The organism is Wolbachia endosymbiont (group A) of Paraperithous gnathaulax, from assembly GCF_964028485.1.
Classification (GTDB): domain Bacteria; phylum Pseudomonadota; class Alphaproteobacteria; order Rickettsiales; family Anaplasmataceae; genus Wolbachia; species Wolbachia pipientis.
On record NZ_OZ034784.1, the window covers coordinates 57,672 to 113,953 of the forward strand.

Annotated in this window: 62 protein-coding genes, 5 tRNA genes and 4 pseudogenes (2 of these 71 cut by a window edge); 28 read left to right on the forward strand and 43 right to left on the reverse strand. The window is 35.6% G+C overall.

What is annotated here, in order from left to right; all coding sequences use genetic code 11:
* Positions 1 to 875 carry the 3' portion of a beta-ketoacyl-ACP synthase III gene (locus ABWU74_RS00310; RefSeq protein ID WP_209472442.1) on the forward strand. It extends 82 nt beyond the left edge of the window, so only the last 875 of its 957 coding nucleotides appear in the window; the start codon falls outside the window, past its left edge; the stop codon is at positions 873 to 875.
* A 20-nt stretch (positions 876 to 895) separates the two neighbouring features.
* Here ABWU74_RS00310 and ABWU74_RS00315 read toward each other — a convergent pair whose 3' ends face one another.
* The 4 genes from ABWU74_RS00315 to mnmE all read right to left on the reverse strand — a co-directional run bounded on the left by ABWU74_RS00315 (position 896) and on the right by mnmE (position 4,466).
* Positions 896 to 1,018: a hypothetical protein gene (locus ABWU74_RS00315; protein WP_255317430.1), complete on the reverse strand. Its 123-nt coding sequence runs from the start codon at positions 1,016 to 1,018 to the stop codon at positions 896 to 898.
* 601 nt (positions 1,019 to 1,619) lie between these two features.
* A complete protein-coding gene (locus ABWU74_RS00320; RefSeq protein WP_038199260.1) occupies positions 1,620 to 2,636 on the reverse strand; it encodes an NAD(P)/FAD-dependent oxidoreductase in 1,017 nt (338 codons plus the stop codon).
* 168 nt (positions 2,637 to 2,804) lie between these two features.
* Positions 2,805 to 2,892, reverse strand: a tRNA-Ser gene (locus tag ABWU74_RS00325).
* A 47-nt stretch (positions 2,893 to 2,939) separates the two neighbouring features.
* Positions 2,940 to 4,466, reverse strand: a complete 1,527-nt coding sequence (mnmE, locus tag ABWU74_RS00330; RefSeq protein WP_010082336.1) for a tRNA uridine-5-carboxymethylaminomethyl(34) synthesis GTPase MnmE — start codon at positions 4,464 to 4,466, stop codon at positions 2,940 to 2,942.
* 131 nt (positions 4,467 to 4,597) lie between these two features.
* Between mnmE and nuoI the strand changes: the two genes are divergently transcribed.
* From nuoI to infC, 4 genes are read left to right on the forward strand one after another with little or no spacing between them, the layout of a single operon-like run.
* A complete protein-coding gene (gene nuoI / locus ABWU74_RS00335) occupies positions 4,598 to 5,080 on the forward strand; it encodes an NADH-quinone oxidoreductase subunit NuoI (protein WP_353289316.1) in 483 nt (160 codons plus the stop codon).
* Positions 5,081 to 5,140: 60 nt separating this feature from the next.
* Positions 5,141 to 5,389, forward strand: coding sequence for a hypothetical protein (locus tag ABWU74_RS00340; protein WP_341821891.1), 249 nt, complete (start codon positions 5,141 to 5,143; stop codon positions 5,387 to 5,389).
* A complete protein-coding gene (gene thrS / locus ABWU74_RS00345) occupies positions 5,382 to 7,283 on the forward strand; it encodes a threonine--tRNA ligase (protein WP_010962960.1) in 1,902 nt (633 codons plus the stop codon). The genes ABWU74_RS00340 and thrS overlap by 8 nt, the downstream gene beginning before the upstream one ends.
* Before the next feature lie 12 nt (positions 7,284 to 7,295).
* Positions 7,296 to 7,814 (forward strand): translation initiation factor IF-3, encoded by a 519-nt coding sequence (gene infC / locus ABWU74_RS00350; RefSeq protein ID WP_006279610.1) that lies wholly within the window; start codon positions 7,296 to 7,298, stop codon positions 7,812 to 7,814.
* A gap of 28 nt (positions 7,815 to 7,842) precedes the next feature.
* Here infC and nuoF read toward each other — a convergent pair whose 3' ends face one another.
* Together nuoF and ABWU74_RS00360 are read right to left on the reverse strand one after the other, a co-directional pair.
* On the reverse strand, positions 7,843 to 9,096 hold the full coding sequence (gene nuoF / locus ABWU74_RS00355) for an NADH-quinone oxidoreductase subunit NuoF (RefSeq protein WP_010962959.1): 1,254 nt from the start codon (positions 9,094 to 9,096) through the stop codon (positions 7,843 to 7,845).
* A 19-nt stretch (positions 9,097 to 9,115) separates the two neighbouring features.
* Positions 9,116 to 9,188, reverse strand: a tRNA-Lys gene (locus ABWU74_RS00360).
* Between the two features lie 342 nt (positions 9,189 to 9,530).
* On the opposite strand from ABWU74_RS00360, the gene ABWU74_RS00365 reads away from it, so the two are divergent.
* From ABWU74_RS00365 to ABWU74_RS00380, 4 genes are all read left to right on the forward strand, one after another.
* Positions 9,531 to 9,606 (forward strand) — tRNA-Ala (locus tag ABWU74_RS00365).
* 212 nt (positions 9,607 to 9,818) lie between these two features.
* Positions 9,819 to 11,321, forward strand: a complete 1,503-nt coding sequence (locus ABWU74_RS00370; RefSeq protein ID WP_353289317.1) for a magnesium transporter MgtE N-terminal domain-containing protein — start codon at positions 9,819 to 9,821, stop codon at positions 11,319 to 11,321.
* Positions 11,322 to 11,403: 82 nt separating this feature from the next.
* A complete protein-coding gene (locus tag ABWU74_RS00375) occupies positions 11,404 to 11,709 on the forward strand; it encodes a hypothetical protein (RefSeq protein ID WP_264329450.1) in 306 nt (101 codons plus the stop codon).
* Positions 11,710 to 11,808: 99 nt separating this feature from the next.
* Complete coding sequence (locus tag ABWU74_RS00380; RefSeq protein WP_209472434.1) at positions 11,809 to 12,243, forward strand: hypothetical protein; 435 nt, start codon at positions 11,809 to 11,811, stop codon at positions 12,241 to 12,243.
* A 70-nt stretch (positions 12,244 to 12,313) separates the two neighbouring features.
* On the opposite strand, the gene ccmE is transcribed toward ABWU74_RS00380, so the two are convergent.
* From ccmE to ABWU74_RS00420, 8 genes are read right to left on the reverse strand one after another with little or no spacing between them, the layout of a single operon-like run.
* Positions 12,314 to 12,706, reverse strand: a complete 393-nt coding sequence (gene ccmE, locus ABWU74_RS00385) for a cytochrome c maturation protein CcmE (RefSeq protein WP_174515681.1) — start codon at positions 12,704 to 12,706, stop codon at positions 12,314 to 12,316.
* On the reverse strand, positions 12,690 to 12,827 hold the full coding sequence (locus ABWU74_RS00390; protein ID WP_209472432.1) for a hypothetical protein: 138 nt from the start codon (positions 12,825 to 12,827) through the stop codon (positions 12,690 to 12,692). Before ABWU74_RS00390 ends, ccmE begins: the two co-directional genes overlap by 17 nt.
* The gene (locus ABWU74_RS00395; protein WP_209472430.1) at positions 12,824 to 13,696 is read right to left on the reverse strand and encodes a biotin--[acetyl-CoA-carboxylase] ligase; all 873 of its coding nucleotides are present in this window, start codon (positions 13,694 to 13,696) and stop codon (positions 12,824 to 12,826) included. Before ABWU74_RS00395 ends, ABWU74_RS00390 begins: the two co-directional genes overlap by 4 nt.
* Positions 13,697 to 13,700: 4 nt before the next feature.
* Positions 13,701 to 15,086: an NADH-quinone oxidoreductase subunit N gene (locus ABWU74_RS00400; protein WP_209472428.1), complete on the reverse strand. Its 1,386-nt coding sequence runs from the start codon at positions 15,084 to 15,086 to the stop codon at positions 13,701 to 13,703.
* Positions 15,083 to 16,525, reverse strand: coding sequence for a NuoM family protein (locus tag ABWU74_RS00405; RefSeq protein ID WP_353289318.1), 1,443 nt, complete (start codon positions 16,523 to 16,525; stop codon positions 15,083 to 15,085). The genes ABWU74_RS00400 and ABWU74_RS00405 overlap by 4 nt, the downstream gene beginning before the upstream one ends.
* A 3-nt stretch (positions 16,526 to 16,528) precedes the next feature.
* Positions 16,529 to 18,376, reverse strand: coding sequence for an NADH-quinone oxidoreductase subunit L (gene nuoL / locus ABWU74_RS00410; RefSeq protein ID WP_353289319.1), 1,848 nt, complete (start codon positions 18,374 to 18,376; stop codon positions 16,529 to 16,531).
* A gap of 4 nt (positions 18,377 to 18,380) precedes the next feature.
* Positions 18,381 to 18,689, reverse strand: a complete 309-nt coding sequence (gene nuoK / locus ABWU74_RS00415) for an NADH-quinone oxidoreductase subunit NuoK (protein ID WP_010962953.1) — start codon at positions 18,687 to 18,689, stop codon at positions 18,381 to 18,383.
* Positions 18,680 to 19,267 (reverse strand): NADH-quinone oxidoreductase subunit J, encoded by a 588-nt coding sequence (locus ABWU74_RS00420; protein WP_010962952.1) that lies wholly within the window; start codon positions 19,265 to 19,267, stop codon positions 18,680 to 18,682. Before ABWU74_RS00420 ends, nuoK begins: the two co-directional genes overlap by 10 nt.
* Before the next feature lie 212 nt (positions 19,268 to 19,479).
* Between ABWU74_RS00420 and ABWU74_RS00425 the strand changes: the two genes are divergently transcribed.
* Together ABWU74_RS00425 and ABWU74_RS00430 are read left to right on the forward strand one after the other, a co-directional pair.
* The gene (locus tag ABWU74_RS00425; RefSeq protein WP_353289320.1) at positions 19,480 to 19,908 is read left to right on the forward strand and encodes a hypothetical protein; all 429 of its coding nucleotides are present in this window, start codon (positions 19,480 to 19,482) and stop codon (positions 19,906 to 19,908) included.
* Positions 19,909 to 20,035: 127 nt separating this feature from the next.
* Entirely contained in the window at positions 20,036 to 21,952 is a 1,917-nt protein-coding gene (locus ABWU74_RS00430; protein ID WP_264338041.1) for an ATP-dependent helicase, read from the forward strand.
* Positions 21,953 to 22,175: 223 nt separating this feature from the next.
* Here ABWU74_RS00430 and ABWU74_RS00435 read toward each other — a convergent pair whose 3' ends face one another.
* From ABWU74_RS00435 to ABWU74_RS00465, 7 genes are all read right to left on the reverse strand, one after another.
* Positions 22,176 to 22,319, reverse strand: a complete 144-nt coding sequence (locus tag ABWU74_RS00435; RefSeq protein ID WP_022626389.1) for a Putative reverse transcriptase — start codon at positions 22,317 to 22,319, stop codon at positions 22,176 to 22,178.
* Between the two features lie 162 nt (positions 22,320 to 22,481).
* Complete coding sequence (locus tag ABWU74_RS00440; RefSeq protein WP_022626388.1) at positions 22,482 to 22,703, reverse strand: hypothetical protein; 222 nt, start codon at positions 22,701 to 22,703, stop codon at positions 22,482 to 22,484.
* A gap of 25 nt (positions 22,704 to 22,728) precedes the next feature.
* Positions 22,729 to 22,863, reverse strand: coding sequence for a hypothetical protein (locus ABWU74_RS00445; protein WP_255324781.1), 135 nt, complete (start codon positions 22,861 to 22,863; stop codon positions 22,729 to 22,731).
* Between the two features lie 33 nt (positions 22,864 to 22,896).
* On the reverse strand, positions 22,897 to 23,100 hold the full coding sequence (locus tag ABWU74_RS00450; protein ID WP_007549940.1) for an IS5 family transposase: 204 nt from the start codon (positions 23,098 to 23,100) through the stop codon (positions 22,897 to 22,899).
* 91 nt (positions 23,101 to 23,191) lie between these two features.
* Positions 23,192 to 24,358, reverse strand: coding sequence for an aspartate kinase (locus ABWU74_RS00455; RefSeq protein WP_010962950.1), 1,167 nt, complete (start codon positions 24,356 to 24,358; stop codon positions 23,192 to 23,194).
* Positions 24,359 to 24,450: 92 nt separating this feature from the next.
* The gene (locus ABWU74_RS06665; RefSeq protein ID WP_010962949.1) at positions 24,451 to 24,651 is read right to left on the reverse strand and encodes a hypothetical protein; all 201 of its coding nucleotides are present in this window, start codon (positions 24,649 to 24,651) and stop codon (positions 24,451 to 24,453) included.
* 133 nt (positions 24,652 to 24,784) lie between these two features.
* A complete protein-coding gene (locus ABWU74_RS00465; protein WP_208571710.1) occupies positions 24,785 to 26,251 on the reverse strand; it encodes a hypothetical protein in 1,467 nt (488 codons plus the stop codon).
* Positions 26,252 to 26,386: 135 nt separating this feature from the next.
* Here ABWU74_RS00465 and ABWU74_RS00470 point away from each other — a divergent pair, with 135 nt between their 5' ends.
* The gene (locus ABWU74_RS00470) at positions 26,387 to 27,661 is read left to right on the forward strand and encodes an APC family permease (RefSeq protein WP_010082345.1); all 1,275 of its coding nucleotides are present in this window, start codon (positions 26,387 to 26,389) and stop codon (positions 27,659 to 27,661) included.
* 213 nt (positions 27,662 to 27,874) lie between these two features.
* Here the strand turns inward: ABWU74_RS00470 and ABWU74_RS00475 are convergent, their stop codons facing one another.
* The 3 genes and pseudogenes from ABWU74_RS00475 to ABWU74_RS00485 form a co-directional block, all read right to left on the reverse strand.
* Positions 27,875 to 28,468: a transposase gene (locus ABWU74_RS00475; RefSeq protein ID WP_341820549.1), complete on the reverse strand. Its 594-nt coding sequence runs from the start codon at positions 28,466 to 28,468 to the stop codon at positions 27,875 to 27,877.
* A pseudogene (locus ABWU74_RS00480) lies at positions 28,451 to 28,835 on the reverse strand (IS110 family transposase); the annotation flags it as partial. The gene ABWU74_RS00475 and the pseudogene ABWU74_RS00480, both read right to left, overlap by 18 nt.
* Before the next feature lie 320 nt (positions 28,836 to 29,155).
* Complete coding sequence (locus ABWU74_RS00485) at positions 29,156 to 29,608, reverse strand: hypothetical protein (RefSeq protein WP_015589289.1); 453 nt, start codon at positions 29,606 to 29,608, stop codon at positions 29,156 to 29,158.
* A 140-nt stretch (positions 29,609 to 29,748) separates the two neighbouring features.
* On the opposite strand from ABWU74_RS00485, the gene ABWU74_RS00490 reads away from it, so the two are divergent.
* On the forward strand, positions 29,749 to 30,783 hold the full coding sequence (locus ABWU74_RS00490; RefSeq protein WP_010962945.1) for an aspartate-semialdehyde dehydrogenase: 1,035 nt from the start codon (positions 29,749 to 29,751) through the stop codon (positions 30,781 to 30,783).
* Positions 30,784 to 31,185: 402 nt separating this feature from the next.
* Positions 31,186 to 31,317 carry a hypothetical protein gene (locus ABWU74_RS00495; RefSeq protein WP_255356250.1) on the forward strand — a complete coding sequence of 44 codons (132 nt, stop codon included), beginning with the start codon at positions 31,186 to 31,188 and terminating at the stop codon, positions 31,315 to 31,317.
* Between the two features lie 278 nt (positions 31,318 to 31,595).
* Here ABWU74_RS00495 and ABWU74_RS00500 read toward each other — a convergent pair whose 3' ends face one another.
* Complete coding sequence (locus ABWU74_RS00500) at positions 31,596 to 32,096, reverse strand: Smr/MutS family protein (RefSeq protein ID WP_010082340.1); 501 nt, start codon at positions 32,094 to 32,096, stop codon at positions 31,596 to 31,598.
* 92 nt (positions 32,097 to 32,188) lie between these two features.
* On the opposite strand from ABWU74_RS00500, the gene rlmB reads away from it, so the two are divergent.
* From rlmB to ABWU74_RS00520, 4 genes are all read left to right on the forward strand, one after another.
* Positions 32,189 to 32,953 carry a 23S rRNA (guanosine(2251)-2'-O)-methyltransferase RlmB gene (rlmB, locus tag ABWU74_RS00505; protein WP_038199241.1) on the forward strand — a complete coding sequence of 255 codons (765 nt, stop codon included), beginning with the start codon at positions 32,189 to 32,191 and terminating at the stop codon, positions 32,951 to 32,953.
* Between the two features lie 79 nt (positions 32,954 to 33,032).
* Positions 33,033 to 33,755, forward strand: a complete 723-nt coding sequence (locus tag ABWU74_RS00510; protein ID WP_010962942.1) for a Bax inhibitor-1/YccA family protein — start codon at positions 33,033 to 33,035, stop codon at positions 33,753 to 33,755.
* Positions 33,756 to 34,292 (forward strand): cytochrome c oxidase assembly protein, encoded by a 537-nt coding sequence (locus ABWU74_RS00515; RefSeq protein ID WP_010082343.1) that lies wholly within the window; start codon positions 33,756 to 33,758, stop codon positions 34,290 to 34,292. It begins immediately after the preceding gene.
* Between the two features lie 170 nt (positions 34,293 to 34,462).
* Complete coding sequence (locus tag ABWU74_RS00520; protein WP_353289321.1) at positions 34,463 to 35,440, forward strand: quinone oxidoreductase family protein; 978 nt, start codon at positions 34,463 to 34,465, stop codon at positions 35,438 to 35,440.
* A gap of 344 nt (positions 35,441 to 35,784) precedes the next feature.
* Here ABWU74_RS00520 and ABWU74_RS00525 read toward each other — a convergent pair whose 3' ends face one another.
* Positions 35,785 to 36,510: a transposase gene (locus ABWU74_RS00525; protein ID WP_353289322.1), complete on the reverse strand. Its 726-nt coding sequence runs from the start codon at positions 36,508 to 36,510 to the stop codon at positions 35,785 to 35,787.
* Positions 36,498 to 36,740, reverse strand: coding sequence for a transposase (locus tag ABWU74_RS00530; protein WP_353289183.1), 243 nt, complete (start codon positions 36,738 to 36,740; stop codon positions 36,498 to 36,500). The genes ABWU74_RS00525 and ABWU74_RS00530 overlap by 13 nt, the downstream gene beginning before the upstream one ends.
* 33 nt (positions 36,741 to 36,773) lie before the next feature.
* On the opposite strand from ABWU74_RS00530, the gene ABWU74_RS00535 reads away from it, so the two are divergent.
* Complete coding sequence (locus ABWU74_RS00535; RefSeq protein ID WP_147155110.1) at positions 36,774 to 36,959, forward strand: hypothetical protein; 186 nt, start codon at positions 36,774 to 36,776, stop codon at positions 36,957 to 36,959.
* A 25-nt stretch (positions 36,960 to 36,984) separates the two neighbouring features.
* Positions 36,985 to 37,969: pseudogene (locus ABWU74_RS00540) on the forward strand (IS4 family transposase); the annotation flags it as partial.
* Between the two features lie 193 nt (positions 37,970 to 38,162).
* Here the strand turns inward: ABWU74_RS00540 and ABWU74_RS00545 are convergent.
* Complete coding sequence (locus tag ABWU74_RS00545) at positions 38,163 to 39,110, reverse strand: IS110 family transposase (protein ID WP_209472550.1); 948 nt, start codon at positions 39,108 to 39,110, stop codon at positions 38,163 to 38,165.
* Positions 39,111 to 39,326: 216 nt separating this feature from the next.
* Here ABWU74_RS00545 and ABWU74_RS00550 point away from each other — a divergent pair.
* Positions 39,327 to 39,734, forward strand: a pseudogene (locus ABWU74_RS00550) (IS4 family transposase); the annotation flags it as partial.
* A gap of 7 nt (positions 39,735 to 39,741) precedes the next feature.
* Here ABWU74_RS00550 and ABWU74_RS00555 read toward each other — a convergent pair.
* Positions 39,742 to 40,285 (reverse strand): annotated as a pseudogene (locus ABWU74_RS00555) (DUF6444 domain-containing protein); the annotation flags it as partial.
* A gap of 498 nt (positions 40,286 to 40,783) precedes the next feature.
* Here ABWU74_RS00555 and ABWU74_RS00560 point away from each other — a divergent pair.
* The 4 genes from ABWU74_RS00560 (at position 40,784) to lepB (ending at position 44,596) form a co-directional block, all read left to right on the forward strand.
* Positions 40,784 to 41,809, forward strand: a complete 1,026-nt coding sequence (locus tag ABWU74_RS00560) for an extracellular solute-binding protein (protein ID WP_209472562.1) — start codon at positions 40,784 to 40,786, stop codon at positions 41,807 to 41,809.
* Between the two features lie 203 nt (positions 41,810 to 42,012).
* Positions 42,013 to 42,900, forward strand: coding sequence for an aspartate carbamoyltransferase catalytic subunit (locus ABWU74_RS00565; RefSeq protein ID WP_006280416.1), 888 nt, complete (start codon positions 42,013 to 42,015; stop codon positions 42,898 to 42,900).
* 45 nt (positions 42,901 to 42,945) lie between these two features.
* Positions 42,946 to 43,077 (forward strand): hypothetical protein, encoded by a 132-nt coding sequence (locus tag ABWU74_RS00570; protein WP_255317428.1) that lies wholly within the window; start codon positions 42,946 to 42,948, stop codon positions 43,075 to 43,077.
* Positions 43,078 to 43,849: 772 nt separating this feature from the next.
* On the forward strand, positions 43,850 to 44,596 hold the full coding sequence (gene lepB / locus ABWU74_RS00575; protein WP_010962911.1) for a signal peptidase I: 747 nt from the start codon (positions 43,850 to 43,852) through the stop codon (positions 44,594 to 44,596).
* A gap of 7 nt (positions 44,597 to 44,603) precedes the next feature.
* On the opposite strand, the gene hscA is transcribed toward lepB, so the two are convergent.
* From hscA to iscU, 4 genes are read right to left on the reverse strand one after another with little or no spacing between them, the layout of a single operon-like run.
* Entirely contained in the window at positions 44,604 to 46,352 is a 1,749-nt protein-coding gene (hscA, locus tag ABWU74_RS00580; protein ID WP_353288399.1) for a Fe-S protein assembly chaperone HscA, read from the reverse strand.
* Positions 46,330 to 46,788, reverse strand: a complete 459-nt coding sequence (locus ABWU74_RS00585) for an iron-sulfur cluster co-chaperone HscB C-terminal domain-containing protein (protein WP_209473383.1) — start codon at positions 46,786 to 46,788, stop codon at positions 46,330 to 46,332. Before ABWU74_RS00585 ends, hscA begins: the two co-directional genes overlap by 23 nt.
* The gene (locus ABWU74_RS00590) at positions 46,781 to 47,194 is read right to left on the reverse strand and encodes a HesB/IscA family protein (protein WP_209472564.1); all 414 of its coding nucleotides are present in this window, start codon (positions 47,192 to 47,194) and stop codon (positions 46,781 to 46,783) included. Before ABWU74_RS00590 ends, ABWU74_RS00585 begins: the two co-directional genes overlap by 8 nt.
* Before the next feature lie 12 nt (positions 47,195 to 47,206).
* Positions 47,207 to 47,590 carry a Fe-S cluster assembly scaffold IscU gene (gene iscU, locus ABWU74_RS00595; protein ID WP_007548853.1) on the reverse strand — a complete coding sequence of 128 codons (384 nt, stop codon included), beginning with the start codon at positions 47,588 to 47,590 and terminating at the stop codon, positions 47,207 to 47,209.
* Between the two features lie 191 nt (positions 47,591 to 47,781).
* Here iscU and ftsY point away from each other — a divergent pair, with 191 nt between their 5' ends.
* Positions 47,782 to 48,693: a signal recognition particle-docking protein FtsY gene (gene ftsY / locus ABWU74_RS00600; protein WP_010962907.1), complete on the forward strand. Its 912-nt coding sequence runs from the start codon at positions 47,782 to 47,784 to the stop codon at positions 48,691 to 48,693.
* Here ftsY and radA read toward each other — a convergent pair.
* The gene (gene radA, locus ABWU74_RS00605; protein WP_264374231.1) at positions 48,680 to 50,023 is read right to left on the reverse strand and encodes a DNA repair protein RadA; all 1,344 of its coding nucleotides are present in this window, start codon (positions 50,021 to 50,023) and stop codon (positions 48,680 to 48,682) included. The two genes, ftsY and radA, sit on opposite strands and share 14 nt — an antisense overlap.
* A 187-nt stretch (positions 50,024 to 50,210) precedes the next feature.
* On the opposite strand from radA, the gene ABWU74_RS00610 reads away from it, so the two are divergent.
* Positions 50,211 to 50,387 (forward strand): hypothetical protein, encoded by a 177-nt coding sequence (locus tag ABWU74_RS00610; RefSeq protein WP_353289251.1) that lies wholly within the window; start codon positions 50,211 to 50,213, stop codon positions 50,385 to 50,387.
* 329 nt (positions 50,388 to 50,716) lie between these two features.
* Here ABWU74_RS00610 and ABWU74_RS00615 read toward each other — a convergent pair whose 3' ends face one another.
* The 8 genes from ABWU74_RS00615 to ABWU74_RS00650 form a co-directional block, all read right to left on the reverse strand.
* On the reverse strand, positions 50,717 to 51,454 hold the full coding sequence (locus ABWU74_RS00615; RefSeq protein ID WP_264705944.1) for a putative folate metabolism gamma-glutamate ligase: 738 nt from the start codon (positions 51,452 to 51,454) through the stop codon (positions 50,717 to 50,719).
* A gap of 1 nt (position 51,455) precedes the next feature.
* Complete coding sequence (locus ABWU74_RS00620; RefSeq protein ID WP_209472572.1) at positions 51,456 to 51,935, reverse strand: dihydrofolate reductase; 480 nt, start codon at positions 51,933 to 51,935, stop codon at positions 51,456 to 51,458.
* Positions 51,932 to 53,212 (reverse strand): dihydropteroate synthase, encoded by a 1,281-nt coding sequence (gene folP / locus ABWU74_RS00625; RefSeq protein WP_209472574.1) that lies wholly within the window; start codon positions 53,210 to 53,212, stop codon positions 51,932 to 51,934. The genes ABWU74_RS00620 and folP overlap by 4 nt, the downstream gene beginning before the upstream one ends.
* Entirely contained in the window at positions 53,209 to 53,595 is a 387-nt protein-coding gene (locus ABWU74_RS00630) for a dihydroneopterin aldolase (RefSeq protein WP_007548841.1), read from the reverse strand. Before ABWU74_RS00630 ends, folP begins: the two co-directional genes overlap by 4 nt.
* 39 nt (positions 53,596 to 53,634) lie before the next feature.
* On the reverse strand, positions 53,635 to 54,291 hold the full coding sequence (locus ABWU74_RS00635; RefSeq protein ID WP_022626367.1) for a CADD family putative folate metabolism protein: 657 nt from the start codon (positions 54,289 to 54,291) through the stop codon (positions 53,635 to 53,637).
* 70 nt (positions 54,292 to 54,361) lie between these two features.
* Positions 54,362 to 54,438 (reverse strand) — tRNA-Ile (locus ABWU74_RS00640).
* A 42-nt stretch (positions 54,439 to 54,480) separates the two neighbouring features.
* On the reverse strand, positions 54,481 to 54,804 hold the full coding sequence (trxA, locus tag ABWU74_RS00645; RefSeq protein ID WP_209472576.1) for a thioredoxin: 324 nt from the start codon (positions 54,802 to 54,804) through the stop codon (positions 54,481 to 54,483).
* A gap of 116 nt (positions 54,805 to 54,920) precedes the next feature.
* A complete protein-coding gene (locus ABWU74_RS00650; RefSeq protein WP_010962900.1) occupies positions 54,921 to 55,541 on the reverse strand; it encodes a ribonuclease D in 621 nt (206 codons plus the stop codon).
* A gap of 180 nt (positions 55,542 to 55,721) precedes the next feature.
* Here ABWU74_RS00650 and ABWU74_RS00655 point away from each other — a divergent pair.
* Positions 55,722 to 55,794 (forward strand) — tRNA-Gly (locus ABWU74_RS00655).
* A gap of 486 nt (positions 55,795 to 56,280) precedes the next feature.
* Here the strand turns inward: ABWU74_RS00655 and ABWU74_RS00660 are convergent.
* Positions 56,281 to 56,282, reverse strand: a 2-nt sliver of a protein-coding gene (locus ABWU74_RS00660) for a hypothetical protein (protein ID WP_353285498.1). The gene runs 142 nt beyond the window's last position; only 2 of the gene's 144 nt are visible here; its start codon lies off the right edge, out of view; the stop codon is cut by the window's right edge — 2 of its three bases fall inside, at positions 56,281 to 56,282.

Genomic DNA, 56,282 nt, shown 5'->3' on the forward strand with positions numbered 1-56,282 from the left:
AGACGAGCGATGAATGGATAAGGCAGAGAACAGGAATAGTTCAAAGGCATATAGCAGATGAAGGAGAACTAACGTCAGATCTAGCTGTAAATGCAGCAAAAAGTGCTATAGAAAAAGCTAAAATTTCAGTAGATGAAATTGACTTGATTATAGTTGCTACAACAACTCCTGATAAAACTTTTCCTAGCTGTGCAACGATTGTACAAAGTAAGTTAAAATGTAAAAACGCATTTGCTTTTGATGTACAAGCAGCATGCTCTGGTTTTATATATGCAGTTACAGTTGCTGATTCGCTCATAAAATCTAACAATAGAATTAAATATGCATTGGTTATAGGTGCTGAAATAATGTCTAGGATTGTTGATTGGGAAGATAGGTCAACTTGTGTACTCTTTGGTGATGGTGCTGGTGCAGTGGTGATGAAATCAGAAATGGGTAGAAGCGGCATCATATCAACAAACTTATACTCTGACGGCAATGTGGACATACTATGTACGAACGGAGGGGTATCCTCTACTGGTGATTCTGGAAAAATATACATGAATGGAAGAGAAGTGTTTAAACATGCAGTGGATAAGTTAACAGCCTTAATAGAGGAAACTCTGAAATGCAATAATTTGAAAATTACTGATATTGACTGGCTAATTCCCCATCAAGCAAATATTCGTATTATTGAAGCAGTAGTAAAGAAGTTAGATTTCCCTATAGAGAAAGTGATTAATACTGTTGATAAGCATGCAAATACCTCAGCGGCATCAATTCCACTAGCACTTGATTATGCAATACAAAAATCAAAAATAAAATTAGGAAACCTGGCACTGCTGATTTCAATAGGTGCAGGCCTAACCTGGGGTTCTGTGTTGCTGCACTATTAGACTTCCTGCATTACCTCCTGTCATCCAAGTACCCTCTTTGTCATTCCAGTGCCTCTTTCTCCTGTCATCCCAGTGCCCCCTTTTGTCATCCCAGTAGCCCCTTCGGTGTCATTCCAGTCTGGAATCCAGTTCTTATTGTACATTCACCTGGTGTAAAGTTAAGTTTCCTGGATCCCAGTGTCAGCTACTCGGATGACAAAAAAAGGAGCACTGGAATGACAGCAGTCCTACGTCATACCGCGATTCATTCGCGGTATCTCTAGATCCCGCTAACAAGTAGCGGGATGACGGTTGTCGTTTAGCCATAAACATTAAGGAATTTACCAAATGAAAAAAAAGGCAAAAGAAACCCTAGTCATTGTCTATTTTCAGTATTGGCGTTTTTTAAGTCTTAAACACTGCAATTTAGCTGCTTTTAATTGCAACTAACTTACGCTGCAAACGTTTAAGAAATTTACTAAGCAGAAAAAAAGACAAAGAATCCCCGAGTTAGCTAGTCTTTTACTATCTCTGTCGAGTATTGGCATTTTTTGATGTCTTGTAACGCTTTATAAGCGCGTTCAGCTTATTTAGATAAAAATCTAGATGTAGATGAAGTTTTGTAAAGACATACAGTATCTATATACTGCAAAAAATTGAACATAAGACGCCGATACATTAAGTAATCCTTACCTTTTAATCTGCAGATTGGCGAAAGCAAATACAATAGCTTCAGTTTCATGATAAGGGGGCTGGCGAGGTTTGTCAAGGAAGTTTTTCTTTCCCGTGAATTCCCTTTGAGGTTGAATATTGAAAATTAACCGGAGAGTTGTGGATTACTTTGTATATGTCATAACAAGCCATGGCGCTCTCAGCAAAACCATTTAGTATTAATTTTAGTTTGCCTGAATAAATAGCTATATCTCCGATTGCATATATCCTATCTCTACTGGTTTTAAGTGTAGCTGGGTCGACAACTATGCGGCTATGTTCTAACTGTATACCCCAATTGTTTATTGGACCAAGATTCATTGACAGTCCAAAAAATGGCAGCAAAAAATCAGCGGATATTTCTTTTTCTTCCTTAGAGGCAATGTTTTTTACTATCACTGCGCTCAACTGCCCATTACCTCCTGCTAGTTCGTGTAATTGATATGGCACTACCAGTTCTATTTTTCCATCAATTTCAAGTGATTCTAATTTATTTCTAGTTTCAGGAGTGCAGCGAAATTCCTTTCTCCTATGTATCACATAAATTTTCTTCGCAACTTTAGAAAGTTCTACAGTCCAATCAGCCGCAGAATCACCCCCACCTGCAATGACTATAGTTTTGTCCTGAAAATCAGAAATTTTATTTACACTGTAAAATACAGATTTATTTTCATATTCTAATATACCACTTAAGGGTGGACGGTTAGGTTCAAACATTCCGTTACCTGCAGCAACAATAACGGCTTTGCATTTTACCTCTGTACCTATGTTCGTTATGACAGTAAAGCTTTCACCTTCGTTATTTGAAATCTTTTCCACTTTTTGACTTAAATGGTAAACAGGCTTAAATGGCGAAGATTGCTCCATTAGTTGCTCAATTAATTTTTGGGCAGTGATTACAGGATAACCAGGTATATCATATATTGGCTTTTCTGGGTAAAGAGCTGTGCATTGTCCTCCTGCTTGATCCAAAACATCTATTATATGACATCTCATATCAAGCATTCCCGCTTGAAAAGCAGTGAATATTCCAACAGGTCCTGCACCTATTATTACTATATCGGTTTTCATATTCAGATGGTGATCTATTTATAGATATTAGCTTTCTTTGCTAACAAGGTCAATTTACAAAGGGATGTATTTTTAAAAGATGTGGCTAGATTAGACAAGATTTCCAGCGTTATGAACCACATAGTCCAAATAAGCTCTAAAAATCAGCTAGCATAGCGAGATGCTGTGCGGACGGAATGGGATTCGAACCCATGGTACGCTCATCACGTACGTCAGTTTTCAAGACTGGTGCCTTAAACCGCTCGGCCATCCGTCCATTTCTTTTCTATCACAACATTTGATTTTAAGCAATCTATAAAAGCTTTACTTGCCCACGCAAAAGTTGCTAAACACACTACTCAATATTTCCTCAACATCAATAATTCCAATCACCGCACCAAGTTCAAATGCAGCAAGCCTCAAATCTTCAGATATCAACTCAATTGGATTATCGATATTAAAACGTTGTAAATGTTCCAGTGCTTTCTTCATGTGATTCCTATGTCTTTGCCGAGTGATTACAGGAGTGTCTCTATCATGCCCAAATTTTTCCTCTGCCTTCTCTTTTATGAGAGAGATCAATTTGTTTGTACCTATTTCCTTTAGAATAGAAATGGGTAAAAGATCTATGCCATTAATTTTTATATTGTGATTATTGATAACATCGTCAGCTTTGCTCAATACATAAATGGTGTCATTTTGGTCTGATGTCATGCAAGTAGCTGACACTGGAATCCAGCTATGAACATTGTTTTCAGCACATGTTTCTAGAATCCATTGTCTATTGCATAATTTGCAAGTATTTTTATATCTGGATCCCAGTGTCAAGCACTGGGATGACACCGTTTGTTGATTACAATATTTGCATAGTTGTGTGTCAACGACAGATGGTATATTGCCTGTGGCTTGATAATTGACATCGTGTCGTTGTTCAAAAGGAAATAGCTCTATTCTTAAATCAGCTTCAAAAGACCTCTTTTTCGCTCGACTTATACCTTCTAATTCTATTGGATCTGAACTTTCACGAATTCCAGCAGTATCAGAGAGAATGATTGGGTATCCGCCAATGTCAATATGAGCTTCAAGTATATCTCTTGTTGTGCCTGCATATTCAGAAACAATAGCAATATCACGCTTGGCTAAGAAATTAAACAGAGTTGATTTACCGACATTTGGTTCACCAGTTATTACAATATGTAAACCCTCACGCAACCTTTCGCCCCGTCTATTATCATTTAAATGCTCTTGTATCAACTGCACGAGAGATTGCACTTCATTATTAATTTTTTCCAATTCACTTTTTTCTGCCCAAATGTCCTCTGGAAAGTCTATATATGCTTCGATTTTGGATTGTATCGTTATTAATCTTTGCCTCCAATTGCTGTATAGTCTCTCCAATTCTCCTGATATCTGCTTAATCGCTTGTTTAGCTTGCATTTTCGTCTCAGCATCAATTAAGTCTGCAATCCCTTCTATTTGCGTTAAGTCAAATTTACCATTTAGAAAAGCCCTAAGTGAGAATTCTCCAGGCTTGGCCATAACGAAAACTTTTGATAATTCCTCCAAGATGATTTTTATAACTGCCTTGCTTCCATGCACTTGTAACTCTATAACGTCCTCGCCAGTGAAACTGTTTGGAGCAGGGAAATAGATGATTATTCCATTATCTATCAATTGACTGGAATCATCATATAGATCAACTAAAGTAGCAAATCTTGGTTTAATTTCTTTCTTAATATGAAAATGATTTAAAGCTTTAAGCGCGTAGTTGCCTGAAATTCTGATTACTGCAACTCCTGACTTACCAAATACGGTCGATAAAGCGAAAATAGTTTCATTTGTGTTTGTCATTATTTATATAAACTACTTAGCAATATTACACTTAAGAAACCAAAATACCTAAAAAGTCACCCAGGTGAAAATATTTATTTTGAAAACTGATAATATGATTTATAATGACTGACACAAGTTTTAAATATTTTATGCTCAAGAAATTAGCTTGGTACTGGTCTTTTGTAGAGTTAATTAAAGGGTTTGTTATTACATTAAAATATATGTTTAAGCCAAAGGTTACTTTGAGGTATTCTATGGAGAAGGGCCCTTTAAGTCCAAGGTTTCGTGGTGAGCATGCGTTGCGTAGGTATCCAAACGGTGAAGAACGATGCATAGCTTGTAAATTATGTGAAGTTATCTGCCCTGCTCAAGCAATAGTTATTGAAGCAGAGGAAAGAGAAGACGGTAGTCGCCGCACCACGCGCTATGATATTGATATGACAAAATGCATATACTGCGGACTTTGCCAAGAGGCATGTCCAGTTGATGCAATTGTTGAAGGTCCTAACTTTGAATTTGCTACTGAAACAAGAGAGGAGCTAATGTACAATAAAGAAAAGTTATTGCGTAATGGTGAAGTTTGGGAAGACGCAATTGCACTCAGGTTAAAAAAGAATAGGCCTTATTATTAATGTTCAGAGCTTATAACCCTGTTATCCATTATGATTTAGGGGCAGTGCCCACTAGGGGTGGTGTCATCCCAGTGCTTGACACTGGGATCCAGTAAAATTGATTGTGAACAAGCACACTATGCAACATTTTCAATGAAATTACAAAAAAGCTGGATTCCAGTGTCAAGCACTGGGATGACACCATTTGCTGTGCAATTTACCTTCGAAAATGAATGTTCGTATGGCTATGTGCGTGACACTGGGATGACACCGTTGGAAGAAGCAAACCGCCTTCAAGCTACATGTCCGTATAGGTTTATTTATGGTTAGGGTTACTTTTTCAACCGAACAAAAAGTAAAAGAATACAGTGGTAAAGTCACTGGCTTTGATATATTACAACCGGATGCTTTGAAAGAAGTAGTTGCATTGAAAGTAAATGGTGAGCTATATGACCTCTCACGTGAAATTGAAGCTGATGCAGAGATAGAGGTGATACAACTGAGTGACGAAGTGGGTTTAGATATAATAAGGCATGATGCTGCTCATATAATGGCGCAGGCAGTGAAAGAGCTATTTCCTAATACTCAGATTACTATCGGCCCAACAATTCAGGACGGTTTTTACTATGATTTTGCTACAGATCGTACCTTCACTACGGACGATCTTACCGCAATAGAAAAGAAAATGAAAGAGATTGTAAAAAGTAACCACAGATTTGTTCGAGAAGTTTGGACTCGCAAGCAGTCAGTTGATTTCTTTAGTGGTATAGGCGAAAAATATAAGGTTGATATTATCTCATCCATACCAGAGGGTGAAAACCTAACTGTTTATAGGCAAGGTGATTTTGTTGACCTATGCCGTGGTCCGCACTCACCATCAACCGGTAGAGTTAAAGCGTTTAAACTTATGAAAGTAGCGGGTGCATACTGGCGTGGTGATTCTAAGGGCCCAATGTTGCAGCGAATATATGGCACAGCATGGGGAAATAAGGATGAATTAAACGCTTACCTTGAGTGCCTCAAAGAAGCAGAAAAACGTGATCACCGCAAAATTGCTAAGGATATGGATTTATTTCACATTCAAGAGGAAGCTGTTGGGCAGGTTTTTTGGCATGAACAAGGATATATTCTATATAATGTTCTTGAGTCTTACATCAGAAAGAAGCTAATAAATAATGGCTATTTTGAGGTAAAAACTCCTATTTTAGTAAGTAAAGAGCTGTGGGAAAGATCTGGACATTGGGATAAGTTTCGTGAAAATATGTTTATTGTTGACGAATCTGAGAATAAAAAGTTAGCAATAAAACCCATGAATTGTCCTTGTCATGTGCAGATTTTTAATTCTCACACCAGGAGCTACCGTGATTTACCAATACGTATGGCAGAGTTTGGCACATGCCATAGAAATGAAAGCTCAGGCTCATTGCACGGACTGATGCGAGTGCGTGGTTTTACGCAAGACGATGCACACATTTTTTGTATGGAAGAACAAGTGAATTCTGAGACTATAAAGTTTTGTGACCTTTTAAAAGAAGTATATTCAGAGCTTGGATTTAATGAAATTTCTGTGAAATTTTCAGACCGTCCAGATATTAGAGCAGGTAATGATGAAGTGTGGGATAGAGCTGAAAAAGCGCTGCTTGAAGCCGTTAAAGAAGCGGGCTTGAGTTATAAACTTAACCCTGGTGAAGGTGCATTTTATGGTCCAAAGTTAGAGTTCGTTTTGAAAGACGCAATAGGCAGAAATTGGCAATGTGGAACATTACAAGTTGATTTCATTTTACCAGAACGTCTGGGAGCTTTTTATATAGGGGCAGATGGGCACAAGCATCACCCTGTCATGTTACATAGGGCAATTCTTGGGACTTTTGAGCGTTTTATCGGAATTTTGATAGAAAATTATGCAGGAAAATTTCCAGTTTGGCTTGCTCCAACGCAACTTGCTATTCTGACCATTACAAATGAAGCTGACGGTTACGCCACAGAAATTAGCAATATTTTAAAAGAACAAGGTGTGAGAGTCAAGACTGATTTGACCAATGAAAAAATTAGTTATAAGATACGTTTGCATAGTTCAAACAAGGTTCCTATATTGTGGATTGTAGGCAAAAATGAAGTTACAAGTAAAACTGTGTCAGTAAGAAATTTAGGATCGGAAAGACAGGAGTCTTTTTCTTTGGAAAAGGCTAATGAATCGCTGTTAAAAAGTATTAATTTGAATTAAGGGAGTTAAAGTTTGCAAGTTAAAAAGAACAATAAAAACAGAATTAATGGATTTATCACAGCTAAGGAGGTACGCTTAGTTGATCATAGTGGTGAAATGGTCGGAATCGTGCCAATAGAACGAGCTTTGGAATTTGCACAGGGTGTTGGTTTAGACTTGGTGGAAATTGCACCTGATTCAACCCCTCCAGTATGTAAAATTCTGGATTATAGCAAGCAAAAGTATGATATAAAAAAGAAAGCAAGTGAAGCAAAAAAGAAACAAAAAACATTAACTATAAAAGAAATTAAACTGGGTCCCAATATTGGTGATCACGATTACGGAACAAAATTGCGTCAAGCAAGAGACTTACTTGCCCACGGACATAAAATTAAAGTCACAATGAGATTTAGAGGGAGAGAGCTTATAAACACTGAAGTTGGACTGGAAAAATTAGAACGGCTAATTCGAGACACTGAAGATATCGCAAAGGTAGAATTGGCACCTAAAAGAGAAGGGAATCAATATTTTTTAGCTCTGGTTGCTAAGTAGCAAAACGGCTTAAGAAGTATAAGTAAAGTTAAATTATCGCTCTCTCTTTGATAACATGGCGAAAATGTCTTATTAATCCTTGAATCGGCCAAGCTGCAGCATCGCCAAGTGCGCAAATTGTATGTCCTTCTATTTGAGTTGTAAGGTCAAGCAGCTTATCTATTTCATCAGGCTTAATATCTCCTGCCACCATCCTCTTCATAATCCTCCACATCCATCCAGTACCTTCACGGCATGGTGTGCATTGTCCACAGGACTCATGCATATAAAAGTGTGATAACCTCTCTATTGCAGCTATTATATCAGTTGATTTATTCATCACTATTACAGCAGCAGTACCAAGCCCTGATTGTGCAGTTCTTAATGAATCAAAATCCATTTCAATAGTATCACATATAGATTTTGGAATTAATGGCACTGAAGACCCACCAGGTATTACAGCAAGTAAATTATCCCAACCTCCTCGCACTCCACCTGCGTATTTTTCAATTAATTCACGTAATGGAATTCCGAGCTCTTCTTCAACATTACACGGGTTGTTTACGTGCCCTGAAATACAAAAGACCTTGGTACCAGTATTATTTGGTTTACCAAGAGATGCAAACCATTCTCCTCCGCGATTCAGAATATCTGGAACCATGGCTATAGTTTCAACGTTGTTTATTGTGGTTGGGCAGCCAAAAAGTCCAACACCTGCGGGAAATGGAGGCTTCATGCGAGGAAAGCCCTTTTTTCCTTCAATTGATTCGAGTTGAGCTGTTTCTTCCCCACATATGTAAGCTCCTGCGCCCCTATGGATAAACACATCAAGATCATAACCTGATTTGCAGGCATTTTTTCCAATTAAACCTTCTTTATAGGCTTCCTCAAGTGCTTTTTTTAGAACTAAATATTCATTATAAAATTCACCCCTGATATAAATATATGCAACTGATGCGCTGATCGCTTTGCCGGCCAGGAGAATTCCCTCAAGTAACTTATGTGGCTCATATCGCAATATATCTCTATCTTTACATGTACCAGGTTCTGACTCATCTGCATTGACTACTAAATATGCTTTTGGGAGATTTTTGGGCATAAAGCTCCACTTAAGGCCGGTGGAAAATCCTGCACCCCCTCGACCTCTCAAACCAGATTTCTTTACTTCATCAATGATCTTTTCTGATCCTAAATCCAGTAATTCCTTTGTTTTTTGCCAGCTACCACGTTTTTTTGCACCCTCAAGTAGTGGAGTTCCTTTACCATTTAGGTTGGTGAATATTTTGTCTTGTTCTTTTAGCATGTTTTTCAAAATTTGTGAGTGATCCCGACGCGATTCGAACGCGTGACCCACTGATTAAAAGTCAGTTGCTCTACCGGCTGAGCTACGGGATCATTTCATTTTTCAGCTATACTAAACATCAATACAGTTTTTATCCGTTTTAATCAAACTAAAATTTTCATGTGTGGTTAAATAAATTATATAATATACTGCGTTAGTGATAATTTAGTTAAAAAATCTATGAATAATTTAAAAAAATTTCCAAAGGAAAACTTCTTGTTAATTTTCAGTTCACAGATTTATTTGGATGGTGTGACGTATAACGCTAAGGAGACAAAAAAAATAGAGAAGTGTGTACACCCTGCAGAATTTGTACACTATTTAGCAATAGCCTAATAGATAAATATTTCTTGCATTTCAGCCTGAGTGATTTATGCTTTAAGCAAGAATTACCTGGGGGTATAGCTCAGCTGGTAGAGCATCTGTTTTGCACGCAGAAGGTCAGCGGTTCGATCCCGCTTGCCTCCACCAGTCTATACAGCTCTAGCCGCCACAAAACCTGTCAAAGCAGCTTATTTTAATCTATGAGGATTTTATACTATTTCCCTGAAAATCTCTATTTCTTTTCGTAACTTTTCTCTACACAAGTAATGTTGGTTATTACAATTGTAATATATACTAACTTAACAATAAATTAATCAATAAATGTTAGAATACTAACAATTAATTTATTGGTAACGCCTATGAGTGGAAAAAAGCATGTTTTTAAGATGATACCTGGAAAAGAGGTGTTTAGAAAAACCCCGACTACAAGGATAAAGTGGCCTGAAGGTAATGATCCTACAATGCCTATTAAAAAAGTTGAGCTTGTATCGCTGGATGATAAAAACGATGTAGTACTAGGCTTATTGCCTATAAAACTTTGCAGCAGTTCTTGCCTAGACAGTTACATATGTCTGGAGGAAGAAAATGAAGGAAATCTGGTAGCCAAAGATTATAAAAGTGATTCTAACTTAGATTATGTAAAAAGTAACTATACATTTGTATATTACGGTAATGAGTTGGCTAAGTTATCATATACAAGAGAGCTTGTGCAGCCTTTCAAAACTATGTGTAGCAGTTCTATTAAATCAAAAAAATTGGAATACAAATATGTAACATGGGAAGATTCAGATACTGGCAACAATAAATATTATTTTTCAGACGAGGCAGGAAATATAATCGATTCACCTGACAATGAGGTATTACAAGACATTATGTTATACTACGGTGAGAGATATATAAGAGATGTGCTACTGTTGCTATCAAACGCGTTTACTAAAGTTTTTATTCAGGGCCTAACAGACGGCCAACTAAAAACTCTTGCCAATACTCTTAGTAACGAGCAACTGCAAAAAATAATTCCTGAACTGAGCTCAAGCCAGTTGCAGGCCTTAGCAGAGAACTTAACAGATGAACAACTCCAAGCTTTAGTGGATCATCTAACCAATCACCAGCTAAAAACCCTCGCTCAGGAACTAAATCCAGAAAAGTTACAAATAATTGTTCCTATTTTAAATGATACTCAGCTTGAAGCTCTAGTGAGAAAATTAAATTCAGAGCAAGTAAAAGAAATTTTACCTCACTTAAAAGTGGATCAGTTCAAAGCACTTATTAAAACTTTAAATGACGAGCAATTTACAGTGCTTGCAAAAGACTTGGCTGAGCACCACTTGACAATACTCTCCAAAGAATTAGAAGGTGATCAGTTGAAAGCTTTAGTAAATAGTCTGCAAGAAGACCAACTGAAAGACTTAGTTAATAAGCTTGATCCTGAGAAACTCGAAGCAATTGCTCAGGATTTAACTGATTCTAATAGGATCCAGATTATCATTAAGTCTTTAGTTGATAACCCAGACAAACTTCAAGCTTTTGCTCGCAATATGTCTAATGAGCAGTTTAAAGAACTTTTGGATAACGTAGGTGCAGAAGAGCTTAAAGAGATTATTCACAAACTGCCTTATGAGAAAGTGACAGCTGTGATTGGTGATCTCAGCAATCAAGATCAGTCTAAAGCTATTATTGATGCATTAAAAGGGAAACTTGATGAACAAAATGAAAAACAAAAGGAAATCCTTGAGCTGATTAAGAAACTTGGAGATTCTGCTGATGAACCTAAATGGGAGGGCCCTCTTCAAAACGCCAATGCTGAACTAATGGTAATGGAAGAGTACTTTCAGACTGGATACGAAGTATTGTTGAGCTAAATATTTATGGGTTTGAAAAGAGCTTTTTATATTTCTATAGTTGATTTTATTTGAAATTTTAAATTTTAATGAGGTAGTTTATATGGCCAATGAACCAAAAATTATAAGTAAAGTTACCCTTGCAAAACCGACAAATTACGAAACGAATAAAGATAAAAATGCGAAAGTTAGTTATACTCATAGTGTTATTGATAAACTGATTGAAAGTATGAATGACGGACTTGTTGTGCAAGTAAATACTAACTTGCATGGAGAACAAGAAAAAGTCAATCAACTGATTGAAGACGTTGGTAATGTAGATAGTGGTTTAGTACAGAGCCTGAATAACTTACAGACAAGAGTAAAAGAATTAGAAGACAATACCACTAGTGAACCAGATTGGGGTTAAACTGGAAAGAGTAATAGTCTCTAGGCTATTACTTTCTCCACATACCATTTCAATGTAGCTGAGTTGATTTTAAAAGTATAATTTTTTATAGAAGTTAATATGAGTAATTACAGTGTAAAAGAAAGCGAAAGCAACTTTGAATTAATAAGCGAAATAGGCGGAGATAACCCTAGAGTAATAGACGACATAGAGGTCAAAATTAAGCCTAAATCTTTTGAGAGCGATAAAGAAAAGAATGCATCGGTCAATTACGTTCACAAAATTCTAGATAAACTAATCGCAGATTTAAACGACACATTTGTTCCTAAATTGAATAATGAGCTGAAGGATCGTCAAGATGAAGTGGATCTATTGTATAAAGATTTAGATAGGCTTGAGATGATAGCTATAGAGGCTGAGAAGGATTATAAAATTTTGGAAGGAAACCTTAACAACCTAAAAGAAGAGGTTGAAAAATTAAAAACAGGAACAATTGGTGGTGATAATATGATGAATGGGAAGCACCAACTCACTCTGATATATTGTAGTAGTTAGGAAAGTCACAGCTTGCTAGCAGGCTGTTACTCTCTCTACATACTATTTCAATATAGCCAGATTAAGGAATCTATTTTAAAACTTTCGGCATATAGTTCTCATCATGTTTTGCAAACACCGTATCTGCAAGAAAGGTATTATTATCAGACATTTTACCTTGCACAACAACACCACTTTTTTCTGAAAACATCGGTGGAAGTATTCCCTGGTATTTTACCACAACGCTTTTGTTAAAATCTGTCATTTGAAAAACTACTTCACTTTCGCTCCGTATCACACTATCTTCAACAACCATTCCACCAACACGGATTGGCTTTTGACTATTTGGTAAAACTATTGCCTCACTTACTGTATAGAAAAATGAGATATTTTCTTTGAGCGTTGTTAAAATAAAAAAGACTATGCAGCTTAAAAAGCAGAAAATTCCTGAAGTTATAAGTAATCGCTTATGTTTCTTCTTCATTATTATCTTTCAGGCTTTCTAGAATTTTTTTACTTTTAGTATAGCAAGAAATGGTAAAAATTAGCTCTCCAACAATCAGCGTGAAACTAATAAGGTAAGCAAAAATTACATATGTATTCATAATGCACTGCCAATAAATAACTCACCTGCATCAAAATAAATTAAGCTTCCATCCTTTTGCTGCAACACCAATTTACCACTTTTATCTATATCAGCAAAAATTCCTTCATACAATTTGTCAGCTAACTTTACACTGATTTGCTCATTCATTTTGAATGCTTTTTTTAACCACATTTCTCTTATAGCATAAAACCCATCAAATAGCCATTGCTTTCTTAGCTTATTAAAATTTATTATTAATTCCTTTAACAGATCTATGTTAGACACAGACTCACCGTAATTGCTAATGCACGTTGTTCCTGGAAGTGGTGCATGACTGACATTAATTCCAATTCCTATAATGAGCCAATTCGAATTGGATCTTTTTTCAAGCAATATTCCGCTTATTTTCTTGCCATCAATAAGGGCATCATTTGGCCACTTATACTGGAGATTTAGACCATTTATAAATGACAGTATAGTATTTCCAACAGCAAGAGCAGTAACAAAAGTCAATTCTGTTAATTTGCTAACATCCGCAATTTTATTCACCAAACCCTTCTCTGTCATCCCAATGCCCTCTGATGTCATCCCAGTGCTTGACACTGGGATCCATTCTTCTTTTTTTCTAGATTCCAGCGTCACGCGCTGGAATGACACCGAAAGCTGGCTTTCATTCAGATAATCGTTAAAGAGGTTTATCACCAAACTCGCATAAAAATTACCCTCTGGAGAAACCCAACTTTTTCCGGTGCGCCCCCTGCCTTCTGTTTGTTTATCGGCAATAATAACGGTTTCATTTGATATTCCTTTATCAATTAAATCCAACGCTTCTTTATTAGTGCTTGAAACTTCTTTGTAATGATGAATATGAAAGCCCTCAGGGATCACCTTGTCAGCCCTTTAGTTCAATGAGTGAGTAAAGATCTTCTACATACAAGAAAAGAACGAGGTTGATCAGTGAAGCCACTGAAGTGATAATGAATAGACCCTTAGAATAAGCAACCTTATTACCACTAGCTTTATCAAAATACATAACTTTCATGATATTTAAATAATAGTAGCATGATATCACACTCGCTATTACAAGGATCAAGGACAGGCTGATAAAGCCAGAATTTATTAAACTTTTGAATATAAAAAATTTAGCGAAAAACCCAGCAAGTGGAGGTATTCCCGACATTGAGAGTAACAGCACAGAAAGATGAAATGCTACAATTGGGCGTTTCTTCCCTATACCAGATAAATTTGCAATATCACAATCGTCATCGTCAATTTGTACGAGATATGAGAATAGCCCTATGCTTGTGATGATATATATCACCAGATACATTAAGGCACTATCTGTTCCTGCTTGTGTAAAAATAGAAAGTGAAGCAAATATAAAACCAATGTGACCAATTGAACTGTAAGCAAGCAGCCTTTTTAAGTTTTGCTGACGTAAGGCCCCAAAAGCTGAGATAAGCACAGACAATGCTGAAACGTATAAGAAAATAGGCTGAACATAACTTTTTACATTTACTAACTCTTCATTCATCAATCGAATTAAAAATGTTACAAGTGCAGCTTTTGGGGCCGTAGAAAAAAACGCAGTTACTATGGTAGGTGCACCTTGATAGACATCTGGAGCCCACATATGAAAAGGAGCAATAGCAAGCTTGAAACACAAACCAATTAGGACAAAGACTAACCCAAAAACTATTCCATAAGTTATCTGATGGTTTTGCAAGAATGAACCGAGCTCAGAGAAATTGACTTGTCCTGTATATCCATAAAGCAGCGACATTCCATATAGCATAATGCAGGAAGATAATGCACTGAGTGTAAAATATTTCACTCCTGCTTCACATGAATAAATCGAATCTTTATTAAAGCTCGCAAGAACATACAAAGATATACTCATCAACTCAAAAGCTAAATAAAAAGAAATCAGACTATTTGCTGAAACCAAAGTTATCATGCCAAATAGCGCAAAAAGAATCAGCATTGAAAATTCATACTTATAGTCATATTTTGATAAATTCAGCATCAAAAGTATTAAAATTCCTGTGCTGAGAATTAACCCTTGGGCTGACCTGATGTATAAATTGAGTTTTAACAACGAATTAAAGAGAAAAATTTCATTGTTTTCTGCCGAAAGAATTAAAATAATCAAAGTTACCACTGTGCAGCCAAGTGCTAATAAGTTGATAGTTCTGCGGTTAAATATAATCCCAAGCAGCAGCAACACTAACGAGGAGATAATAGAGAACGTTTCCGGCAATATCTGTATATAATTCATAGCGCATTATATTTGACTAACAAATTTGCCATACATGGCTTCAAATAATTCAGTGCAAGGGTTGGGTAAAATCCAAGCAAAATAACAAACACTGCAAGCAGAATTAAGACAGAAAATTCTATGCTATCCAAACGGTTATTTAATAATTTAGAATAGCTAACCCCCCATATTATTTGCTTACATAAATTCAGCATATAAACTGCGCTTAAAATAGTGCCAAGTGTGATAAATCCTGTAAAAAACCCTATGCTCTTAAACATTCCAACCATAGCCAAAAACTCACCTGCGAACCCAGATGTTCCAGGTAGCCCTATTGAAGCCATTGAAAATAAAATGAACATAAAACCAAATTTTGGCATTGTGTTTACTATGCCAAAATATTTTGCAATCTCCAAAGTTCCAGTTCGAGTATATAGCATTCCAACACATAAAAATAAAGCAGCAGAAATAAGGCCATGACTAATCATTTGAAATATGCTACCCAGTACTCCTTCCTCACAAAATGAAAAGAGGCCAGCAGTAACGATCCCCATATGTGCTATTGAAGAATAAGCTATTAACTTCTTTATATCATCTTGAGCAAACGCAACTAGAGAAGCATATATCACCGCAATAATGCTCAGCACAACAACGAAATTTGAAAAATACAAACTTGCCTGAGGAAGCATTGGAATAGAAAACCTTAAAAATCCATATCCCCCCATTTTAATAAGCAAGCCAGCTAAAATCACAGATCCAGAAGTTGGTGATTGCACATGTGCATCAGGAAGCCAAGTGTGAAATGGAAACATCGGTACTTTTATTGCAAAAGAAATAAAAAATGCAATCCACAGCAATGACTGCACTTCAAGATCAAGGCTTGGCACTAATGTAGCTAATTTTTGTATATTAAACGTTCCAAAAATGTTATAGATGTAAACCAATCCAAGTAGAAATAATAATGAGCCAGTTAATGTATAAAGAAACAACTTAAACGTTGCATATACCCTGTGTTTTCCTCCCCAGATGCCAATAATAAAGAACATTGGTATTAAAACAGCTTCAAAAAACACATAAAAGCTTATAGCATTCAGTGAAACGAAAAAACCGACTACAAAACTCTCAAGCAGTAGAAACAATGCCATATAGGCTTTTAGGGTCGTATAACTCATTTTGCAGTTGTAGAGTATACAAATTACAAACAAGAAAGTTGTAAGCAGAAGGAAAAGCAACGATATACCATCTATCCCTATTCCAACATTTCTAATTGGGTAGCTGACAAACTGAAAGTCCGCATTGTTATAATCAAATTCTATACAAGCTACAATGCTAAGCAAAAATGGAAGTACAGCAAAAAATAGAGCAAGGAATCTTAAGTGTATAGATTGATGATTAATCCTGATTAAGGATAAAATCAACGCTCCTATCAGTGGAAGCAAGAATATACTAAGTAACAACACCTTCTATTTAATTCCAATAATATATAAAGCACCGATTATTAGAGTAACAAACATAATAAATGCATAATCAAATATATAACCAGTTTGTAACTTTATAGAACTTTTTGAACATTCATTAACCAACCTTACAACACCATTTGGTCCAAATGGATCAATAGCCTTAACATCAAACTTCCATAGAAGCCTAGATATAAACCTTATCGGTGCAATTATAACAAACTCATACACCTTATCAAAGTACCATTTATTCTGCAAAAACTTAAGTAAAAATTTACTCTTAATTTGCCTAATTACTTGATATTGGTAAATTAGGTACGCAAGTGCTATTCCACTTAGGCTTGCTAAGGTTGGCAGTAGTTTTATAAAGAAATTATGAACTCCATGCTCATCAATCATCACTAAACTTGATTTCCAAAACGCATTACTAGTTATGTTCAAAATATTTGCTCCCCATATTCCAGAAAATACTGATCCAAAAGCGAGTATCAGTAATGGTATAAGCATAATCTTTGGTGCCTCATGTATATTAATTTTACTTTGTTTTTGGCTGTGGAACACAAGAAGCAATAACCTCCAAGAGTAAAACGCTGTGAAGAATGCAACAACTAAGCTTATTACAAAAGCAAAGCTATCCGTGCTATAAGCATGTTCAATTATCAAATCCTTTGAATAAAAACCTGCAAATGGGAATATCCCAGAAAGCGCAAGAGATCCAATCCACATGAGAGCGTAAGTGCAAGGGATTTTCTTCCAGCAATTTCCCATTTTCTGAATGTTTTGCTCATGATGCATTGCATGAATCACATTGCCAGCACCAAGAAATAGTAGAGCTTTAAAAAAAGCGTGTGTCATTAAATGAAAAATAGCAACATTGTAAGCAGAAAGCCCACATGCCATGAACATATAACCAAGTTGACTGCAGGTTGAATAAGCAATTATTTTCTTTATATCGTTCTGAGTAATTGCAACGGTGGCTGCAAAAAAAGCAGTGAGTGCTCCAACGATAACTATTAATTCTCGTGCCACATTTGATAACTCAAACAATGGAGAACACTTTGCTACTAAAAATATACCTGCTGTTACCATCGTTGCTGCGTGAATAAGTGCAGAAACAGGAGTTGGCCCTTCCATTGCATCTGGCAACCAAACATGTAAACCAAGCTGTGCAGATTTACCCATACAGCCAATAAAAAGTAATATGCATATTATATGAGTTACTTTGAATTCACAGCAGAATGCCCTAATGTTCTGCGTGCCAAGAAGATCAGTTGTGTCAAAAACTTCAGTAAAATTCAAAGAGTGAAATGTATAATAAATAAGAAAGATTCCAATCAATAGTGCAAAGTCTCCTACCCTATTCACAACAAATGCTTTAATTGCTGCATTATTTGCAGAATATTTTTGGAACCAAAATCCTATGAGTAAATAAGAACATAGGCCAACCCCTTCCCAGCCAAAAAAAAGCTGCACGAAATTATCGCTTACAACCAGCACAATCATGCAAAACGTAAATAGCGATAGGTAAGAAAAAAACCTCGACTTCCCCTTATCATGCTCCATATAACCGATAGAGTAGAGATGTACTACCAGTGAAACGGTGGTAATAACAATAAGCATTAAGGATGAGAGAGCATCCACACTAATTGCCCAATTTACTTTTAAGATGCTCAATGAAAACAAAGGAAATAAACTCAAGTGATAATTTTCAGAGAAGGTGAGAAAAACATACCAAGATAAAACTGCAGATATTCCAATCCCTGCCGTTGTAACTAACTGACTTTTTCTAAAAAGTGCTGCAAATAGCGAACCAAAAAGTGGCAAAAATACTATTAATTTCAGTATATCCATCATACTTTCATTCTTTCATTAAATTTGCTTGTTCAACATCTATATTGCCACGGCTTCTATAATATACAACCAATATTGCAAGCCCAACTCCTGACTCTGCTGCCGCAACAGTCAACACAAACATCACAAAAATTTGCCCAACTATATCATTCATAAAGGCAGAAAAAGCAACTAGATTGATGTTAATCGCCAACAATAATATTTCTATTGATAACAATATATTGATTATGCTCTTACGGTTGATGAAAATACCGCACACCCCAACAGTGAACAAAATAGCAGCAACTATCAAAAAATGATTTAATCCTATTTCCATTCCACTCCTTTTCCAAATTTAGCCTTAACCAATTTTACAGATGAAGATTGCGTCAATTGCTTTAATACATTCTGTTTTTTAACTCCTTTTTTCTTGTCCTGCAAAGTAAGAGCAATTGCACCGACAATTGCAACAAGTAGCAAAATTCCAGAAAGATGAAAAGCGTACATGTAGTCAGTGTAGAGCAAATTACCGATAGCTTTCACGTTATTGGCATTATAGTTTATAACATTACTTATATTCAGCGTTGAGCTGCGGATTACAAAACTGATAATCAAAAAAAACACACCACACAATATAGCACCAAGAGTGAAATGCTTCGCAAAACCCTGGCGCAATCTTATGTAGTCAATATCGAGCATCATAACTACAAAGAGGAACAACACTGCAACTGCACCGATGTATACTATCAGTACCATCATAGCGATGAATTCAGCTCCAAGGAGAATGAAAAGCACTGCAGAGTTAACGAAGGTGAAAATTAAAAATAATACTGCATGCACAGGATTTCTTACACTAATTACGCATACAGCAGATAAAATGCTAAGAATTGCAAAAAAATAAAAGAAAAAAGGCATTGATACTTTAACTGCAACAATAGTTACTAATTTAAAGTGACTATCGTTGTAAAGTCAATATTATATTAAACGTTTGAAAACATTGTACTACAAAGCTCCAGCTCCATTTTAAATTATTATACAGAGCGCTTTCTAAGTGCTTAATCAATACACTAAGTCCTTAATTTATCAATATATAATATGTGTATGTTAGTAATTAATGGCGGCTCAAAATGTACAACATATTTGGTTATTTTAAAAGCAACAATAGTTCTAACGCACAAAGTAGCAGACTAGATGGAGAAAGTTATCAATACACCACAAGAGACTATATGACAATTTACTTTAATAACACACTAGCAAGTTTCAGTAGATCATTGAGAGAATTTAAAGAAAAAGCGTATGGATTTATGTATGATATCGGAACTTGGTTGGAAGAAACATATGAAAATCTCACTGAACGACCTGCAACGCATAATCGCTATACCCCAAAAGAAAAACCCCTTGTTGAAGTTGAAGAAATAGAAATGAAGGAACTAAACCGTACATATAAGCCATTCCAAACTCCACTTATCCACCCAACAAGCAGAAGTTCTGGTGCCAATACCTCAAATCAAGTTGTTGTTACTCGACATACACCTGAAACTACTAAAACAAAATAGATGTAAAACCTACGTTTAAATATGTAGTACTTGAGTGAAGCATTCTTTAACTGTTCTATTCAATAAAACCTTTACAATATTTCAATCATAGGTTTAACTTTACGAAGTTATAATCTATAGGGCTACGATGAACGATTATCTCTCACTGCTAAATCCAGAACAACAATCAGCTGTAACTAACATAGATGGACCAGTTTTGATACTGGCAGGAGCCGGGACGGGGAAAACAAGAACGATTACTTCAAGAATAGCACACATAATTAGAAACGGTCACGCTTATTCTGATGAGATATTAGCAGTTACATTTACAAATAAAGCAGCAAATGAGATGGTATCAAGGGTACTTGAGCTAACGGGCACAAACATACCATGGCTTGGCACTTTCCATGCAATTGCAGCAAAAATCTTGCGCCTGCACGCAGAAATTGTGGGCTTAAACCCCAATTTTACAATCATTGGTGTGGATGACCAATTACAGGTAATAAAAAATATTATCAATGAAATAAATCCTGATTACCTATCAGAAAAATGTAAGACCATTATGAATATTATTCAGCAATGGAAAGAGAAGTGCTTATTGCCATCTGAAGTGGAAGATATTCAATCATTTAGGCCAGTATATGTAACTGCACTCAAAGTCTATCACCAGTATCAGGAAAGGTTGAAATTCCTTAATTCTGTCGATTTTGGTGACTTATTGCTATATAACATACAGCTCTTTAATCAAAAGACCGAAGTTCTGTCCTACTACCAAAACAAGTTTAAATATGTTATGGTAGATGAATATCAAGATACAAATGCGATACAATATCTTTGGCTAAAATACCTTGCAAAAGAGCACTCAAATATTTGCTGTGTAGGAGATGATGACCAGTCGATATATAGTTGGCGTGGTGCAGAAGTTGAAAATATTTTGAAGTTTTCTGATGATTTTAAAAATGCAAAAACCGTTAAACTAGAGTGTAACTACAGGTCAACATCCCACATACTTGCAACTGCGTCATATGTTATCAATCACAATAAGACTCGCTTAGAAAAAAAATTGTGGACAACAAACATTGAAGGGGAAAAGGTAAATCTAATAAAATTATGGGATGGGAAAGCTGAAGCAAGGTTCATAAGCGAACAGATATTGAAACTCAATAAATACAGATTTAGTGACATTGCAGTGCTGGTAAGGGCCACTTTTCAAACTAGAGTTCTCGAAGAGTATTTTATAAAATATTCAATTCCCTACAAGATTATAAGTGGCGTAAAATTCTACGAACGTCAGGAAGTCAGGGATATAATTGCATATTTAAGACTTGTTACAAACAATAACGATGACTTAGCTTTCGAAAGGATAGTAAATCGGCCAAAAAGAAGCATAGGAGCTACAACTCTAAAGAAAATATACACGACTGCTCAGGATAACAAAATTTCTTTTTTTGAGGCAGCAAAAATATTAGTTAATAGTAATCAGGTAACCGAAAGAATTAAACTCTCACTCAACGATTTTTTAAATAAAATTAAAGCTTGGGAAGAAATAGTAAGCGTAAAACCACTGCATGAATTCGTTAAAATCGTAGCAAACCAATCAGGATATATTGAAATGCTTGAAAATGAGGAGGTAACAGGCTTAGCACGAATAGAAAATGTTAAAGAGCTCATCTCATCTTTAAAAAATTTCGATAATGCCACAACTTTCTTGGAGCATATAAGTCTGGTGATGGAAGTGGATAATATGAATAACGATGACACCGTATATGTTATGACTCTTCATGCAGCCAAAGGACTTGAATTCCCGTGCGTGTTTCTACCTGGTTGGGAAGAGGGATTATTTCCTCATCAAAGATCTTTTGATGACAAAAGTGGTAAAGCTTTAGAAGAAGAAAGGAGACTCGCATATGTTGGCATAACCAGAGCCAAAGAAAGGTTAATCATTTCATGTGCAGATAGGAGGGAAATTAACAACCAGTGGCAACCGATGCGCACTTCTCGGTTCATTAAAGAATTGCCAAGAGAAAATGTTGAGGTAATTAAAAGCAACATTGCCTACTGTTGAAGCTATAATTGCAGATAAACATATCTTACAAATCTGAATTACTTTAACTATATGTTTCTCCTGGCAAAAATTCTGTAACCGTTCACACTTAATTCTTCAATCTCATACCAATTTCTATTACATAACAAACAAATAGACAATAGAAGTGAGAAGGTTATACTAAGGCAGTATAATGATGGAGTTTTGGAATGGCATTGGTATCAGGTTGCAATTTTAGCTTACATTATGCCAATCTTTCTTCAATTGCTGCTCGCATAAATTCTGCCTGTCTTTTAGTTCTGCAGTGCACTATCGCATCATCCACATATCTTTCAAATGGTACTGTTGGGTGATTTTGTTTCATCCATATATCAAATGCATGGTGCATAAATATGTTTGAAATGATTGGGCTTATTGAACCTCCTTGCGGAACTCCTTTTTTCCCTAACTACCTTACTGCCATCTGCTTGCTGAATAGGGGATTTCATCCACCTTTCAACATACAGTATGACCCATTTGCAGTCTGTGTGCTTCTTGATAGCCTGCAGTGCTAAATTGTGGTCCAGATTGTCGAAAAATCCTGTAACATCAACAGCTTTCTTGGTAATCGTATCCTGTCTCCAATAAACAGCGGTTTTGCTATGTATCCTTGATCAGCAAAAAACTTACGTAAAGTTGGAGCCTTGTATTTAGCTTGAGTGAAAAGATTTAGAGCACCATCACGATCTTGAACACTTGCACTATGAACATCAGCCGCAATAATTAAGCCCACTGTATCTACAACAATATGACGTTTTCTACCCTTTATTTTTTTTCAGCATCATATCCTCTGGATCCCCTTTTTGAGTGGTTTTTACTGATTGACTGTCAATTATTCCTACTGAAGGTGTTTCATTTTTACCAAACATTTTTCTTACCTCTTTTACTAGCATATTATGTATTTTTTCCAATTTGCCATTACTACGTCACCTGAGAAAATAGTCATACACCGTCTTCCATGGAGGAAAATCTTTCGGCAGCATTCTCCATTGACAACCACCTCTCATTATATACCTTATTGCATTAATAATTGTTCTGATATTGTGCTTTCTTGGCCTCCCTATCTTTCCTTGTGCAACATGTGGCTCCAAAATTTCCCATTCCTTATCACTTATATCACTTGGATACAATTTTCCCTCCTATTTTTTACTTACACTATCATATTTTTTTCCTCATTCCTTTTTAAGACATACTCTTAGACAACTGGACGTCAAGCCTATCCTAGTGCTGCATATCAAGCTCATACTCAGTATGTAAATCTTTGACTAAAGCTACAGCGCATTCTTTTTGAACAATTATACTGATTTTGATTTCAGATGTTGTGATAGCAAGTATTTCTATCTTTTTTTCGCTTAAAACCTTGAGTGTGCGGTGCATCACTTCAGTGTTAGACATAACACCAATACCAATTATTGAAATTTTAGCTACATTATCGTTTATAGCATAATTTTCATTCTTATTCAGTAACTTTTCCATTAAATCAATATCAAATTTGGAGATAACAAAACTTGACCCATGTATCATATCAATTTTAACGTTTGCTCCTGCTATATCTCTTAAAGTACGCAAGTTATTTGCAAGGTTAGTGAAAGTTACAAGAGCTTCATTAGTGCTATAAGTTATTCCAGTAATTAAGTATCTCTCTAGTACATCCCTTTTGTGTAGCACTGTGGTGCCTTCTACTTCCTTAAAAGTGGATAGCACTTGCACTTTAATGTTATGTTTCATTGCAAGTTGTACTGAACGATTATGCAGTATTTTAGCACCAGATGACGACATTTCCAACATTTCATCGTAAGAGATAAATTTGAGCTTGCGTGCCTTTGGAACAATTCTCGGGTCTGCTGTATATATTCCATCAATATCAGTAAAAATTTCGCAAGTTCTAACACCAAAGGCTACCGCGAAGGCAACTGCTGATATATCAGAGCCTCCTCTTCCAAAAGTAGTGATTCTATCATCATTTATACCCTGAAAACCAGCAATGATCGCAGCAGTATAACCCTCAGCAAAAGATCTTTTCACACGTTCAATCTTTATTGTTTTTATTTTAGACTCAGAATAAAAATCATCAGTTACAATTGGTAACTGCCAGGCAAGCCACGATTTAGCATTAACTCCGATCGATTGGAGAGTGATAGCTAATAGACCGCAAGAGATTTGTTCTCCTGCTGAAAGCATAACGTCATACTCTGATAACTCTTGTCTATAACTTAAATTTGAGATTTGCCTAGCCTGAAAAACCATTTGGTCAGTAAATCCTGCAACAGCAGATACAACAACGATTACATTACAACCTTTCTCAATATCGTTTTTTATCAAATTTGCAACTCGGTTTAAATCAGTTAGCGAAGTCCCACCAAATTTTTTTATGATTATTTTGTCCATAGTTACAATATAACTCTCTTCTGAAGAAAAATATAGTTTTTGTAGAGATAGCAGCTTGCAAGCCATTCAGAAAAGGGAAGACAAAGCTATAGCTAACGCGTCATACCACGATTCATTCCATAGCTGTACGAACATTCATTTTTGAAGGTAAATTGCACAGCAAATGGTGTCATCCCAGTGCCTAGACACTGGGATCCAGAAGACTTAATTTCAACCAAGTGGCTGCATAATAAAGGCTGGATTCCAGTGCCAAGCACTGGAATGACACCCTCCCTTGTGGAAATTGCTCTCAAATCACAATGTTCGTACAGCTATGGATTCATTCGCGGTATAGATTCCGCTAACTAGTAGCGGAATGACGAATTTGTTGTTTTAAAATTGTCAGTAAATCTAAGTCAGTTTAGCTATATAGCACGAACTAAACCACTAAGCAGCAGAAGACCTTGCATGACCTCCAAAAAATGTTTTTACTCTTTCAAGATAAGTAAGTGGTTCTGCAGGAATTTCTATCTCGTCTATCTTATAAGATATTGCTGCATCTATGACTTCATCTGTTATTAATTCTCTTAGCCTTTGTTTTATTTGCCCTCTCCGAATATGTTCTCCATAGTCGTTATAAAACTTTACATATAATTCCTTAAACACAAATTCTTTTATAGCATCTCTTGTATAAGAAATGCCATCCTTTACTTCATCACTCACGCTGCTCAAATCCACCCCAGAACTTGGTGAATACAAATTATCAAAATTTTCTTTCAAAACTTTTATTTTATGGTAGTGCTTATCCACATATTTCTCAAGAAATCTTTTAGTAGCATCACTAGCCAACTTTCCTATTGGCTGAGGCTCTAGTTGAGCTGCAAAATTATTTTCCGCTTTAAGACCACTTAATGCATAAATGATACGGTTGAGCATTCCAGGACCACATTGGCGATTACTTTCCTCAAAGCGAACCAGTAATATAGACTTCAATAATTCTATATCTGCATTTTGCTTTCTTGCCGCAATTAAAACTAAATTTATAGCCTGTGTCAATGTCAATCCGGTTTGTGAATCTGCCCAATTTACCCACTCCCCAGTTTCATAACCATCCAATCTTAGATAAGGTTCTATCATTCGTTTTTGCTGACTTGTTAAACCGCTTATATAACTTTTAAACTCTTCATCCAACTCATTTAACGGCGTACCATGTTCTTCCTTTAATTTTTTGGCACATTCAATAACGCTTTGCTGAAAACTTCTAGTATGAACGCTCTGACTACTAGTACCCACATCACTTACATTAAACAAAAAGCTTAGCTGCTTTACATTCAAACCCAAAGGTGAAAAGAGTTTTACTGATGGATATTTTATTAACTCAAGAAGTGCTACTGGAATTAGCAGTGCATAATTTAACAATAATAAACCAAAATTAAATATAAGAAACCCACGTAGAGCTGATACCTTTGATGCAATATACAAAAATGGAAGCTGTAGGTAATATATCAAGTGTATACTGAAGAATAAGATTTTGTCCTTTAATTTTATTGTTGGATCTTTATAAACCTCAAACAACATGCTATTGCTATCAATATTGTTGTTTTTAAAGGAGGTATAGTTGTTTATGATCTTCTCTTGCAAGGGAAGAAGCATTTTATTCAGGCAAATAAACGCAGCAATAACAATAAAACCTGTAGCCAAAAATGCTAGTGCAGGGCTAGAAGTGCTTGTAGATAAATAGGCATAAAGACCATCAACAATTAAGTTTTTGTATAATCTTTCAAAGGGACGAACTAGAATCGGGTCAAGGATATAGTTAACAAGAAGATTTAAATAATACACGAGAAACAAAAGTGCAATCAAAAATGCAATAATACTACAAACAACCAAAAATGCTTTTAATCTCGGATTCATAACCCCCTCTTAATAATCTGTTAATATAATCTATTTTAGGAATAAATTGAAAAAAATGCAAGTTTTTATGTTAAAAGATCAATTGAAATTTCTGAGTTTAGGGTATATTGTTAATCTATTTAGATAAGAATTATTGTGTCAAATAAAATAGGTTTTTGGGCTATTTTTGCCTTAGTGATTAGCAGCCAAATTGGCTCTGGAATTTTTATGCTTCCAATTAGCCTTGCTCCATATGGCATGTATAGCCTTATAAGCTGGATAATATCAGGGCTTGGTGCTATATCTCTTGCTTTAGTTTTTGCCTCACTCTGCGCAAAATTTCCGGAAACGGGTGGCCCTCACGTCTATGTAAAGCATGCTTTTGGCCCTGCTGCAGCTTTTTTTGTTGGTTGGACGTATTGGGTGATCTCATGGGTTAGCACAACAGCCGTAATAGTTGTGGGTGTTGGTTATCTTACACCATTTTTCCATGAAGATATTCAAAACGTACATCTGTTTTTAGAGATGTTATTACTTACAATTATTACACTAATAAATTTTAGAGGAGTAGCTACTGCTGGACGTGTTGAGTTTTTATTGACGGTGATAAAAATTTCTGTATTGCTTGTAATACCTATAGCAGCATTGTTTTTTTTTGATAGAAATAACTTCATCATAAGTGAAGAAATATCAAATCTTACAACATCGCAGATTCTTGCCCGTTCTACACTTATTACTCTATGGGGTTTTATTGGAGTTGAATTGGCAACAGCACCTGCAGGGTCAGTTGATAATCCAGCTAGAACAATACCAAGAGCTGTGGTACTTGGAACAATCTCTGTTGCTGTTGTGTATTTTATCAACAATCTTGCAATTATGGGATTAATAAATGGCAATGATTTAGCAAGTTCAAGAGCACCATATGTTGACGCAATAAAAATTATGGCCTCTGGCAATTGGCACTTGATTATTTCTATAACTGCGTTCATTTTTTGTGTTGGTACTTTAAACGCTTGGGTACTAGCTAGTGGACAAGTGGCCCTTGGCCTTGCAAAAGATAAACTGATGCCACAGTTTTTTGCTCAAAGAAACAAGCACGGTTCTCCTTTCTGGGGCATAACAACTAGCTCAGTTGGAACTGCAACTTTACTAATCCTCACTTCAAGCAACAATTTTGCTAAGCAGATCACATCAATTATCGACTTTTCTGTAGTTTCATTTTTATTTGTTTACCTTGCATGCAGTCTTGCTTTTCTCAAAGTTATTGTGCAAGAAAAGAGTTGTTACAAATTTTTAATTGGCAGTATAGCAACAACCTTTTGCTGCTGGGTAATATTTGAAACTTCTGTGAATACCTTGCTGATCGCAAGCTTATTCACTGCAAGTGGCGTACCTCTTTATTTATTTTGGTATCGCAGAGTTTCTGTATAGCAAATGTTATGTATCTGTTCAGCAGAGTGGCAAAATAAGGTAGACGAGAAAAGACAACTATAGGAAGAAATGGGTGTCATGCCAGTGCGTGACACTGGCATCCAGTTCTTTCGCGCAGTTCCATCAAAAACGTTGTAAAGGATTAATCGCTTTCGTGTTTACCAACTTAGTGCCCAATCTGGATCCCAGATACTGTCTCTGCTGTCAAACAAATTATCCAACAAAATTACAATTAAATGGTTGATTATTTTTAAGAATACCAAAAAAGACATGCATTAATTTTCGCATTAACGCAAGAACTATGACTTTTGGACATTTGCCTTTACTTGCTAGACGCTGACAAAACTTTTGAAAATGATTATTATGGTTTTTGACTACTATAGCTGGCATATAAAGAGCTTTTCGAATACGCTCAGATCCTATTTTGCATATGCAACTTCTCTTACTTACTGACGATCCCGATTGATAATGTCCTGGATTTAGACCAGCAAAAGCTGTAAATTGTTTAGCATTGTCAAAGTTATCAACTGATGGCATTTCTGCGACAACAGCAACAGCAGTAAGATATCCTATACCTTTTATAGTCTTAAGGTTTTCCACCATATTTTTTAGATGTGGATAGTTATTTATATGCTCATTAATTTCTTTTTCGAGAACAATAATTTGCTCCTCTATTGCCAAAATTACTTTAGATATAGCTTCTTTGCAACTGGAATGCATATTTTTGTTTTCCAAGCGATTTGTCTGTTGCACCTTATCATCTTTTAGCGATTGCATGCAACGGTAAAGCTCCCTCAAATGCCTCATTTCAGGTGCAATGGGCTTCCAAAGAGCAGGTTTGTTGGCGATACAAAATCTAGCTATCATAGCTGCATCTGATTTATCTGTCTTATTTCTGAGCAGCTCACTTTTGCCAAAAGCTTTCTGGGTTTACTATACTGACATTATGTCCTAAATCGTGCATAAAAGTAGCCAAATCTTCTCCATACCAACTAGTTGCTTCAAGACATAAATGAGTAAGATTTGCTCCATGGCCATTGCACCAAACTACAAGTTTTGCAAAACCATCTTGATTATTTTGAAAGACTTTGTGTCGTTTTTTACTGTCCACTAACAAACAAACATCAAATTTCTTTTTTGAAATATCCACACCCAAAATAGCATTTACTTGCATAAAATTGCCTCCAAGACTATAAATAAACTGAGAGTTTAGACTAACCTTGTAATACGGGATATAATTCCAAAAGATACTGTTCAGTCTTTAACTCTATGGGAGGGAAGCAAAATCTGGCTTAATGGCATTAGTGTCGCATCAGCTTCACCCTCCCTGTGAGGTATTTTAGCTCTAATGCCTCACATCATAAAGATACAAGTGTCACGCACTGGGATGACGAGAAAGGAGCACTGGAATTTTTGTTTCAATATTTGTACATGAGCCATGCATCTGAACAGATACAATGTTATAACTAGAGATAATTTTTAAATGATTGATATTTATGAACTACGACTTTTCTTGTTGTCCACTTGTTCAACATTACCCTTCTCAAGTTTACTATCTACTTCTTTTGTGTGTTCATCATCTATACTAGTTTCATCTTTTATCTTACTAGGGTAATCTTCCTGCGATTTTTTATATGCTTCCATGTTGTCATATATAGGGTTACTGATGATTTCTATTTTTTCAGGTGTGAAAATCCTTGCTAAAAATCTCCTTATTATTGGTATTGACCTTAAGAGATCTCTTAGCTTTGAAGATTCTTGTCTTTTGTTTAGAGACTGTTGGTCTATTTTAGAGGTTTTTACACCATACTTTTTATCATCAAAATTTATTGTAGGCTTTCTTTTATTCGAAAGAACACTTTGGGCCTTTGATCCATTGGTTCCTTCAGGCCCTTGAGGTGTAGACATTGCAGGTTTAACCTTAGTTTCATCGTATTCCTTACTCATCTTTCATTTCATTATGTAATATTACTAATATTGCATAATAATAGCTAAATTACAATTAATTGCAAGGTAAAAATATTAAAACAATTGTAAATTTTGTCAGTAAAAATATAATAGAACTTTAAAATTAGAGGTTCATCTATATGAGATACAAAATTGCTGTTATTGGAGCAACCGGAAGAGTAGGGCGTGAGGTATTAAGCACGCTTGCTGAATTTCAAGATGAGGCGATAGATTGCGTTATTGCACTTGCATCGAAAAAATCAGAAGGGAAGAAGGTGAGCTTTGGTGACAAAGAGTTAACAGTTTTATGCCTTGAGGATTATGACTTCGTTGGAACTAATGTAGCCATTTTCTGTGCTGGATCTCATGTTTCTGAAGAGTATGTACCAATTGCAACACAGGCTGGATGCATCGTGATAGATAACAGTTCCCATTTTAGAATGAAAGAGGGTGTGCCACTCATTATTCCAGAGATTAATAAAGAAAAAATTATGGAATATAAAAACCACAACATAATATCCAATCCAAACTGTACTACAATACAGATGCTGCTAGTACTACATCTATTACACCAAAAAGCAAAAATAAAGAGAATCGTTGCTTCAACTTATCAATCAACTTCTGGTGCAGGCAAAGCAGCAATGGATGAGCTCTATGACCAGACAAAAAAAATCTTTATGAACGAAGCTAAAAAACCCAAGATATTCTCTAAGCAAATAGCATTCAATTGCATTCCCCATGTAGGAGAATTCATGGAAAATGGCTCTACAGAAGAGGAATGGAAAATGCAAGAGGAGACAAAAAAAATTTTAGAGGAAGATATAAAAGTTACTGCAACTTGTGTAAGGGTACCCGTCTTTATCGGTCACGCTATGGCAGTAAATGTGGAATTTGATCAACATATCACTGAAGAACAAGCTCGTGAAGTGCTAAGTGAAGCCGAAGATAGTGGAGTTTTAGTGTACAACAGGCGTGAAGATAGTGAATACATAACTCAAATTGATGTTGTACAGGAGAATGCTGTATATGTATCGCGTATTAGAAGAGACAATACTGTTGAGCACGGATTAAATATGTGGATAGTGGCTGACAACCTGCGCAAAGGCGCAGCATTAAATATAGTGCAGATTCTTGAGATTTTGATAAGAGAGCATTTGTCAATCAAGTGCATATAGAGCGCACGTACGTTGTAATTCGAAGGAAATTGTATATCACATGGCAGCGCGTGACGCTGGAATGGCTTTGTTGCATCGCTACTTATGAAAGGCTAACTATAATTAGGATTATAAGCAACTTATTGAAAATCTTGTTTTTTTTGCAATCAATCTGATCAAATTTAAGAATAGTAACTTGTTATTTATATTAATAAATTTAATTCTATTGAAAATAGCTAAAGCATTGAAATTCTTGAATTTTAGCCGGATTAGTGAGTGGTAGTGAAATTTCTTTTACTCAAATTTAGGTATTCACTGACCGTTCTTGTTATAAATACCAGAATAATAAGCTACTGATATTCTCCACCTTTTTTATCTTTAATCCATCATAGCTAGCGATGCAACAAAGCCGGCTGGATTCCAGTGTCAAGCACTGGAATGACACCATTTGCTGTGCAGTTTACCTTCAAAAATGAATGTTCGTACAGCTATGGAATAAATCGCGGTATGACGGTTCGCAGCGGTATAGTAACTCGTCACCCCGCTACTTGTTAGCGGCTGAGATACCGCGGCGGTATGACGTAGAAGCTATACTTTTATACTCACCAACTCAGTATCCAATCTGGATCCAAGTAGTCAAGCTATTCGGATGACACCCTCATAAAGTGAAATGAGATCCCGCTAACACGTAGCGGGATGACGGGAAAAGAGGTACTGGGAGACATCCTTCCTGGTAGACCCAAATCACAATGTTCGCACAGTTGTGCGTCACGCGCTGCCGAACACTGTATGGTTATACAAGAAAAATTAAGGCTTAAAAGGAATTTTAAGTATCAGGACTCAAGGTTTTTATTCCTTCTTAATAAAACATAAAAAGCCCCTTTACCACCATGTTTTTTCGTAGCTTGTTGGTAGTATAGAACCATATGCTGGATTTTAGTGTCATTTAACCATTTATTTAAGTTACTCTTTATAGTGTCTGTTTTGTTTGTTGCACTGCCGTATCCCGTAATTACCAATAAACATCTATTTCCTGCTCGATAATTTTTGATAATAAAATCTATCAATTTACAGTAAGCATCCTCTATATTATAGCCATGCAAATCGAGCTTATCGCTTATAAAATATTTACCCCTATCAACTTTTGATTTTGTGTTTTGGTCAAGACAAAATGATGAGTTACTATTATTGGTATTAAGAAAATTCCCTTGTAAGTCGGAGGTACCTTTATCAACCATAGACTTTATATTTACTTTATGATCAACTTTCAAAGTAACTTTTCCACATTTTATTGGCTTAACATTTTTTTGCCAATCCAACTCATCGTCCGACATAAACGCATTAATCGAATTGTATAATTTTACAACAATATTCAAACATAGTAAAATGTTGCTTATTCTATAAAAACCCGATTTTCAATAATACGATGAAATCGTCAAAAACTAATGAGAATTTTTGGCTGTATGGAAAGCACACCTGCATGTCAGCACTGAAGAATAAAAATAGGCGGTGTATAGAACTGTTAGTAACAGAAAATTTCTATAGAGAACACGAAAAAGAAATTAAGCAATATGCAAATAGTAAGGGCATTAAAGTTCGATTAGTAGAAAACAAAATACTTAATGACGTTTTACCCAAAGGTGCTAACCATCAAGGAATTGCTTTAAATGTTGCCCCTATTCTTTATAACTTAAGCATCGAAGAAGTAGCTGAAAGCTCAAACGACAGTTCTACTATAGTCATTTTAGATCAAGTCACTGACACGCACAATATTGGATCAATTTTAAGAACTTCAGCTTGTTTTAATGTCGACGCATTGGTTTTACCACATAACCATTCACCGAGTGAAAATGCATCTATTGCAAAAGCAGCAAGTGGGGCTTTAGATATTGTTCCGCTAATATACGTTACAAATATAGTAAAAACTATGCAGTATTTAAAAAAGGTCGGCTACTGGTGTTACGGGTTTGATTGCAATGCTAAAGAAAATATAGATGAAATAAAGAGTTTTGAGAAAAAAAGAGTAATTATTTTTGGTTCTGAAGAGAAAGGAATGCGGAGGTTAGTTAAAGAAAATTGTGATTATCTTTTAAAAATCCCAATGTCAAATGCAATTAACAGTTTAAATGTTTCAAACGCAGCAGCAATAGGCCTATATTCTATTTATATTAAAACAAATGCCAGCGCATAGCTGTTTATAATAAAAACACTTGATAAAAATATGGTTTTATATTATAATGTGTTAAGTAATGGATAAAAGGAGTTATATTATGTCTTATATGAGAAATGAACAGGATATTCGCTCTCAAGGCGTTTATTATAGTGCTGGGCTTAGAAGTTACCTAACTAAAGTATATAATTACATGGCTTTAGCTTTGGGCGTCACAGGGCTTGTTGCATTTTTAACAGTATTTTCTGGTCTTTTTCAAGTAATTTATTCTAATCCCGTTCTATCGCTTGTGGTAATGTTATCTCCGGTTGCATTGGTGTTCTACATGTCTTATAGAATTCAACACCTAAGTGCTCAGTCTGCCGTTACTATATTTTTCTCGTTCTCAGTGTTAATGGGGCTTTCCTTATCTTATGTTTTTATAGTTTATACTGCAGAAAATATAGCAAGGGCGTTTTTCATTACATCAATCATGTTTGGCTCTATGGCTTTATATGGCAATACTACAAAAAGAGATCTTACAAGTATGGGCTCTTTCTTGATTATGGGAGTTTGGGGGTTAATCATTGCGTCTATAGTAAATTTATTTCTTGGAAGTAGTCCTCTCCACTTTGCAATATCGTTCATATCAGTAATAGTCTTTACCTTAATGACTGCGTATGATGCTCAAAGAATCAAGGACGTTTATTATAAACATAATGACGGATCAGAAGTTGCTACTACTAAATTGGCAATACTCGGTGCAACTAATCTTTATTTTGACTTTATTAATATATTTCTCAATCTACTCAGGTTACTTAACTTGTTCAACAATAGGGATTAGATGTTTTCCTTTTTAAGGAAAGGCAGTAAGAATTCTATAGTTTTCTTTTTAGTATCTTTAGTTGTGTCGATGATATGTCTTGCATATGCATCGGTACCTCTATATAGCATTTTCTGTAAAGCTACTGGGTATGGTGGCACAATAAGAAAAGTAACTAACACAACAACAAATATAACTAACCAAAAGATCAGGGTCCATTTCAATGCTGATATAATGTCCGATCTACCTTGGGAGTTTAAATCAGAAACTAACTACGTTGACGTAAACATAGGAGAACAAAGTTTAGCGTTTTATTACGCAAAAAATCTATCTGATCAGCCTTCATTTGGTATGGCGGTGTATAATGTTACGCCTTTCAAAGCAGGTAAGTATTTCAATAAAGTTGCATGCTTTTGTTTTGAAGAGCAAATGTTGCTACCAAAACAAAAAGCAGCTATGCCCGTATCTTTCTATATAGATCCTGAGATAATGCTTGATAGTAATACAAAAGATTTGGGCGAAATAACACTATCATACACGTTCTTTAAGCTTAAGTAACAGAATGTTTGCAAACCGTGTCATTTCAGTAATCAATAGGGTGTCATCCAAGTAGCTGACACTGGAATGACAGGAGGTAACGCAAGAAGTCTATTGATTGTGAAAACAATAACTTTGCAAAATATTAATTGTTAGATAACATAATCAAAGTTTTTATCTTAATATTCATCATGGTTAGAGCTATACAAATTAAAAAAACTGGGGGACCAGAAGTATTAGAATTTGTAGATAAGAGTATAGGTGAGCCAAAAGGCGAGGAAGTTTTAGTATGTCACACAACTATCGGCTTAAATCGTTATGATTTAGAGCACAGAAAAGGTACGCGCAAAATTAAAAATTTACCATCAGTGCTTGGGGTAGAAGCAGTGGGAGTTATTGAAAAGCTTGGTAAAAAAATCAGTGATGGATTGAAGGTTGGAGACAGAGTTGGATATTGCACAGCTCCTCCAGGGGCATATTGTGAAAAGCGCATTATACACCAGAAATATCTGATAAAAATTCCAGATGACATATCTGATGAAGTTGCTGCTGCAGTGCTGTTTAAAGGTATGACAGCTCACTATTTAGTTAATCAATCTTATAAAGTTAGGCCTGGTGCTTTCGTGCTAGTTCATGGGGCTAATGGTGGTTTAGGACAAATAATATGCCAATGGGCAAAGGATAAAAAAGGTGTAGTGATAGGTTCTGTAAGCTCTGATGAAAAAATGAAGATAGCTTTACAAAGTGGCTGCACATACGCAATAAACTACAATGATAAAGACTTCGTTTCTAAAGTTATGGAGATTACGCAAAACAGAGGAGTAGGTGCAGTGTATGACCCTATAGGTTACGCTACAAGCAAGCTTTCTTTTGAATCTTTAGGCAGGTTCGGCATATACGTTTCCTATGGGCAGATATCAGGTAACGCTCCTATTAGTTTTTCTTTACTTAGTTCACGTTCGTTATTTGCAACTGGAACCTCAATATACCATTATAAGCATGATAGATTCACATTAGTGCTTACCACAATGGAAATCTTCGAGATGATAAGAAAAAAACTTTTAACTGTACGGATCAATAAAAAATATAAATTTGATGAAATAATTCAAGCACATCGTGATATGGAAAATAGAAAAGCGAGTGGGTTAAATATTATCAAAATCTCTTAAATAAATTAGTAATTTAAACTAACCATTCATTAAGTCATATCAACTAGAACTTCACATATTTAATTCTCCTTTTGGGGGAATTAAAAGCATATAGCTAAACTGACTTAGATTTACCGACAACCGTCATCCCGCTACGTGTTAGCGGAATCTATACCGCGAATAGACTTCTTGCATAACCCAAATTAAGTAGAAAAAGGTATCATCCGAGTAACTGACACTGGTTCCTTTATGACGGTAGTAGCCCCCCTTCTCCTGTCATCCCACCCCCCTCTGTCATCCAAGTAGCTGACACTGGGATGGCTTTGTTGCATCGCTCTTCGGATAGTAGGTAACGCACAATAAATTTATGAAGCTATCTCAAATTTAGCCATACCAATATCAGTGAACTTATTGAGCAAATAGCATTTAACAAGTAGTTCCTTCTCTCTATTTGTCTCAGATTTATTCCTAAAACTAAATCCGAATATTTGCTTTAATCTTGAGAAAAACCCTTCAATATAAGATCTTTTCCCATAATTTACTTCTTTTTTCCATTCTTTCATGCCATCTTCACCGTATAATTTTATTAACCTAATAGCAGCATTCCTGTCAGACATATAATCTATTTCTGGATGTTCTGCCGCATTGTTTATTGGTGGAATTTTTGTCTTTATATCATATTCGTTACACAACTTATAAAACTTGTGCCTATCACATGCTCTATCTGCATATAGTGCTTTTATGGCATGCTGAAAATCAACTTCTTTTAGCAAATCACAAGCTCCATAGTGATCAGAGTAGACACCGTTACTGTATTTTACAGCTATGGCTTTTTTGTTGTTTATATTCAACATTACGTGCAATTTTCTCGTTTGCTCATAGCCACGATATTTTCTGTCAGTGCTATTTTCCTTGCTGTGACCAGGAGTGTTGTTGTATATACTAATTCCTGTACTGTCTATAGCAATTTCGATATCTTCCATATTATTTTTATCAATTCTGCAATCATTTATCTTAATATTAAGTTTCTTAAACCTTCTTGATGCTTGTGAATAGCTGATAACTGCCAAATCTCTTCCTATTTGTTGCAAATACCCTTTTTAAACCCGACTGTTTGTCTTAAACCAATTCTAAAGAAACTGACGATTATATGCACCAAAATCACAACTTTATCACTATAAATATAGTTGCCGCCCTGCATTTTTGGACAATTCTCGTACCAATTTTCTATGGCGTCATTGATATAACAAAAAATGCTTCCTCTTTCTTGGAGAAATTTGTTATATTCATGGCAGTTACTGACTCTCATTTTTTGTGGCATATTTTTTCTTCAACAGTTAAATGGCTATTTATAATGAATTTTGTCAGTAACTGCCAGTTCTTTTCACTTGAGCGATGCAACAAAGCCCACTGGGATCCAGTTTCACCTTGTGATGGTGTCATGAAAGTAGCTGACACTGGTTTCCATCCAAGACGGTGTCATTCCTTACTATTACCCACAAATATAAATGGACTAAAAAGTAAAATATTACAATATTAAAGTTTGCAAATATTGAGGGTGTAAAATGGCAAGTAAAAGTAGTGAATGGGCTAAAAATGAATTTGGAGATAAAAGGTTAACTGAGCGATTAGTAAAGATTGCTGATATGTTTGACAAAATTACCTGAAAGTTAGATTAATCAAGCATGTGAAAGTTGGTCAGAAGCAAAAACAGCATAACGTTTTTTTCAAAATGAGAATGTAAAAGAAAGTGATATTTTAGCTACACATATTAATAAGACGGTTGAGAGAACAAAAGCTCACAAGAGGGTTCTTGTCATTCAAGATACCAGTTACATTGTATATAATAACCATAAAAAAACAAGCGGATTAGCAAATTTGTCCAGTTATGATACTGCAAAAGGTATTATAATGCATACAGCTCTTGCCGTTAGTATAGAAGGTTTGGTACTAGGGATACTAGATCAAAAAGTTTATTCAAGACCTGAAGAAACTGAGAACCTTAAAAAAAAGAGCGATCGCATTGAAGATAAAGAAAGCGTAAAGTGGTTGGAAACTTTAAGAAAAACAAATAATATTATTGATCCAACTCAAACTGAGACTATAACTGTATGCGATAGAGAAGCAGATATATATATGACTTTTTTGAGCTTGCACATAATCTTAATTCGGCAGTGCTAGTTAGAGCATGCAGAGATAGAGCAGTAAATAGAAAATCTCGATATCCTGAAAAAGGTGAGCAGAAGTTATGGGCATTTATTAAATCCTCTCATTGTGCAGGTACGGTAGAAGTTGAAGTTCCTGTAAAAGATAATAAGCCAAAAAGAACAGCACGTTTGGAAGTTAGATTTGGAAAGTTTATGATGAATCCATCTAAGAATAATATTAGGCATAAGACGGAAGAACTACCTAAATTACCACTTTATGCAGTTTATGTTGTTGAGAAAACTCCCCTTCCCTTAAAAAAAACCGCTAGAATGGATGCTATTAACGAATCTTTCAGTTAATACTTTCGATGAAGCTGTTGAAAAAATTAGTTGGTATCAACTATGTTTTTTAAAAATTTTTTTATTTGTGTAATTTTGCAAATTATATGGGCAATAAAAACCCGTTTGTCATAGAAATAGAATTTTATATCAAACAGCTACCACAGCAATTTCTGCTTAAGCTAATGAATATGTGCTTTAAGTCTGTGTGGACGCACATATTCATTAGCCAATTTCAGTTACCGTTGTGAAGATTTTTAAGTATGCAAATTAATTGCTTCTTTAAGTCTTGTATTAGCAATTACTATAATTTTACGCATTAGGGCTGTTATAGCCACCATCTTCTTCTTACCACTTTCAACAAGCTTAGAATAAAAGGCGCCAAGTATAGATTTTGACCTTGTAGCAGCCATAGCGGCTGTAAAGAGCTTTGAACGAACGTTACTTCTACCACCTGTAATCCTTCGGTAACCAACAGCTTTACCACTTTCTTTTGGATGCGGTGCAACTCCGGCAAGACTTGCTACTTCTTTTCTATTTAAGTAACCAAGCTCTGGCATTAAACACAAAAAATCTTGTGATAACTTTTTACCTATTCCAGGAACTGTTTTAAGAATTTTTTGGCGTTGTTGTAATTCGCGGCTTTCATCAATAATCTTTTGTATAGTATCATTGAGTTCGTTTATTTGACTATCGAAAAACTCAATGGTCTTTTGACAGCTTTCTTTTATATGATCATTTTCCGGTGCTTCAAGTCTGCATTTTTCTTGAGTTCTCATTTGCGTAATATCATCACGACGTTGACAAAGTGCAGCCAAAGTTGATTGTTCTGTAGAGGTAGGTACAAATAGAGAGATAGTTCTATGGCGTTCAAATCCATATTGAGCAAGAGCTCTTGCATCTGATCTATCAGACTTTGCTAAAGTTCCGTGAGATAAAATAAAGCTTTTTACTTTACGAGTATTAGCTCGATGCACGGCAATATTTTTGTCGGTAAGAAAATGTGATAAGCCAAGCTCATATTTCCCTGTATTTTCTAAAGTCACTAAAGCATTAGGTAGAATATCTGAAAACTCTTGAAATAATTGTTGCCAACCAGAAGCATTATTATCAAATTCGACAGCATTCTTCTGTTTGTGAATTGCAACGACATTTTTAAATTTTCCGATGTCAATGCCAATAAAATTTTGATAAGATGTAACCATAATAAACCTCGATAGTTTTAGTTAATTTAAGATTGTAAACGGGTGCATATATATGTCCCAAGCAACTATTCAAACGTATCGAGAGATAGGGCTAGCGTACCTTGATACCAACGGTTGTAATACCAATTTCCTTTCGGTCGCGCACGCCCGCTATTCCTAGTGAGCAGGGTTATCTTTCTCTCTTATCTCTTTTATATCACGTTTTTAACTTACAATTGCCTTAGATGGAAAATAGAGATATTACATAAAATTTTAAATCCGGTCTCAAAGTTGAAGAATGTAGGCTTGGAATAGCAGAAAGACTAATGAGATATCTAACAGTTATGAGTATTATTGCTTGGAGGATCTTCTTTATTACATCAATTGCAAGAGCTAACCCAACATTACCATGTACTACCTTATTAGCTGAAGAAGAATGGAAAGTTTTATACGTTAAAATACACAGAAAACCATGTCCAAGTGTAGTTCCCAACATAAAAGAAGCTGTTTCATGAACTTGGAGGCCATTTAGCAAGAAAAAATGACCCAAAACCAGGACCAATTACTCTTTGGAAAGGATATAAACGTCTCTTTGATTTAGCAGAAGGATGGCGACTTGCTCACGAACCTCATATTTGTGGGTAATAGTAAGATTTGATATGCTGCCAACACTTATGTTCAAATTAAAAATGTCATTTATGATACTAGCCACTTCACGCTTTGAGTTTTTGTAAAATCCGCTGAGTGCTGCAATTATAGACTTAACCCTTGGACCAAATGTATCTGGCGTAACACCTTCTGGTAACTTGCTACTTTTTCTTTTTCTGCATCTCCAACAACGACCATGTTCCAATTACTACATAAGGCCTAATTTCCGGAAGATCAACTTTTTGGTGAACATAAGGTTTTTCGCATATTACAAGCTCTCCTCCGCATTCGCAAATATTAGGCAACTCTATTTTTACTACTTTATCCGCTTCCATTGTGGCATGAAAATTTCCTTTATGCCCAACCTGATCGCCAACATTCCTTTCGCTTTTTGGCTTGTCCTTTTTTATTTTGTATAGCTCTTTTGAGCTGGGCAGGGATGAGTTTTTTGAATTTAAACCGAGCCTTTCCTTTAATTCAGCGTTCTCTATCTTTAAAGCTTTATTTTCTGCTTTTAAGTTTTCTATCTCTGCTTTCAGTTTTTCTATTTTTTGCTGTAAATTTTTGCAAAGTTCTCAAAGGTTTACCACATTACCTCACTTTTGCTCTATGATTATCTTTATTATCTTGCTTTGTCTACCTTATTCTACCACTCCGCTGAACGGATACAATTTACTAAACAGAAAAAAAAGGCAAAAGAAACCCTAGGGTAGCTAGTTATTCACTATCCATTTTTTAAGTTGGCGTTTTTTAATGTTTTAAATAGCGCATTTCAGCTTATATTAGGTAAAAACCTAGAAATTTTATAAAGACATAAGGTGCACATAGTGCAAAAAATTAAGCATGATTTACGCCAAATACATTAAGTTTTTTGTCATTAATCCACTGCAGAGATTGCGAAGATAAATAAATAGCTTCAGTGTTATAATAAGGGGGCTGGCGAAGCTTGTCAAGGAAGTTTTTATGATTTATCTAACGAACTTTACACTTGCTAAAGTTGTACCATCTTGGTAACTTTAACTGAAAGAAGTTATTTTTTATCCAATATGAAAAAAGCCTTTATATTCACATCCTTAATAGCAATTATATTGATAGTTATTACTTATTTATACAGAAACGACGGAACTAATGACTCACAAGTGGTAAATGTTTATTCATCGCGCAAAGAAGAATTAGTACGTACTTTGTTTGATGAATTCACGAAAAATACAGGTATTAAAGTACGTTACATCATTGATGATTATTCTCAGCTACTTTCACGAATGGAAAACGGTGGTGAAGCTGACTTATTTTTGACTGCTGATGCAATCAACTTAATTCTAGCAAAAAAAAGAGGACTTTTATCTCAAGTAGATTCAGAGGTTTTAAAAAGTGTTATACCTGCAAGATTTAGAGACAGTGAAGATTATTGGTTTGGTCTTACAAAAAGAGCTAGGATATTGGTTTACAATAAAGAGTCAGTAGACCCTAAGGACTTAAGTGCTTATGAAGATTTAGCAAATGAAAAATGGAAAGGAAAAATATTAGTGCGTTCTTCTACAAGTCCATATAACAGATCGTTAATTGCTTTTATGATTGCAAATAATGGTTTTGAAAAGACGAAAGAATGGGTAAGCGGAATTGTGAGCAATATGGCAAGAAAACCAAGTGGTGGTGATACTGATCAAATTTACGCCGTAGCAGCGGGTGAGGGAGATGTTGCAATAGTAAACAGCTACTACTTTGCGAGAATTCTTTCATCAGAAAATAAAAAGAATGTTGCAGACAAGCTAGGGGCTTTTTTTCCTAATCGCAACGATCACGGTGTAATGGTAAACATCAGTGGTGCAGCAGTAACAAAAAACGCAAAAAACAGGGAAAATGCTATAGTCTTATTGGAATTTTTAGTAAGCAAGCAGGCTCAAGAGTTATACGCTAAAAAAAACCAAGAATATCCTATTATTGAAGGCGTTGAAACTTCCGATATACTAAAATCTTGGGGAAATTATTCACAAAGTGATTTGCCTCTAAGTGAACTTGAGAAGCATCTTTTTGAGGCTGTTATGATAGCGGATGAGTGTAAGTGGAAGTAATCCCCAGCGCCACTAAACATTGGGATGAAAGATTTATGCTAATATACCTTACTCTTGACTCGCTGAACTTTTTCTTCCTTCTAACTTAATTTTGACTTTACTATCTTTTTCCGTTCTTTCACCAAAACAATTGCTGCACAAGAAGTCTATTGAAAAAAGGTAATAAGAAAGTAGAATAGGTTCAAGTAGTTGAAAAGGAAACTATGAACAAGAGAAGGAATTTGTTAAACATCTCAGACCTTACAGTCGATGATGTAGAAAATATAACTAAGTTGGCCAACCAGTACCTTAAAAAAGAAGTTGCAAATAGTCATATCTTGGAAAATAAGACAGTAATAAATTTATTCTTTGAAGATTCAACGCGTACACTTGCGTCTTTTGAAATAGCAGCAAAAAGCCTTGGAGCAAATGTTGTAACTTTGCCAATAAGATCTTCTTCTATTAACAAGGGAGAAGATCTAAAAGACATGATCAAAACATTAAATGCAATGAATCCTGATTACATAATAATCAGGCATAAAAGTAGTGGTATCATTAATACACTGGCAAAGTATGTTAACTGCTCGCTAATCAATGCAGGCGATGGAAGTAGTGAACATCCAACTCAAGCTCTTGCAGACTATCTTGTAATCAGCAATCACAAAAAGCAAATAAAGGACCTCAAAGTTGTGATATGTGGAGATATTCTGCACAGTAGAGTTGCAAGATCAAATATAAGATTGCTAAAAATGTTTGGAGCAGAGATAAACTTGGTCGCACCACCAACTTTGATTTGTAAGCATTTTCCTGAAGTAGATTCAGTCCATTATTCATTAATTGAAGGTATAAAGGATGCTGACGTAATTATGCTTTTGAGATTGCAGAAAGAGCGCATGAATAATAGTTCTTCAGAGAAAGAATATTTTTATTTGTATGGACTTGATTCACAAAAGCTATCATACGCAAAACCAGATGCGATTGTTATGCACCCAGGGCCAATAAACAGAGGGATTGAGATTAGCAGCGATGTAGCAGATTGTGTTATTTTACAGCAAGTAGAATTTGGATTGGCAATACGTAAGGCAGTGTTGCACTATTATAGGCCTTGCTAATATTAAAAGATGCTACACAACTAATGCAAAAAGGGGGGGCATGAAATGACAAGGCTTGTAAATGGTTTGAGAATGGCCATTAAGATGTTAAGGCCGAGGATATGGTGTGGAAGTTTTTACGAAAGCCTGAAGTCAATCAACAACCTTGCAGAACGGCAAATTAGACGGCTATCGTAAAAACAGCTTTTTCACCTGGTCGGAACATGGAGAAAGATTTGTGGAAAGAATGTTGTCGATATTTTTGACATCACGTCTCAATGGCCAAAATCCCTTCCAAAAGTTACGACTGCTTAGTTCTTTATTCATTCTCACAATCCGTGAACGGTTACAACCTAGATTCCAGTGGGCTTTGTTGCATCGCTAGCTATGATGGATTAAAGATAAAAAAGATAGGGAATATCAGTAGCTTATTATTCTGGTATTTATAACAAGAACGGTCAATGAATACCTAAATTTGAGTAAAAGAAATTTCACTACCATTTACCAATCCGGCTAAAATTCAAGAATTTCAATGCTTTAGCTATTTTCAATAGAATTAAATTTATTAATATAAATAACAAATTACTATTCTTAAATTTGATCAGATTGATTGCAAAAAAACAAGATTTTCAATAGGTTGCTTATAATCCTAACTATAGTTAGCCTTTCATAAGTAGCGATGCAACAAAGCCATTCCAGTGTCAGCTACTTTCATAACACCATATTACCTTAACAAAAGCAAATGTTCGTACAGATGTGCATCAGCTACTTTCATCTGCCACCTGCAAATTGCAATGTTCGTACAGTTATGTGTCACGCTACTTGGATGACACCGTTGAAAGAAATGAACCGCCTTTTCAAAATTGTTTTGAATAGAGGAATAACATTCACAAGTAAAATTTCATATTACCATTTTTTAATTTATGTATTATAATAAGCTTAATCTATAAGAAAAACAAAGTTGGAAAAGTTGGAAGAACTAAGCAAAAACTGGGTGATAAGAACGGGAAGATTTTTATCTTCATTGTTTTTTTTACTGTTGATTGCGCTATCAATACGTAGTTTTTTATTCGAGCCATTTCATATACCTTCTGGTTCAATGAAAAGCACCCTACTTGAAGGGGATTACATTTTTACTAGTAAATATTCATACGGTTACAGTAAACACTCCTTTCCATTTTCTCCAAACATTTTTAGCGGCAGGATTTTTTATACCCCTCCAAAGCGTGGCGACATAGTAGTTTTCAAACCCACAAGAAATGACAGCATCAGGTTTGTTAAGCGAGTAATAGGAACACCAGGTGACAAAGTGCAAATGATAGAGGGAGAATTATACCTAAATGATCAGAAAGTAGAGCGAAGGCAAATTGAAAGTTTTTTTGATTATGAGTCAAATCGTAACATACCAAGATATATAGAAACGCTTTTAAGTGGCAAGGAACATGAGATTTTGGTAGATGACATTTCTAATAAGCTATCATATAACACTCCGGTTTATTATGTACCTAACGATCAATTTTTCGTTATGGGAGACAATAGAAATAATTCTTTAGATAGTAGGTTTCCTGAAGTTGGTTTTGTACCAATGGAAAATATCATTGGGCGTGTAAGCATAGTTGGTTTATCATTTAAATTAGGAAAGGTCGATTGGTTACCATTTAATTTCAGGTTACCTGTTGCTTTGAGATTAAATAGGGTATTGCACAAGGTTGTGTAAGCTTTTTCTACCTATTTGTTAATTCACACAACTCTAAAGAAGAATTTTCTAACTCGGCGATAGTGTTGTTAATTTCATTCAAGTCATTGCCTTGTAAAGCGTTTTTTGCATTTTGTAATAGGTTTTTCAACTTTTGATCAGTGGAAAGGTTATTATTGTTTTCAACCAAGTGTATGAGTTTATTTCCATTAATTTTAGCACCTGCAAGGGAACGAGCCTTCATATCTTCGTCAAAACTGTTTATTGACTGGTTAACCATATTTTGAACATCAGCTTCACTCAAGCCAAAACTTGAATTTACTTTAACTGTCTGCTCAATTCCAGTAGTTTTTTCTCTTGCAGTAACAGTCAAGATTCCGTCAACGTTAACTGTAAATTCTATTTCAACTCTTGCAGAACCTGCAGGCAGTGGAGGTATACCTTTTAGTTCAAACTGCGCTAGAGATTTGTTATCCTCTATCATTTCACGTTCTCCCTGACAAACATGAATTTTCATTGCTGTTTGCCCATCAATATAAGTTGTAAACTCTTTTGTTTCTGAAACTGGCAGTGGCGTATTTCTTGGTATGATTTTTTCAACTATGCCTCCCATAGTTTCTATGCCAAGTGATAGAGGTAAAACATCCAGGAGAATATTCCTATCTTTTGAGCTCGAAGTTAAATCATGAGCCTGCAGAGCTGCCCCAATGGCAACTGCTTTATCTGGATCCACGTCATTTAGTACTTTATTTCCAAAGAGTTTGACTAGTGAATTTTGAACCAATGGTGTTCTAGTTGCACCACCAACTAAAATTACTCCTTTTATATTATCAATTTTAAGGTCTATGTTGCTTATAGTACGAGTGACTATATTGATAGTCTTATTGACCAAAGAACTGATTGCCTGCTCGAATTCTTCTCTGGTAATTTCGCACTCAAATGGCTTGCCGTTAACATTAAATTCAAAGATACCTATAGTGTGATTGCTTAGGTACTCTTTCACAGAGCGTGATTCGATAAGTAAGGAATTTAGTTGCTTAGCCGTCTTTTCTCTATACTTATCAATCACAATTGAACTCAGCAAATGATCAAAATCATCACCGCCGAGTTTGGTGTCACCACCAACCGCAAGGACTTGAAACACTCCTTGGTGCAATTTCAATATCGAAATATCGAACGTTCCGCCACCAAGGTCATAAACTGCATATATTCCACTGCTATTGTTCTTTTCAATGGAGTAAGAAAGCGCTGCAGCGGTTGGCTCGTTAACGAGGCGAAGAACTTCTATTCCAGCTAATTTTGCCGCATATTTGGTTGCGTTACGTGCTGAATCGTCAAAGTAAGCTGGCACAGTAATCACTGCTTTTTTTACTTCCAGCCCCTTAGACTTTTTTACCCTCTCACATAAAGCTTTTAATATCTCAGCAGAAATCTCAATAGGAGTAAGATACTTTTCCTCTGCGCATTTTATTCTAATAACTTTTTCGCTTTCATGATCTATTTCAAAATTGACGCCTTCTTTATTTAATTCTTCAACACTTTTACCCATTAAACGCTTTATTGAGTAGATTGCATTTTGACCGACATCGTAGCCAGTTTTCAATGTATTATTTTCATATGAAAGAGCAGAAGGCAGCAGTTCTCTTCCTTGTTCATCTTTAAATATCTCCACGTTGCCAGCTTTATTTACCATAGCAATCAAAGAATTGGTGGTGCCAAGGTCTATACCAAAAACTACTTCACTTGAATTTGGTTCAGAAATTTGAATTGGTTGCATTCTTTTTCACCTCCTCAAATGACTTATATAAATATTTCAATCTTAAGACTTGTGTAGCAGCTCCATCAAAATTCTTTACAGCAAAAGTGTTAATTAGGTTTTTAACGCAATCTTTTATTTTTTCATCAATCATCCTGCTTGCAAATTGTAGATCGTCGCAGTCCAGCAAATACTCTCTTATTTCCATTGATTCACTTAATATTTCAGAATTTAAGTGGTCCTTTTGGCTTTTCACATCAAAAAAATCCAGCAAATGCTCAGCACGCTTTAGCGGTGACTTTAGTATCTGATAAGCTCTGTTAATATTTTCCATGTTTTGGGACTGTCTTTCATTTATATCAGTCCTGCTTAGCTCGATATATTTTTTCTCTAACTCATCAAAGCTGATATTGAAAGCTGGTTCAATTTCAAACAATGCAAAATAGTTGCTAGACATGAAAACTCTCCCCACAACCACATTTTCCTTTCTCATTAGGATTTTTGAAAACAAAACCCGATGAAAATTTTTCTTCTACATAATCCATTTCAGAGCCAAGAATAAACATGACGGATTTTGGATCGATTAACACTTTAACTTTTTGGCCATCACTACAGTTTTCCTCAATTATCGACTCTAAAGGACGAGTATCATATGCATATTCAATATCATATTTTAAACCAGAACATCCTTTTTGCTTAATTAGCACTCTTATTCCTATTGCTTCTTCCGGTTTCTCAAGGTTAGCATGCTTTTTTTGATCCAATAAATACCTTATCCTTTCTACTGCTTCCGCAGTTATAGTGATAAGTTTTTTATTCTTTTTTACAGTTTCACCTCCGCCTACTTCTTGATATTCACCCATGTTCGTAGCTTCTTAATTCTTTTGTTTACTTTGATAGTCATGAATAGCAGCCTTTATAGCATCTTCAGCAAGTACCGAACAGTGTATCTTCACTGGAGGTAAAGACAACTCTTCCACTATTTGAGTATTCTTTATCTGTGTAACGTCACTGATGGTTCTTCCCTTTATCATCTCTGTTAACAAGGAACTTGAAGCAATGGCAGAACCGCAACCAAAAGTTTTAAATTTTGCATCTTCAATAACACCTTTGTCATTGACCTTTATCTGCAATTTCATTACATCACCGCACGATGGTGCACCAACTAGGCCAGTACCAACATTTGGATCATTTTTATCCAGAGAGCCAACATTCCTTGGATTTTCGTAATGATCTAAAATTTTCTCATTATAACTCATAAAATTACCTGTGAACCGCTATTCTACATTATAACATATTTAGGTTAAAAACTAAAGTAAAATACACTCAAAAAGTGTAATTTTTGTAAGGTAAAATTGTAGTTTTTGAGTGCATTTTACTTTACAAATTCACGTAGTGCATGTCATTCTTTATATTGTAATTAAGTTTATAATTTAAAAAGGAGTATCCCTTGAGTTTGTTTAGTAACCTTTATCAGGGCCTGTTAAAAACTTCTTCTCGCTTTAGCGACGGGGTGAAAAGTATTTTTTCTGGCAAAAAAAAATTAGATCAGTCGCTTTTAGATGAATTAGAAGAATTGCTAATTAGCATGGATATTGGTCATAAAACTTCCAAGTTGATTATCGATAGGCTCACAAGCATCAAATTTGACAAGGAAGTTGAGTATAATACCATCACACAGCAGCTAATGAGCGAAATAGAATCGATATTGAACCCTGCTGTGCAACCGCTAATTTTAAACAAAAAACCACATATAATAATGGTATGCGGAGTAAATGGTAACGGTAAAACCACGACTATAGGTAAGCTCGCATATAAATATAAGGAAATGGGAAAATCCGTTATGCTTGTTGCATGCGACACATTTAGAGCTGCTGCTAGTGAACAATTAAACATTTGGGCAGAACGTTCTGATTGCTTGATTGTTACTGGAGAGTACGGTAGCGACTCTGCAAGTGTGGCATATAGAGCTGTAAGTCAAGCTATAAAAGATAACGTTGATGTTGTTCTAATTGACACAGCAGGAAGGCTGCAAAATAATGTGAACCTTATGGAGGAGTTATCAAAAATATATAGAACGATAAAGAAATTGGATGACACTGCCCCTCATGACGTTATTTTAGTTCTTGACGCAACTACCGGCCAAAATGCTTATAGCCAATTAGAAGCATTTAGCAAAATGGTTAATGTTACCGGGCTAATCGTAACAAAGTTAGATGGCACTGCTAAGGGCGGAGTGGTAATTGGACTTGCAGAAGCTTATAAGATAAAGTTACATGCTATAGGAATTGGCGAAAATATAGAGGACTTAAGGGAGTTTACTAGCAAAGAATTTGCTGAAGCGTTATTTAATTGTAATTAAAGACTTCTCTTAATTCCCTTACGTGACCAAGCTTGATTATTTCAATATCATGAGAAGAATAGTTACCATTTTTAGGCATAATTGCTTTTTTGAATCCTAACTTTTGTGCTTCTTTTAGTCTGAGATCAGCATGCGAGATGTTCCTAATTTCTCCTGAAAGTGCAACTTCACCGCAGATTATTGAAGAAGTTGGCAGCGGTAAATTTACTATACTTGAAATAAGGGAAGCAGCAACAGCAAGATCAGCCGATGGTTCCTGTATTTTGAGTCCCCCTGCAATGTTTAGGTATACCTCTTTATCATGCAAAAACATTTTGCAACGAGCATTTAGCACCGCGATGATCATAGCCAATCTATTAATATCCCACCCAACTACTGCCCTTCTTGGGGTTGCCATATTAGTTCCTGCTATTAATGCTTGAACTTCCATTAAAATTGGTCTTGAACCTTCAATTCCTGCAAATACGGCGCTGCCAACTACTTCTCTGTCATGGGCCATCAGAAACAATGATGATGGGTTATCAACAGGCACAAGTCCTGCTTCAGACATCTCAAAAACACCAATTTCATTTGCAGGGCCAAATCTATTTTTAATAGTACGCAAAATGCGATATTGATTGCTATTTTCACCTTCAAAATATAATACCGTATCCACCATATGCTCCAAAGTTTTAGGTCCAGCTATTTGTCCATCCTTAGTTATATGACCAACTATTAAGAGAGAAATACCATATTGTTTCGCAAGAATGGTTAATTCATGTGCGCAAGTGCGGACCTGAGTTACAGTTCCTGGTGCTGATGTAATTCTGCTATCATACATTGTTTGTATAGAGTCAATTACTAAGAATTTAATACTTTTGTTTTCCTTTATTGTTGCTACTACATCAGTTAAAGACACTGTAGATAAAAGCTTAATTTTAGGTTCATTTATCTTAAGACGCTTTGCTCTGAGACTCACTTGCTCTAAAGATTCCTCGCCGGATACATAAAGACATTCAAAAGAGGAAAGTTGCACAACATTAGCTGCAATTCTAAGCAAAAGGGTGGATTTCCCAATTCCAGGTTCGCCTCCAATTAAAATGCTAGCACCTTGAACGATACCCCCACCAAAAACTCTATCTAATTCTTCTATTCCTGTTAGAAAACGACTTGGAGTGATAATTTCGCTACCTGATAACGTCTTTATTAAAATTGGCGCAGATATACTTCTTTTGCCCGTTTTTACTGCTATTTCCTCAACAATTGTATCCCAATTGTCACATGCAATACACTTCCCTACCCACCTACCAGTGCTGTGACCACAGGATTGACATACATATACAGTTTTCATCAAAGCCAAAATTATTTTGTTGTAATTGTAATAAAAATTAGCTGAATATGCGAAGTAAATCTATAGCTAACCCAAGAAAGGGTTCCCTATGTCATACCGCGATTCATTCGCGGTATCTCTAGATCCCGCTAACACGTAGCGGGATGACGGTTGTCGTTTAGCCACAAATATTTAAGAAATTTACCAAATGAAAAAAAAGGCAAAAGAAACCCTGGGGTTATTATCCGCTTTAAAATATTGGCGTTTTTTATGTTTTAAACGCTTGACAAGCGAAATTCAGCTGCTTTTAATTGCAACTAACTTACGCTGCAAACGTTTAAGAAATTTACTAAGCAGAAAAAAAGACAAAGAATCCCCGAGTTAGCTAGTCTTTTACTATCTCTGTCGAGTATTGGCATTTTTTGATGTCTTGTAACGCTTTATAAGCGCGTTCAGCTTATTTAGATAAAAATCTAGATGTAGATGAAGTTTTGTAAAGACATACAGTATCTATATACTGCAAAAAATTGAACATAAGACGCCGATACATTAAGTAATCCTTACCTTTTAATCTGCAGATTGGCGAAAGCAAATACAATAGCTTCAGTTTCATGATAAGGGGGCTGGCGAAGGGTGTCAAGTAAGTTTTTTGTTTCTATTCCCAATGTTATATGGTTATGTAAGAAGTCTAATAGCAAATTTTTAAGTTCCTCTTTAACTCTTTAACCAGCGGGCTCGCATGAGGAGAGGAGAGTAAAGGTCCTCTTCCATAGATATCTTCACACTTTTTTCTTCTTCTGTAGTTGGCGGACGAGTAAGAAAGTGAATCTTTGGTGCACCACTAATTATTGCCATTGGTGTTTGCTCCGCCCCTTCTCCCATAACTAAAACAGCAGACGTTGCCAACGCATCAAGAAGATTGACTTGTGTTACTTGCAGTGGTTGATCATAAAGATCTGGCTTGCCTATATAGGAATAAAATGGTTCAAATCCACACCAACCAAGAGCAACGCCCGTAACCCCAAGGCGCATAGGTGTTATGTTACTATCTGTAATCAAAATACCAAGATGTTTTATGCAGTGTTTTGTCTTGAGATAGTTCCATATTGATAGAGCTGTTTTCTGAACATCCTTTGGGTATAAAATATACATTTCATTACCATTTGATTCATCAATACCAGCAGATGGAATTAAGATATTGTCTTTGATTGTTAAATAGATGCCGTAAGAATTATGGTCTACATCAACAATTGCATCAGCTTCTCTTTTGATTAGCTCTTCTTTAGAACAAGCAGTTTTGCAAACCACTTGTTTTTGACAAATAGAAATGATTTTTGATGTGATAGCAAGAACAACTTCCTCTCCTAGCAACTCTGAAACATAGCGATCAAGAACCTGCTCTAATACTTCCCCACATTCAATGCGGTGGGTATAAATTGCTTTAACATGCATATTAACGTATTAGCCTACATATAGTATAATCTTTCGTTTTGGTGAGAATAGTTTTATGCCATCCATCAAGAAGTGTTAAGTTGAAATATACATCACCTTTATAGGGTTTGTGAATTTCTGTTATGATAAATTCTGAGATTAGATCATACTCCAAAAAAAGATGCGCTATTTGTGCTCCACCAATCATGAAGACTTTAGAATTACTTTGGATTGACAAAAACTCTTGCATAGAAGAAATAATAGTGCATTTTACTCCTCTGTTAAAACAAGAATTTAATTTGTTACGAGAAAAAACAACAGGGATACGATCCTTTAATATGTTTTGAGACATAGTTTCAAATGTTTTTCTTCCCATAACAATAACTTGTTTGTCAGTCACCTGACGAAAATGATCTAACTCACTTGGATAATGCCAGGGCAATCCATTATTTATTCCAATTACCCCCTTGGGATCAACAGCCATAATTCCGATAACTATCATCCCTGTAAAGCAGCTTGAGCTACAAAGAATCGCATGTGATCACGCACATTATGCACTCGAAGGAAATCAACCTTGTTGTGCAATGCAGATGATAAAGCAATTGTTTCTAAATCTCGGTTAAAGACAGGTTCTGTAGAAAAAGAAGAAATAAATGACTTTCTAGAATGACCAACCAGAACTTTGCAGCCAAAATTTTGTAACGTTTCTATACTGCGTAAAATCTGGATATTCTGGTACATAGATTTGCCAAAACCAATACCAGGATCAATAATGATCGAGCTTTGATCAAAACCTAGGGCAAGTAACCTGTTAATGCTCTTTTCTGCCCAATTATTTATGGTATCAATTGGATCAATGTCACTTGGGATAATGTTGTCACTATGTGGTGGTATGGAGAGTGAATGCATAATAACGATACTACATCCACTGCTAGCAATCGCTTTTAAGGTATTATCATCTAGATCTCCCTTCTGATCGTTTACCCAGGCAATGTTGTAGTGTTCCAAAACATTTAAAATAACGTCTGACCAGAAGCTATCAATGCTGACTTTAATGTCACCAACTTTCATATATTGATTAAGGTCATCAAGCACTGGTTTTAAGCGTGCATATTCTGCTTTTGGAGTTTGTATTGAGGAGCCAGGTCTTGTTGATTGAGCACCAAGTTCAACTATGCTTGCACCATCTGATAACAGCCGCAGTGCCTGCTTGGTTGCTTGATCTGCATCATAATAAAGACCACCATCTGAAAATGAATCAGGAGTAATATTAACAATACCTACAAGCTCTGGTGAAAGCGTAAAACTCCTTAAAAAGCAATCCTTAATGTTAGGGTTAATAGTACCAAACGTTTTGTTAACTACTGCCATGGGACTCAGCATTGCCATCAAGTGAAGCAAAAATGGTCTGTTTATCAATTCTGGGTGAGGAATCTTAAGGTAGGGTGTATCAAGTGTCAGGTCATCCCATAACAAAATATCCAAATCAATAACGCGAGGTGCCCATTTTTCATAGACCTGCGGGCGGCCAATGTCACACTCAATTTGTTTAAGGCCCTTTAACAGCTCTTCAGGAGAAGAAGAACAACTTCCATACACAACCATATTTAGAAATGGCTTATTCCACTGAGGTGGAGCATCATTTGGTAAAATAGCCTTAGTTTCCAGAATAATTGAAGATTTTAAATTTTTAAAATAGCGTTCCTGCAGTAACTGAGCAGCCTTTTGTAAATGGGAAAAGCGATTCCCCATATTTGAGCCAATAGAAATGTAAATCATTCTTGCAACGCATTACGATAAGTAAAGAAAACACCTCCATGCACACTGGGGACAGGTGGTGCAACTTTGTGAATAGTTACGCCTATAGAAGAAATAATAAGCTTTTTTTGCATCACAAGGTTATTAATGGTCCTGTATATATCATGAGTTAAATGCTCGATTAAGTTGAATTGCTTGCTTTGAACGAGAGATTGAATACTCTGAACTACCTCCAAGTAGCATATAGTATCCTCAAGCCGGTCAGTTGTAAGTCCTAAAGGGGGGGATTTAAAGGTAAAATCAATATTAACACTAACTAATTGAGAATGATACTTCTCTTCTGCACTATAGCCTAAATGAACCCAAAGCCGTAAGTCAGATATAAGAAGATTACATGCAGACATTGCATTCCAACATCACTGAGTTTAAGCTACTTACAACTACTAACACACGCTAGCATTCATCATTCCATCAAGAAAACCCCACAAGAGCCTTGCTCCCTTTTGAGCACCCTGCATAACTTTATCTTGCTCTTTTTCATCTAGATCTTCAATAAGATTTGCACATTCCTCAGAATGCCATTCATCAGCATGCATATGGACCGTAAAAAATTGAAGAGAACGCTCATCACTTATTGAATAGTGTTTTTTTAAACCTTCAATTTTAGACTTGGAAACCTCTGGAGTTTGACGTTCGTAAGCGTACAAGGCTCCAAGACCTGCTGCAAAACCTGATCTTACAATGTCAAAGTAACCATCAATTAATTCTTGTGTCTCCTTAATCTGTGCACTTTCACGAAGATCAGATCGCGCAACGCCAAGCCCTTCAGCAAAACGTTTCCATAACTCTGGATGATTTTCATCACCTTGTTCCTCTTCTATTAAATTACCAAGTAAAACCTGTCGCATTTTTAGATCTGGGCACAGAAAATGTATACCACTGATGTAACGAGGAAACGCAGCAACGTGGTGATAATATTCTTTAGCATAGGTTTGTAAAGCTTGCAAGCTTAAGCTTCCTGTATTCCATGACTGGTAAAATGGATGATTTAGTAAGTGCAATTCATCTAACTTGTTATTTAGAGACTTAGTAAATTCCATCATTTCCCCCATTACATTAATATATAGTTCATATACTATAGTTTTCTCATTGTTACGATCATGCTAACAATGGTGGGATTGGTAGGACTCGAACCTACGGCCAATTCGTTATGAGCGAACTGCTCTAACCGACTGAGCTACAATCCCTTTTATCAATATTTATAATACACACAAAAGCAAATTTGTCTATTAGCTTATTTCACTATCAACCCAACTTAGCAGATCATTTGTTGCACCAATTTTGCGTGCAATTTCCTTACCATCTTGAAATATAATCAAAGTAGGTATAGATTGAACCCCATACTTACTTGGCACTTCAGTCCCTTCATCTATGTCGAATTTGCAGATCTTAATCTTGCCTTTTCTGTCTTTAGCCAATTGTTCGATACGTGGCATTAGACTTTTACATGGCCCACACCATTCTGCCCAAAAGTCTATCAGAACAAACCCTTTATAGTCAGTGACTTCAGATTTGAAATTTTGATCATTTACCGATGTAATATCATCACTCATAAAATACCTAAATTTTTGTAAAATATAGCGTATCTATTAGCAGTTAATCAACTAAATTCTTACCGCAGAGCTTGAAAAATTGCCCTAAAGTGTTTTGCACAAACAAAAAACTTCTATTACATCTGGTGGTTAAAGATATCCACGTTTTCCCAACCCATTAAGTCTAACTCAATACGAGTAGGAAGAAATTCAAAGCACTTTTGGGCCAATTCTTTTCTATTTTCACGTTCCAGCATTAAGTCTAGCTTTTCCTTTATCCTGTGGAGATACAAAACATCAGATGCAGCATAACTTTTTTGTTTGTCTGTTAAATTTTCATTTCCCCAATCAGAAGATTGCTGCTGCTTATTTAGTTTGGTATCAAGCAGCTCTAAGCACAACTCTTTTAAGCTATGATTATCTGTGTAAGTGCGAACTAAACGTGAAGCTATCTTTGTGCAATAGCACGGAAGTGCCCAAGTTTCCAAGTAATAACGTATTATGCTCACATCAAATCGCGCGAAGTGAAATATTTTAGTTATATTTTTATCCTCTAATATTTTTCTTAAATTTGGCGCTGTATAATCGTTCTTGAGTTGAACTAAGTGAGCGTTGCCATCATTAAAAGAGAGCTGCACAAGGCATAATCTATCTCTGCTATGAAGTAGCCCCATTGCCTCGGTATCAACAGCTATAGACCTTATATCATCTGGTATTGAACTAGCTGGCAAGTCGTCTTTATATAAAAATATTCCCATAAAATTAATACATTTTTTGGCACAATTGAAAACCTATGATAATCAAAAATGAGTCTTAAGTATACGAAAAGATCATAGAAGGAACCACGCAAATTTATGGGCTCTCACATTTTTCGTGTACACGGGGTTTACAAATCGCTGTATATGCCTATAATTAAGTAAATTTAGGTTAATTTAATTGCGGGAGTAGCTCAGTTGGTAGAGCGCAACCTTGCCAAGGTTGAGGTCGAGGGTTCGAACCCCTTCTCCCGCTCTTTGCTTTCAAAATCATTTCGTCAAAAATCCCTTGACAAACTCCGCCAGCCCCCTTATCATGAAACTGAAGCTATTTATTTATCTTCTCTGTACAGATTAAATGACAAAAAAACTCACGTATCTGGCGTCCCATGTTTAATTTTTTGCACTATGTGCACCTTATGTCTTTATAAAATTTCTAGGTTTTTACCTAATATAAGCTGAAATGCGCTTATAAAGCATTTAAAACATCAAAAAACGCCGATTTAAAAAATGGATAGTGAATAACTAGCTACCCTAGGGTTTCTTTTGCCTTTTTTTCTGTTTAGTAAATTTCTTAATGTTTATAATTTAGATTAGTTGCGGCTTAAAAGCAACTGAATCGCGGTTATTAAACGTTTAGAATAAAAAAACGCCATACTTGAAAGTATAATGTAAGTAATTAGCCAACCACGGGGCTTCTTTTGCCTTTTTTTTCGTTTGGTAAATTCCTTAATATTTATAGCT

Coding starts and splice junctions, on each gene's coding strand:
- ABWU74_RS00315 (WP_255317430.1), bottom strand. CDS start 1,018: ATGTACAATAAGAACTGGATTCCAGACTGGAATGACACCGAAGGGGCT.
- hscA (WP_353288399.1), bottom strand. CDS start 46,352: ATGCAACCAATTCAAATTTCTGAACCAAATTCAAGTGAAGTAGTTTTT.
- ABWU74_RS00560 (WP_209472562.1), top strand. CDS start 40,784: ATGAAAAAAGCCTTTATATTCACATCCTTAATAGCAATTATATTGATA.
- ABWU74_RS00320 (WP_038199260.1), bottom strand. CDS start 2,636: ATGAAAACCGATATAGTAATAATAGGTGCAGGACCTGTTGGAATATTC.
- ABWU74_RS00375 (WP_264329450.1), top strand. CDS start 11,404: ATGGCCAATGAACCAAAAATTATAAGTAAAGTTACCCTTGCAAAACCG.
- ABWU74_RS00400 (WP_209472428.1), bottom strand. CDS start 15,086: ATGAATTATATACAGATATTGCCGGAAACGTTCTCTATTATCTCCTCG.
- ABWU74_RS00390 (WP_209472432.1), bottom strand. CDS start 12,827: ATGAATACATATGTAATTTTTGCTTACCTTATTAGTTTCACGCTGATT.
- radA (WP_264374231.1), bottom strand. CDS start 50,023: ATGAAAACTGTATATGTATGTCAATCCTGTGGTCACAGCACTGGTAGG.
- ABWU74_RS00370 (WP_353289317.1), top strand. CDS start 9,819: ATGAGTGGAAAAAAGCATGTTTTTAAGATGATACCTGGAAAAGAGGTG.
- ABWU74_RS00530 (WP_353289183.1), bottom strand. CDS start 36,740: ATGCCACAAAAAATGAGAGTCAGTAACTGCCATGAATATAACAAATTT.
- ABWU74_RS00610 (WP_353289251.1), top strand. CDS start 50,211: ATGAAAAAAAAGGCAAAAGAAACCCTGGGGTTATTATCCGCTTTAAAA.
- nuoI (WP_353289316.1), top strand. CDS start 4,598: ATGCTCAAGAAATTAGCTTGGTACTGGTCTTTTGTAGAGTTAATTAAA.
- ABWU74_RS00520 (WP_353289321.1), top strand. CDS start 34,463: ATGGTTAGAGCTATACAAATTAAAAAAACTGGGGGACCAGAAGTATTA.
- ABWU74_RS00590 (WP_209472564.1), bottom strand. CDS start 47,194: ATGGGTGAATATCAAGAAGTAGGCGGAGGTGAAACTGTAAAAAAGAAT.
- nuoK (WP_010962953.1), bottom strand. CDS start 18,689: ATGGAAATAGGATTAAATCATTTTTTGATAGTTGCTGCTATTTTGTTC.
- ABWU74_RS00430 (WP_264338041.1), top strand. CDS start 20,036: ATGAACGATTATCTCTCACTGCTAAATCCAGAACAACAATCAGCTGTA.
- ABWU74_RS00570 (WP_255317428.1), top strand. CDS start 42,946: ATGACAAGGCTTGTAAATGGTTTGAGAATGGCCATTAAGATGTTAAGG.
- rlmB (WP_038199241.1), top strand. CDS start 32,189: ATGAAATCGTCAAAAACTAATGAGAATTTTTGGCTGTATGGAAAGCAC.
- ABWU74_RS00435 (WP_022626389.1), bottom strand. CDS start 22,319: ATGCACCATGCATTTGATATATGGATGAAACAAAATCACCCAACAGTA.
- folP (WP_209472574.1), bottom strand. CDS start 53,212: ATGATTTACATTTCTATTGGCTCAAATATGGGGAATCGCTTTTCCCAT.
- ABWU74_RS00485 (WP_015589289.1), bottom strand. CDS start 29,608: ATGAGTAAGGAATACGATGAAACTAAGGTTAAACCTGCAATGTCTACA.
- ABWU74_RS00510 (WP_010962942.1), top strand. CDS start 33,033: ATGTCTTATATGAGAAATGAACAGGATATTCGCTCTCAAGGCGTTTAT.
- thrS (WP_010962960.1), top strand. CDS start 5,382: ATGGTTAGGGTTACTTTTTCAACCGAACAAAAAGTAAAAGAATACAGT.
- ABWU74_RS00380 (WP_209472434.1), top strand. CDS start 11,809: ATGAGTAATTACAGTGTAAAAGAAAGCGAAAGCAACTTTGAATTAATA.
- ABWU74_RS00500 (WP_010082340.1), bottom strand. CDS start 32,096: ATGTCGGACGATGAGTTGGATTGGCAAAAAAATGTTAAGCCAATAAAA.
- ABWU74_RS00565 (WP_006280416.1), top strand. CDS start 42,013: ATGAACAAGAGAAGGAATTTGTTAAACATCTCAGACCTTACAGTCGAT.
- ABWU74_RS00535 (WP_147155110.1), top strand. CDS start 36,774: ATGAATTTTGTCAGTAACTGCCAGTTCTTTTCACTTGAGCGATGCAAC.
- ABWU74_RS00620 (WP_209472572.1), bottom strand. CDS start 51,935: ATGATAGTTATCGGAATTATGGCTGTTGATCCCAAGGGGGTAATTGGA.
- ABWU74_RS00490 (WP_010962945.1), top strand. CDS start 29,749: ATGAGATACAAAATTGCTGTTATTGGAGCAACCGGAAGAGTAGGGCGT.
- ABWU74_RS00425 (WP_353289320.1), top strand. CDS start 19,480: ATGTACAACATATTTGGTTATTTTAAAAGCAACAATAGTTCTAACGCA.
- ABWU74_RS00630 (WP_007548841.1), bottom strand. CDS start 53,595: ATGTCTGCATGTAATCTTCTTATATCTGACTTACGGCTTTGGGTTCAT.
- ABWU74_RS00545 (WP_209472550.1), bottom strand. CDS start 39,110: ATGGTTACATCTTATCAAAATTTTATTGGCATTGACATCGGAAAATTT.
- ABWU74_RS00455 (WP_010962950.1), bottom strand. CDS start 24,358: ATGGACAAAATAATCATAAAAAAATTTGGTGGGACTTCGCTAACTGAT.
- ABWU74_RS00465 (WP_208571710.1), bottom strand. CDS start 26,251: ATGAATCCGAGATTAAAAGCATTTTTGGTTGTTTGTAGTATTATTGCA.
- ABWU74_RS00515 (WP_010082343.1), top strand. CDS start 33,756: ATGTTTTCCTTTTTAAGGAAAGGCAGTAAGAATTCTATAGTTTTCTTT.
- ABWU74_RS00615 (WP_264705944.1), bottom strand. CDS start 51,454: ATGCATGTTAAAGCAATTTATACCCACCGCATTGAATGTGGGGAAGTA.
- ABWU74_RS00585 (WP_209473383.1), bottom strand. CDS start 46,788: ATGTCTAGCAACTATTTTGCATTGTTTGAAATTGAACCAGCTTTCAAT.
- ABWU74_RS00445 (WP_255324781.1), bottom strand. CDS start 22,863: ATGCTAGTAAAAGAGGTAAGAAAAATGTTTGGTAAAAATGAAACACCT.
- ABWU74_RS00420 (WP_010962952.1), bottom strand. CDS start 19,267: ATGCCTTTTTTCTTTTATTTTTTTGCAATTCTTAGCATTTTATCTGCT.
- ABWU74_RS00475 (WP_341820549.1), bottom strand. CDS start 28,468: ATGAGGCATTTGAGGGAGCTTTACCGTTGCATGCAATCGCTAAAAGAT.
- iscU (WP_007548853.1), bottom strand. CDS start 47,590: ATGAGTTATAATGAGAAAATTTTAGATCATTACGAAAATCCAAGGAAT.
- ccmE (WP_174515681.1), bottom strand. CDS start 12,706: ATGAAGAAGAAACATAAGCGATTACTTATAACTTCAGGAATTTTCTGC.
- ABWU74_RS00635 (WP_022626367.1), bottom strand. CDS start 54,291: ATGGAATTTACTAAGTCTCTAAATAACAAGTTAGATGAATTGCACTTA.
- trxA (WP_209472576.1), bottom strand. CDS start 54,804: ATGAGTGATGATATTACATCGGTAAATGATCAAAATTTCAAATCTGAA.
- ABWU74_RS00650 (WP_010962900.1), bottom strand. CDS start 55,541: ATGGGAATATTTTTATATAAAGACGACTTGCCAGCTAGTTCAATACCA.
- mnmE (WP_010082336.1), bottom strand. CDS start 4,466: ATGACAAACACAAATGAAACTATTTTCGCTTTATCGACCGTATTTGGT.
- nuoL (WP_353289319.1), bottom strand. CDS start 18,376: ATGATGGATATACTGAAATTAATAGTATTTTTGCCACTTTTTGGTTCG.
- nuoF (WP_010962959.1), bottom strand. CDS start 9,096: ATGCTAAAAGAACAAGACAAAATATTCACCAACCTAAATGGTAAAGGA.